The sequence below is a fragment of the Massilia sp. MP_M2 genome, assembly GCF_039123635.1.
Classification (GTDB): Bacteria; Pseudomonadota; Gammaproteobacteria; order Burkholderiales; family Burkholderiaceae_D; genus Telluria.
Genome location: NZ_JBCHJF010000005.1, coordinates 282578 through 331933, shown reverse-complemented (window position 1 = coordinate 331933; position 49356 = coordinate 282578). Strand labels below are relative to the sequence as shown.

Annotated in this window: 47 protein-coding genes, 3 tRNA genes and 1 pseudogene (1 of these 51 running past the window's edge); 34 read left to right on the top strand and 17 right to left on the bottom strand. The window is 61.3% G+C overall.

The genetic code is table 11. The annotated features are described in order from the left end of the window. Positions 1-499: 499 nt before the first annotated feature. Complete coding sequence (locus RCH14_RS13990) at positions 500-1732, bottom strand: phospholipase D family protein (RefSeq protein WP_343026697.1); 1233 nt, start codon at positions 1730-1732, stop codon at positions 500-502. A gap of 30 nt (positions 1733-1762) precedes the next feature. On the opposite strand from RCH14_RS13990, the gene RCH14_RS13985 reads away from it, so the two are divergent. Then, complete coding sequence (locus RCH14_RS13985) at positions 1763-1885, top strand: hypothetical protein (RefSeq protein WP_343026696.1); 123 nt, start codon at positions 1763-1765, stop codon at positions 1883-1885. 156 nt (positions 1886-2041) lie between these two features. Here RCH14_RS13985 and RCH14_RS13980 read toward each other — a convergent pair whose 3' ends face one another. From RCH14_RS13980 to RCH14_RS13965, 4 genes are all read right to left on the bottom strand, one after another. Further along, positions 2042-2818, bottom strand: a complete 777-nt coding sequence (locus RCH14_RS13980; RefSeq protein WP_343026695.1) for an enoyl-CoA hydratase — start codon at positions 2816-2818, stop codon at positions 2042-2044. 104 nt (positions 2819-2922) lie between these two features. Next, positions 2923-3735, bottom strand: coding sequence for a DUF2145 domain-containing protein (locus RCH14_RS13975; protein ID WP_343026694.1), 813 nt, complete (start codon positions 3733-3735; stop codon positions 2923-2925). 1 nt (position 3736) lies between these two features. After that, positions 3737-4180, bottom strand: coding sequence for a hypothetical protein (locus RCH14_RS13970; protein WP_343026693.1), 444 nt, complete (start codon positions 4178-4180; stop codon positions 3737-3739). Between the two features lie 125 nt (positions 4181-4305). Beyond that, positions 4306-5526 (bottom strand): MltA domain-containing protein, encoded by a 1221-nt coding sequence (locus RCH14_RS13965; RefSeq protein ID WP_343026692.1) that lies wholly within the window; start codon positions 5524-5526, stop codon positions 4306-4308. On the opposite strand from RCH14_RS13965, the gene RCH14_RS13960 reads away from it, so the two are divergent. Then, positions 5525-5671, top strand: a complete 147-nt coding sequence (locus tag RCH14_RS13960; RefSeq protein WP_343026691.1) for a hypothetical protein — start codon at positions 5525-5527, stop codon at positions 5669-5671. The genes RCH14_RS13965 and RCH14_RS13960 overlap by 2 nt on opposite strands. Positions 5672-5673: 2 nt before the next feature. On the opposite strand, the gene apaG is transcribed toward RCH14_RS13960, so the two are convergent. Beyond that, positions 5674-6048: a Co2+/Mg2+ efflux protein ApaG gene (apaG, locus tag RCH14_RS13955; protein ID WP_343026690.1), complete on the bottom strand. Its 375-nt coding sequence runs from the start codon at positions 6046-6048 to the stop codon at positions 5674-5676. 192 nt (positions 6049-6240) lie between these two features. On the opposite strand from apaG, the gene rpe reads away from it, so the two are divergent. The 6 genes from rpe to trpC all read left to right on the top strand — a co-directional run bounded on the left by rpe (position 6241) and on the right by trpC (position 11803). Beyond that, entirely contained in the window at positions 6241-6912 is a 672-nt protein-coding gene (gene rpe / locus RCH14_RS13950; protein ID WP_183553776.1) for a ribulose-phosphate 3-epimerase, read from the top strand. Beyond that, positions 6912-7619 (top strand): phosphoglycolate phosphatase, encoded by a 708-nt coding sequence (locus RCH14_RS13945; protein ID WP_343026689.1) that lies wholly within the window; start codon positions 6912-6914, stop codon positions 7617-7619. The genes rpe and RCH14_RS13945 overlap by 1 nt, the downstream gene beginning before the upstream one ends. A 199-nt stretch (positions 7620-7818) precedes the next feature. Then, complete coding sequence (gene trpE / locus RCH14_RS13940) at positions 7819-9315, top strand: anthranilate synthase component I (protein WP_343026688.1); 1497 nt, start codon at positions 7819-7821, stop codon at positions 9313-9315. A 1-nt stretch (position 9316) separates the two neighbouring features. Next, the gene (locus RCH14_RS13935; protein WP_343026687.1) at positions 9317-9880 is read left to right on the top strand and encodes an aminodeoxychorismate/anthranilate synthase component II; all 564 of its coding nucleotides are present in this window, start codon (positions 9317-9319) and stop codon (positions 9878-9880) included. Between the two features lie 68 nt (positions 9881-9948). Then, positions 9949-10986: an anthranilate phosphoribosyltransferase gene (gene trpD / locus RCH14_RS13930; RefSeq protein ID WP_343026686.1), complete on the top strand. Its 1038-nt coding sequence runs from the start codon at positions 9949-9951 to the stop codon at positions 10984-10986. Between the two features lie 16 nt (positions 10987-11002). Further along, complete coding sequence (gene trpC / locus RCH14_RS13925) at positions 11003-11803, top strand: indole-3-glycerol phosphate synthase TrpC (RefSeq protein ID WP_343026685.1); 801 nt, start codon at positions 11003-11005, stop codon at positions 11801-11803. Positions 11804-11899: 96 nt separating this feature from the next. Here trpC and RCH14_RS13920 read toward each other — a convergent pair whose 3' ends face one another. After that, the gene (locus tag RCH14_RS13920) at positions 11900-12298 is read right to left on the bottom strand and encodes a MerC domain-containing protein (RefSeq protein WP_343026684.1); all 399 of its coding nucleotides are present in this window, start codon (positions 12296-12298) and stop codon (positions 11900-11902) included. Between the two features lie 220 nt (positions 12299-12518). Next, a complete protein-coding gene (locus RCH14_RS13915; protein WP_343026683.1) occupies positions 12519-14624 on the bottom strand; it encodes a TonB-dependent receptor domain-containing protein in 2106 nt (701 codons plus the stop codon). 160 nt (positions 14625-14784) lie between these two features. On the opposite strand from RCH14_RS13915, the gene RCH14_RS13910 reads away from it, so the two are divergent. Further along, positions 14785-15165 (top strand): transcriptional repressor, encoded by a 381-nt coding sequence (locus RCH14_RS13910; RefSeq protein WP_343026682.1) that lies wholly within the window; start codon positions 14785-14787, stop codon positions 15163-15165. A gap of 42 nt (positions 15166-15207) precedes the next feature. Here the strand turns inward: RCH14_RS13910 and RCH14_RS13905 are convergent, their stop codons facing one another. From RCH14_RS13905 to RCH14_RS13885, 5 genes are all read right to left on the bottom strand, one after another. Next, the gene (locus RCH14_RS13905; RefSeq protein ID WP_343026681.1) at positions 15208-16533 is read right to left on the bottom strand and encodes an amidohydrolase; all 1326 of its coding nucleotides are present in this window, start codon (positions 16531-16533) and stop codon (positions 15208-15210) included. A gap of 118 nt (positions 16534-16651) precedes the next feature. After that, positions 16652-18484: a PDZ domain-containing protein gene (locus RCH14_RS13900; RefSeq protein ID WP_343026680.1), complete on the bottom strand. Its 1833-nt coding sequence runs from the start codon at positions 18482-18484 to the stop codon at positions 16652-16654. Positions 18485-18535: 51 nt separating this feature from the next. Further along, on the bottom strand, positions 18536-19138 hold the full coding sequence (locus RCH14_RS13895; protein WP_343026679.1) for a nucleotidyltransferase family protein: 603 nt from the start codon (positions 19136-19138) through the stop codon (positions 18536-18538). Positions 19139-19143: 5 nt separating this feature from the next. Further along, entirely contained in the window at positions 19144-19878 is a 735-nt protein-coding gene (locus RCH14_RS13890; RefSeq protein WP_343026678.1) for a DsbC family protein, read from the bottom strand. 11 nt (positions 19879-19889) lie between these two features. After that, on the bottom strand, positions 19890-21119 hold the full coding sequence (locus RCH14_RS13885) for an FAD-dependent monooxygenase (RefSeq protein ID WP_343026677.1): 1230 nt from the start codon (positions 21117-21119) through the stop codon (positions 19890-19892). A gap of 174 nt (positions 21120-21293) precedes the next feature. On the opposite strand from RCH14_RS13885, the gene RCH14_RS13880 reads away from it, so the two are divergent. The 5 genes from RCH14_RS13880 to uvsE all read left to right on the top strand — a co-directional run bounded on the left by RCH14_RS13880 (position 21294) and on the right by uvsE (position 24338). After that, positions 21294-21369: transfer RNA gene (locus tag RCH14_RS13880), tRNA-Phe, on the top strand. A gap of 71 nt (positions 21370-21440) precedes the next feature. Beyond that, positions 21441-21782, top strand: a complete 342-nt coding sequence (locus RCH14_RS13875; protein WP_343026676.1) for a zinc ribbon domain-containing protein YjdM — start codon at positions 21441-21443, stop codon at positions 21780-21782. Between the two features lie 80 nt (positions 21783-21862). After that, a complete protein-coding gene (locus RCH14_RS13870) occupies positions 21863-22447 on the top strand; it encodes a lipocalin family protein (RefSeq protein ID WP_343026675.1) in 585 nt (194 codons plus the stop codon). Positions 22448-22469: 22 nt separating this feature from the next. Continuing rightward, complete coding sequence (locus tag RCH14_RS13865) at positions 22470-23327, top strand: CAP domain-containing protein (protein WP_343026674.1); 858 nt, start codon at positions 22470-22472, stop codon at positions 23325-23327. 96 nt (positions 23328-23423) lie between these two features. Then, the gene (uvsE, locus tag RCH14_RS13860) at positions 23424-24338 is read left to right on the top strand and encodes a UV DNA damage repair endonuclease UvsE (RefSeq protein WP_343026673.1); all 915 of its coding nucleotides are present in this window, start codon (positions 23424-23426) and stop codon (positions 24336-24338) included. Positions 24339-24342: 4 nt separating this feature from the next. Here the strand turns inward: uvsE and RCH14_RS13855 are convergent, their stop codons facing one another. Continuing rightward, entirely contained in the window at positions 24343-25047 is a 705-nt protein-coding gene (locus tag RCH14_RS13855) for an alpha/beta hydrolase (protein ID WP_343026672.1), read from the bottom strand. 9 nt (positions 25048-25056) lie between these two features. Then, a complete protein-coding gene (epsC, locus tag RCH14_RS13850; RefSeq protein WP_343026671.1) occupies positions 25057-25998 on the bottom strand; it encodes a serine O-acetyltransferase EpsC in 942 nt (313 codons plus the stop codon). 181 nt (positions 25999-26179) lie between these two features. Here epsC and RCH14_RS13845 point away from each other — a divergent pair, with 181 nt between their 5' ends. From RCH14_RS13845 to RCH14_RS13775, 15 genes are all read left to right on the top strand, one after another. Further along, on the top strand, positions 26180-26665 hold the full coding sequence (locus RCH14_RS13845; RefSeq protein ID WP_343026670.1) for an acyl-CoA thioesterase: 486 nt from the start codon (positions 26180-26182) through the stop codon (positions 26663-26665). Between the two features lie 59 nt (positions 26666-26724). Further along, positions 26725-26800: transfer RNA gene (locus RCH14_RS13840), tRNA-Phe, on the top strand. Between the two features lie 1111 nt (positions 26801-27911). Continuing rightward, a complete protein-coding gene (locus RCH14_RS13835) occupies positions 27912-30428 on the top strand; it encodes an EAL domain-containing protein (RefSeq protein ID WP_343026669.1) in 2517 nt (838 codons plus the stop codon). Between the two features lie 319 nt (positions 30429-30747). Beyond that, the gene (locus tag RCH14_RS13830; protein WP_343026668.1) at positions 30748-31041 is read left to right on the top strand and encodes a hypothetical protein; all 294 of its coding nucleotides are present in this window, start codon (positions 30748-30750) and stop codon (positions 31039-31041) included. A gap of 22 nt (positions 31042-31063) precedes the next feature. Continuing rightward, positions 31064-31690: a glutathione S-transferase gene (locus RCH14_RS13825; protein WP_343026667.1), complete on the top strand. Its 627-nt coding sequence runs from the start codon at positions 31064-31066 to the stop codon at positions 31688-31690. A gap of 53 nt (positions 31691-31743) precedes the next feature. Further along, positions 31744-32424 carry a cupin domain-containing protein gene (locus tag RCH14_RS13820; protein WP_343026666.1) on the top strand — a complete coding sequence of 227 codons (681 nt, stop codon included), beginning with the start codon at positions 31744-31746 and terminating at the stop codon, positions 32422-32424. Between the two features lie 27 nt (positions 32425-32451). Further along, entirely contained in the window at positions 32452-32889 is a 438-nt protein-coding gene (locus RCH14_RS13815; protein WP_343026665.1) for a hypothetical protein, read from the top strand. An 829-nt stretch (positions 32890-33718) separates the two neighbouring features. Continuing rightward, positions 33719-34048, top strand: coding sequence for a hypothetical protein (locus tag RCH14_RS13810; protein WP_343026664.1), 330 nt, complete (start codon positions 33719-33721; stop codon positions 34046-34048). Between the two features lie 12 nt (positions 34049-34060). Continuing rightward, entirely contained in the window at positions 34061-34585 is a 525-nt protein-coding gene (locus RCH14_RS13805; RefSeq protein WP_343026663.1) for a hypothetical protein, read from the top strand. A gap of 763 nt (positions 34586-35348) precedes the next feature. Continuing rightward, complete coding sequence (locus tag RCH14_RS13800; RefSeq protein WP_343026662.1) at positions 35349-35849, top strand: type VI secretion system amidase effector protein Tae4; 501 nt, start codon at positions 35349-35351, stop codon at positions 35847-35849. After that, the gene (locus RCH14_RS13795) at positions 35846-36286 is read left to right on the top strand and encodes a type VI secretion system amidase immunity protein Tai4 (protein ID WP_343026661.1); all 441 of its coding nucleotides are present in this window, start codon (positions 35846-35848) and stop codon (positions 36284-36286) included. The genes RCH14_RS13800 and RCH14_RS13795 overlap by 4 nt, the downstream gene beginning before the upstream one ends. A gap of 209 nt (positions 36287-36495) precedes the next feature. After that, the gene (locus RCH14_RS13790; protein ID WP_343026660.1) at positions 36496-36768 is read left to right on the top strand and encodes a hypothetical protein; all 273 of its coding nucleotides are present in this window, start codon (positions 36496-36498) and stop codon (positions 36766-36768) included. 132 nt (positions 36769-36900) lie between these two features. After that, the gene (locus tag RCH14_RS13785) at positions 36901-37128 is read left to right on the top strand and encodes a hypothetical protein (protein WP_343026659.1); all 228 of its coding nucleotides are present in this window, start codon (positions 36901-36903) and stop codon (positions 37126-37128) included. A 184-nt stretch (positions 37129-37312) separates the two neighbouring features. Next, entirely contained in the window at positions 37313-38113 is an 801-nt protein-coding gene (locus RCH14_RS13780) for an HDOD domain-containing protein (RefSeq protein ID WP_343026658.1), read from the top strand. Between the two features lie 843 nt (positions 38114-38956). Further along, positions 38957-39934: a Stealth CR1 domain-containing protein gene (locus tag RCH14_RS13775; protein ID WP_343026657.1), complete on the top strand. Its 978-nt coding sequence runs from the start codon at positions 38957-38959 to the stop codon at positions 39932-39934. A 130-nt stretch (positions 39935-40064) separates the two neighbouring features. Here RCH14_RS13775 and RCH14_RS13770 read toward each other — a convergent pair whose 3' ends face one another. After that, positions 40065-41591, bottom strand: a complete 1527-nt coding sequence (locus RCH14_RS13770; protein WP_343026656.1) for an AbgT family transporter — start codon at positions 41589-41591, stop codon at positions 40065-40067. A 583-nt stretch (positions 41592-42174) separates the two neighbouring features. On the opposite strand from RCH14_RS13770, the gene RCH14_RS13765 reads away from it, so the two are divergent. The 4 genes from RCH14_RS13765 to RCH14_RS13750 all read left to right on the top strand — a co-directional run bounded on the left by RCH14_RS13765 (position 42175) and on the right by RCH14_RS13750 (position 44994). Next, complete coding sequence (locus RCH14_RS13765; protein ID WP_343026706.1) at positions 42175-43314, top strand: alkene reductase; 1140 nt, start codon at positions 42175-42177, stop codon at positions 43312-43314. Positions 43315-43418: 104 nt separating this feature from the next. Next, positions 43419-44441, top strand: a complete 1023-nt coding sequence (locus RCH14_RS13760; protein WP_343026705.1) for an LLM class oxidoreductase — start codon at positions 43419-43421, stop codon at positions 44439-44441. Between the two features lie 105 nt (positions 44442-44546). Further along, the gene (locus RCH14_RS13755; protein ID WP_343026655.1) at positions 44547-44852 is read left to right on the top strand and encodes a helix-turn-helix transcriptional regulator; all 306 of its coding nucleotides are present in this window, start codon (positions 44547-44549) and stop codon (positions 44850-44852) included. 67 nt (positions 44853-44919) lie between these two features. Continuing rightward, positions 44920-44994: transfer RNA gene (locus RCH14_RS13750), tRNA-Leu, on the top strand. 386 nt (positions 44995-45380) lie between these two features. On the opposite strand, the pseudogene RCH14_RS13745 reads toward RCH14_RS13750, so the two are convergent. After that, a pseudogene (locus RCH14_RS13745) lies at positions 45381-45682 on the bottom strand (IS3 family transposase); the annotation flags it as partial. A 1124-nt stretch (positions 45683-46806) separates the two neighbouring features. Here RCH14_RS13745 and RCH14_RS13740 point away from each other — a divergent pair. After that, positions 46807-49356, top strand: partial view of a peroxidase family protein gene (locus RCH14_RS13740; RefSeq protein WP_343026654.1) — the start only. 3774 nt of this gene lie beyond the right edge of the window; the window shows 2550 of its 6324 coding nt (coding positions 1-2550); its start codon is at positions 46807-46809; its stop codon lies beyond the right edge, outside the window.

The following is a 49356-nucleotide window of genomic DNA, read 5'->3' as shown; positions in this document are numbered from 1 at the left end:
ACTTGCATGTGTAAAGCATGCCGCCAGCGTTCAATCTGAGCCAGGATCAAACTCTTCAGTTCAATCTCTGTTTGTTGGCATTTCTGCCACCCTACATTGCTGCAGGGGTCGCTCACTCAAAATACTGACCGTTACTCATTGCTGAGCAACGTATTTCTTTTTTGTGAACATTTGATAATTTAAGTAATCAAGAACCGAAGTTCTTGGCACCCTCATCAAACGCCCACACTTATCGACTGTTAATTTTTAAAGAACTTTATTCGGTGCATCTTGCTGTTGGTAGCGAATCGTTTTGTTCGCTGCAGCAGAGAAGAGAGATTATGCTGTGTTTCCTAAATCTCGTCAACTCTTTCTTTTCGCTTCGTCTCAGATTTCTCTGTCGACCTTGCTCTCGTAACCACTTGATTACGTTAACATTTTCGGTCAGTGCCGAAGCGGAGGCGAACTATACCAAACCTGTCGCGCAGTCCGCAAGGGCCTACAAAGAAAAGATTTTGTCCTACAAGAGCCAGTCGATCGGCAGCCAGCCCAAACCATGTACTGCGGCCCGCTTCCACCAGGTCGTTCCCGGCTCGACGTCGTGGCGGATGATCTTGCCATCACGCCCTTCCAGCCAATAGACATTCCCCTTCTCATCGAGCAGAACTTCATAAGCGCGCATCGGCAAGGTCTCGTCCAGTGTCACACTGAGGCGATGGGCAAGCTCGACACTGTCGATCACCATGCCCATTTCGGTATTCAAATGAATCGACCGCTGGTCGAAGTTGAACGAGCCAACGAAGATGCGGTTGCCATCCACGCCAAATGTCTTGGCATGCAGGCTTGCATCGGAACTGCCAAAGCCGGCGCCGCTGCGCTTCTTCTCGCGCGATGGCTCGTCGGTGGATGCGCGGCGCAACTCATACAGCGCCACGCCCGCTTCCAGCAGCGGTTTGCGCCACTTGGCATAGCCGGCATGGACAGCGGCGACGTCGGTCGCCTCGAGCGAATTGGTCAGCACGCGGATTTTCGCGCCCTTTTTCGCCATGCCGATCATCGCGTCCGCACCATCCTTGCCCGGTACGAAATACGGCGACACCAGGTCGAGATTGCGTTCGGGCTGGCCAAACAATACCGCGAGCCTGGCCGCAATATTCTCATCCGGCGTCGACTGGTCCAGCACCTTGGCCGGATCGTCGCTCAGGAAGCGCGCGTGCGCCCATTCCAGCGGCAATGTCCCGCTCATGACCTTATTCAAGAAGGCGGATTGTCCGATCGCATCCAGATAGGCCTTGGCGTCCGGATCCACCCCGGCCGGCGGCGGCGCTTCGGCCTGGGTCACCAACAGCGTTAGCGGGTACGCCGACGGACAGTTCCAGTACAGGTCGAAATCGGCGGATACTTCTTTCACCACCGGACCGGCAGCAATCACGTCGAGGTCAGCAAACGAGATATCACCGGCCGCACCGAAATACTCGTCGCCCACATTACGCCCGCCGATGATCGTGACCTTGTTATCGGCGGTGAACGATTTATTGTGCATGCGCCGGTTCATGCGCCAGAAATCGGCGGCCATGCCAAGCGGGCGCATCGAGCGAATACCGTTTGGATTGAACAGACGCACTTCGATCTGCGGATGGGCGTCGAGCTGCGACAAGATCGCGTCGAGGCCACCGGTATTGTTATCGTCAAGAAGCAGGCGCACGCGCACGCCACGGTCAGCCGCCTTGCGCAAGGCGTTGAACATCAACATGCCGGTCGTGTCGTTGCGCCAGATATAGTATTGAACGTCAAGGCTACGATCGGCCGCCTGCGCCAGCACCGCGCGCGCGGCGAAGGCATCGCGCCCATCGGGCAGGCTGTGAATGCCCACGAGGCCGGGGTGCGCCGTGGTCAGTGGCAATAGCGCTTGGCCGAGCCGCGTATTGTCCGTATCGGTCAACGCCGAGCTGGCAACACGGCCCTCGAGCGGTGGCAGCGTTGAGCAGCTCGACAGCGTCAATGCGCCCGCAAGCAGCGCCGCTGGCAAGAGCAGCCATAATTTGGCGCGCTTCTTCATGGTTCAATGTCCTTCGAAGTCAGGCTTGCGCTTTTCAAGGAATGCCGACATGCCCTCTTTCTGCGCAGGCGTGCCGAAACCGGCATGGAAGTAGCGGCGTTCGTAGGCAACGCCCTGGCTCAGCGTCATCTCGTAGGCCTGGTTGACGCAATCCTTGATCTGCATGGCAACCGATACGGGCATCTCGGCAATGCCCTGGGCGATCTTGATTGCCTCGTCCATCACGGCCGCGGCCGGATACACGCGCGAGACCAGCCCGGTACGTTCCGCCTCGGCCGCATCGATCATGCGCGTGGTGAGCAACATGTCCATCGCCTTCGACTTGGAAATTGCGCGTGGCAGGCGCTGGGTGCCACCGGCGCCCGGCGTCACGCCGACCTTGATCTCGGGCTGTCCGAACTTTGCGCTGTCGGCAGCGATCAGGAAGTCGCACATCATCGCCAGCTCACAGCCGCCACCCAGGCAATAGCCCGAAACCACGCCGATGACCGGCTTGCGGATGTCGAGGATGTGTTCCCAGTTGCGGCCAATATAGTTATTGCCGTAGGTTTCCTGGTAATCGTACTGCGCCATAGCAGCGATGTCGGCGCCGGCGGCGAAGGCTTTCTCGCTGCCCGTCAACACGATGACATTGATGGCCGGATCCTGGTCGAACGCGCGCAGCGCCTTGCCCAGCTCATTCATCATATTGTCGTTGAGCGCATTCATCGCCTTCGGACGGTTCAGCCTTACCACGGCGACCTTGCCGTGGTTCTCGATCAACAGGTCAGCATATTCCATGGGACACCCTCATCTGGTTGGATAGTATCGTCGCGATTGTAGCGCTTTCCGTACACGTCAAGTACAGCGTCCCGATCGGCCCGCATAAATGCGACGCCGCCCCATCACTGTCCTGCACGCGGCAGTACGACCGGTAATTCCGGGCAGCCCATGGCCTGGCAGCCATCGGGCCGTGTCCGTAGCCAGGTAACGACCGACTCCACCGACACGGTCTGGATCCGCCCTTTCCAGCGCAAGCTGGACGGATGGTCGTCAAACGCAATATTCGCCTTCGAGATCCGCGCGCCGAGGCGCGTCATCGTGCCCAACGCCAGCTCGGTTGGCTGGTAGCCGTTCGACGCGAGCCAGGCCTGCGCGGTAGTGCGGGTGTTCGCCTCGTCGTCGGGCGCGATCGCGTAGGCCAGCATTTCCAGAACCCAGCCGTTCGAATTCTGGTAACGGGTGCTGAAGGGATAGGCCGCCAGGCTGTACTGGGGCTCGTGGTAATCGCGCGCCTTCTTGCCAAGCAGTGCTTTCTTGAGCCGTGCCTGCACGGCAGGCGCCAGGCGCCAAATGCCGGCCTGATAACGCACCGGTGCGTCAGAGAAGAAATTGATCAGCCCTTCGTCGTACAGTGCCGACGTCGCCGTGCCGCACGCATTGAGCTTGTGCACCACCGACCAGGGGCCAGCCGGATGTGCGCGTAAGGCAAATGCCGCGTGCGAATAGGTCAGCCGGTAGGCCGACAGATCCTGCCCCACGCGCGCGATCAGCACGACCTCGTCGCCGATACTCTCGAGCGCCGTGCGCGTGAGATCGGCCATCTGCATGCTGCGCACCAGCAGTTCAGGAGAAGCGACCTGCTCTTCGCAGGGCGTGCCGGCCAGGGCCGTCGATGCCGCCAATGCCAGTGCGGCCGCAACCACGGCGCGGCGCATGCTAGCTGCGCGGGCGCGAGTGGACCATGCCGGAGCCTGGTTCTGCCAGCAGGGCAACCGTTGCCTTGCCTTTCTTGACGACGTAGCCAGCCTTGCCGATCGCTTCGATGTCGATGCGATCACCGACCTTGAGTGCTTCCTTCTGCGCAATCCGGGTCTGGATCGCCATATCGATTTTCAGCTGCTTGTCGTCGCTGTGCAGTTCCAGCGCAGTCTTGTCGCCATCCGGACGCACTGCCCCGACGCTCCAGCGTTGGGAAACGTCGACTGTGGCCGACGCGCCTTCCGCCACCGCTTTGGCGCTCAGGTAGACCACACTGAACGGCACCAGCAGCACGATGCTGACCACCGACGACGCCGTATCGGACGGGCCGGGTGCCGCGGCCTGGCTGGGCGCAGCAATGGCAGCGGCAAGGGTAAGAGCAACGAAGGAATGCAGACGCATGGATGAACCTGTCGAAAATGAGATCGCCGCCACGTCACCGCCCATTAAAAACAGCGAAAAATTGCAACGTGGAAATTGAATCAAAAGTCAGAGTAGCCCGATTTCCTCAAATATGCAACGAAGGTTCACTTGGGCAATAAAACCCACATCGTCCCGCTCTGCTTCATGAGCCCGGCATTTTCCGTCGCTTCCGGCCCGAAACCAAAGAAGAAATCGGCCCGTACCGCGCCGCGAATCGCGCCGCCCACGTCCTGCCCCATCACCAGCCGCTGCAAAGGCGCGCCATCCTTCGGCAGCGTCGTCGACAGCCACACCGGCGCACCGAGCGGCAGGATCGTGCGATCAATCGCAATCGAGCGGCCAGGCGTGAGCGGCACATTGAGCGCACCGCGCGGCCCGACGCCCGGGTCGGCCACCTTGGTCTCCGTAAAGAAGATATAGCTTGGATTCACATTCAAGAGTTCCTGGCGCCGCGACGGATTCGCCACGATCCAGGCCCGGATCGACTGCGCCGACACCTGGTCCGGCGTCATCAGCCCCTGCTCGACGAACCAGCGCCCGATCGCTTTATAAGGGTGGCCGTTCTGGTCGGCATAGCCCACGCGCACCGTTTCACCGGAATCGAGCTTGACCCGGCCCGAGCCCTGCACCTCGAGGAAGAATGCATCCACCGGATCGCTCACCCACAGCAATTCCTTGCCGCTCAGTGGCGCACGGTCGATGTCGGCGCGGCTCTGGTATGGAATCACGGTCTTGCCGGACAGCCGGCCCCGCAGGCGGCGGTTTTGCAGATCGGGATAGATGCTGCCCAGGTCGACCGTGACCAGATCATCGGGCACCCGGTACAGCGGCGTCTGGAACGCCCCACCCCGCTTGCGCGCGCCATACAGCATCGCCTCGTAATAGCCGGTGATGAGCCCGGTATCGGCGCCATCCGGATTGCGCACCTGGTTGGGCACGAAATACGTCTCGAAGAAGCGGCGCACGGCTGCAATATCCTTGGCGTCGACCGCGCCGGCCGCCGTGCACGGCGCCTTCCATGGTGCCTGGCGCGACGCCAGCACGCTGCATGATTGCAGGAAGGCCGGCCAGGCCTGACGCAGGTCGTCCTGCTGCCAGCCGGGCAGCGCGGCAAAGGTCGTTGGGGTAAGCGGTGCTGTCGGCGCGAGCGGCGCTGGCGGCGCTGACGGCTGAGCCGGCGGCACCACCACCACCGGCCCGACGGGCGGCGGCATCGTGACCGGCGGTGGCGCGGATGGCTTCGGCGGCGACGGCTCGGTCGAACAGGCGCTCAGCAGGCTGACGAGCGCGATCAGGACGGGTACACTGCGGCGTATTGTATACATGGGAACCATGGGGGCCGATATGTGGATCTTGATGGTGGAGGCCGGCGTGGCGCTGTTCCTGTTCGTGTTCATCGTCTGGTGGACCATGTTCGCCGGCCGCAAAGATAGCGATCGCGACGACAGCGACGACCACCCCGCACCGTAAAATCAGTGCAGGGAGCGCGGCGGCGACAGCACGAATTCGGGAATGGTCGCCTCGAAGCGATGGCCATCTTCGGCCACGCAGAAGTATTCGCCGCGCATCGTTCCCTGCGCGGTGGCCAGGTGCGTGCCGCTCGTGTACTCGAACTGCTCGCCCGGGGCCAGCAGTGGCTGGTGACCGACCACGCCCAGGCCTTTGACTTCCTGCATCTGGTTATTGGCGTCGAGAATCACCCAATGACGGGAAATGAGCTGGGCAGGAATGCTGCCGGTGTTCTTGATCGTGATGGTGTAGCTGAACACGAACTGGCTCCGGTCCGGGTCGGACTGCTCCGCCAGGTATTGCGTTCTGACGGTAACAGCGAAATCGTAGGCGGGCATCGAGGTTCCTTGCGTGATCGTGGACTCGGCCGCTGCGCCATTCGCAGGGGCCGGCGCGCCATGTGGCGCAAATAACAATCATACCGCCTGTGGCCGCCAAGCGCCGACGCGCCGTGGCAACGCCGGCGCTGGAGGCCGCGGCGCGACCGGCGTAGAATAGCGGATTCCCACCAAAACACGCACCGTCGCCCCATGACCACCTACCGCATCGCTCCCAGCATCCTGTCCGCCGATTTCGCCCGCCTCGGCGAAGAAGTGCGCAATGTCGTTGCCGCCGGCGCCGACATCATCCACTTCGACGTGATGGACAACCATTACGTCCCGAACCTCACCATCGGCCCGCTCGTCTGCCAGGCGATCCGCCCGCACGTGGACGTGCCGATCGACGTGCACCTGATGGTCAAGCCGGTCGATCGCATCATTCCCGATTTCGCCAAGGCCGGCGCCAACATCATCACCTTCCACCCGGAAGCGTCGGAGCACATCGACCGCACGCTGCAGCTGATCCGCGATCACGGTTGCAAGGCCGGCCTGGTCTTCAATCCGGGCACGCCAATGCACTACCTCGAGCACGTGATGGACAAGATCGACATGATCCTGATCATGTCGGTCAATCCGGGCTTCGGCGGCCAGTCGTTCATCCCCGAAGCACTCAAGAAAATCGCCATCGCACGCCGCCTGATCGACGAATCGGGCCGCGACATCCTGCTCGAAGTCGATGGCGGCATCAAGGCCGAGAACATCGCCGCCGCAGCAGCCGCCGGCGCCGACACGTTCGTGGCCGGCTCGGCCATCTTCGGCAAGCCCGATTACAAAGCCGTGATCGACGCCATGCGCGCCGAACTGGCCACGGTCGCGCGCTGATGCGGGCCGGCGCAGCAGGTATCCGGGCCGTCATCATCGACCTCGATGGCACCATGCTCGACACGGTGCCCGACTTCGAGGCGGCACTGAACGGCATGCGCCACGACCTTGGCCTGGCGCCCATCAGCCAGGCCATCATCAAGCCGCTGGTGGGCAAGGGCTCCGAAAAACTGGTGCGCGACGCGCTGCTGCTCGACTGGGACGCCGCGCGCGTCGACGCAGCCTATGCCGACGCGATGGCTGGCTACCAGCGGCATTACCTGGCCATCAATGGCGCTCGCAGCACGCTGTACGACGGCGTCCTCGAGGGCCTGGCGGCGATGCAGGCCCTTGGCCTGCGCCTGGTCTGCGTGACCAACAAGCCGCTCGCGTTCGCGCTGCCGCTGCTGGCCCAGAAAGGCCTCGCGCCGTATTTCGAGCAGGTATTCGGCGGCGACTCGTTCGCCAAAAAGAAGCCGGACGCCATGCCGATGCTGGGCGCCTGCGCCGCGCTGGACATCCCGCCAGCGCAGGTGGTGGCGATTGGCGACTCGTCGAACGATGCCGAAAGCGCCCGCGCCGCCGGCTGCTTCGTGCTGACGGTCCCGTACGGCTACAACCACGGCCGTCCTGTACAAGAAATTCAATCCGATGGTATAGTGGATTCGCTGCTGGATGCAGCACGCCGCATCGGCGCGCACAATGCAACGGCCAGCTTAACCAACTAACTTCTCTCACCATGTTTTTCACCAAAAAACGCACTGTCACCCAAACCGGCGCCCCTGAGGCCTGGGTCTGGCGACGCTGGCAATCCTGGGCTGACTAAGCCGTACCGATTGCTGCCGGGTGGGCGCGCGACTGCGCGCCACCGGCAGGTTTTTTGAAGCACACCACCGCCCTCTTCCCCCGTGGCGGTCTGGAGAAAACATGACCGAACTCGAATTCAAGTCCCTGGCAAACCAGGGCTACAACCGCATCCCCCTGATCGCGGAAGCCTTCGCCGACCTCGAAACCCCGCTCACGCTGTACCTGAAGCTGGCGCAATCGCAGAACACCGGCAAGAACACGTTCCTGCTCGAATCGGTGGTCGGCGGCGAACGCTTTGGCCGCTACTCGTTCATCGGCCTGCCGGCCCACACGCTGCTGCGCACGACCGGCAACCTGACCGAGATCGTGAAAAACGGCGAAGTCATCGAATCGCACGAAGGTAACCCACTCGACTTCATCGAGGCGTATCAGGCACGCTTCAAAGTGGCGCTGCGCCCTGGCCTGCCGCGCTTTTGCGGCGGTCTGGCCGGCTACTTCGGCTACGACACGGTACGCCACATCGAGCACAAGCTGGCCAATACGGCCCCGCGCGATGAACTGGGCCTGCCCGACATCCAGCTGATGGTGACCGAAGAACTGGCCGTGATCGACAACCTGTCGGGCAAGCTGTACCTGATAGTGTACGCCGACCCGGGCCAGCCCGAAGCGTATTCGCGCGGGCGCCAGCGCCTGAAAGACCTGCGCATGATGCTGCGCCGGAGCGTCGACGCGCCCGTGACGTCGGCCTCGGTGCGGACCGAATCGGTGCGCGACTTCAGCAAAGAAGATTATCTGAAGGCCGTCGCCAAAGCCCACGAATACGTGATGGCCGGCGACCTGATGCAGGTGCAGATCGGCCAGCGCATCCGCAAACCGTACGTCGATTCGCCGCTGTCGTTGTATCGCTCGCTGCGTTCGCTGAACCCGTCGCCGTACATGTACTACTACAACTTCGGCGACATGCAGATCGTCGGCTCGTCGCCCGAGATCTTGGTGCGCAACGAGTCGCTGCCCGAAGGTGGCCGCAAGGTCACGCTGCGCCCGATCGCCGGTACGCGCGGACGCGGCGCCACGCCGGAACGCGACGCCGCACTGGCCGCCGAACTGCTGGCCGATCCAAAGGAAGTGGCCGAACACGTGATGCTGATCGACCTGGCGCGCAACGACATCGGCCGCATCGCCGATACCGGCAGCGTCAAGGTCACCGACCGCATGATCATCGAAAAATACTCGCACGTACAGCACATCGTCTCGAACGTCGAGGGCACACTGAAAGACGGCATGTCGAACCTCGACGTGCTGCGCGCGACATTCCCGGCCGGCACCCTGACCGGCGCACCGAAGGTACGGGCGATGGAAGTGATTGACGAGCTAGAGCCGGTCAAGCGCGGCATCTACGGCGGCGCCTGTGGCTACCTGAGTTTCGGCGGCGAGATGGACGTGGCGATCGCGATCCGCACCGGCGTGATCAAGGACGGCAACCTGTACGTGCAGGCCGCCGCCGGCATCGTCGCCGATTCGATCCCCGAGATGGAATGGCAAGAGACCGAACACAAGGCGCGCGCCGTCCTGCGCGCGGCCGAGCAAGTGCAAGATGGCCTGGATGGAGAGTTCTGACATGCTGCTCATGATCGACAACTACGACTCGTTCACCTACAACATCGTGCAGTATTTCGGCGAACTGGGTGAAGACGTGCGCACCGTGCGCAATGACGACATCACGCTGGAACAGATCGCGGCCATGAAGCCCGACCGCATCTGCATCTCGCCGGGCCCGAAGGCCCCGAAGGATGCCGGCATCTCGCTCGACGTGCTGCGCGAATTCGGCGGCAAGCTGCCAATCCTGGGCGTATGCCTGGGCCACCAGGCCATCGGCGAAGCGTTCGGCGGCAAGGTCATTCGCGCCAAGCAGGTCATGCACGGCAAAACGTCGACCATCGCGCACATCGGCGAAGGCGTGTTCCAGGACCTGCCGAGCCCCTACACCGTGATCCGCTACCACTCGCTCGCAATCGAACGTGCCTCCTTGCCGGCCTGCCTCGAAGTGACCGCATGGACCGACGACGGCGAAATCATGGGCGTGCGCCACAAGACGTTCGACATCGAGGGCGTGCAGTTCCATCCCGAGTCGATCCTGTCCGAGCACGGCCACGCGCTGCTGAAGAACTTCCTGACGCGCTGATGCGCCCATGCATGCGCGCCGCAGTCGGCGGCGCCATGCCCAAACCACGTTTGCACACTGGACCCATCATGGCGATCACCCCACAAGAAGCGCTGCTGCGCTGTATCGAACACCGCGAAATCTTCCACGACGAAATGCTGTCGCTGTTCCGCCAGATCATGTCGGGCGACGTGTCGCCGACGATGGTCGCGGCGCTGACCGTCGGCCTGCGCGTGAAAAAAGAAACCATCGGCGAAATCACCGCCGCCGCCCAGGTCATGCGCGAGTTCTCGACCAAGGTACCGATGGCCGACACCACGGGCCTGCTCGACATCGTCGGCACCGGCGGCGACGGCGCCAACACCTTTAATATTTCAAGCGCGGCGATGTTCGTCGCCGCCGCCGCCGGCGCGCGCGTGGCCAAGCACGGTGGCCGCAGCGTCTCGTCATCGTCCGGTAGCGCCGACCTGATCGAAGCCTTCGGCGCCCACCTCGACCTGACGCCCGAACAGATCGCGCAATCGATCGCGCAGACCGGGATCGGCTTCATGTTCGCACCGAACCACCACGCGGCGATGAAGCACGTGGCGCCGGTGCGGCGCGAGCTGGGCGTGCGCAGCATCTTCAACATCCTTGGCCCGCTGACCAATCCGGCTGGCGCGCCGAACATCCTGATGGGCGTGTTCCACCCCGACCTGGTCGGCATCCAGGTGCGCGTGCTGCAGCGCCTCGGCGCCCAGCATGCGGTCGTGGTCTGGGGCCGCGACAATATGGACGAAGTCTCGCTCGGCGCCGGCACCATCGTCGGCGAACTGGTCAACGGCGAGATCCGCGAATACGAAATTCACCCGGAAGACTTCGGTCTGCAAATGGTCTCGAGCCGCAACCTGAAGGTGGCCAACGCCGAAGAATCCAAGGCGCGCGTGCTCGAAGCCCTGCGCGGCGAGCCCGGTCCGGCGCACGACATCGTCGCGCTCAACGCCGGCACCGCGCTGTACGCCGCCGGCGTGGCCGACTCGATCGGCGCGGGCCTGCAGCAGGCGCGCGCCGCCATCGCCTCGGGCGCGGCGGTCGCCAAGCTCGAACAGTTCGTCCAGGTCACGCGCCAGCTCGGCGCGGCCAACTGATACCGAAAGCACCAGCATGTCCGACATCCTCGACAAGATCCTGGCCGTGAAGGCCGACGAAGTGGCCGCCGCGCGCAAGCACCGCGATTTGTACAGCCTGCGCAATGAAGTGGAAAGCGATGGCGACGCGCGCCGCAGCCTGCGCGGCTTCGAGCAGGCGTTACGCGCGAAAATCGCCGCAGGCCAGGCCGGCGTGATTGCCGAAGTCAAGAAAGCCTCGCCCTCGAAGGGCGTGCTGCGCGCCGATTTCCAGCCAGCTGCGATCGCGCAGAGCTACGCCGAACATGGCGCGGCGTGCCTGTCGGTGCTGACCGACGTGAACTTCTTTCAAGGTTGCGCCGACTATCTGCGTCAGGCGCGCGCGGCGTGCGCGCTGCCGATCCTGCGCAAGGATTTCATGGTCGATCTGTACCAGGTCTATGAAGCACGCGCGATGGGCGCCGATGCGATCCTGCTGATCGTGGCGGCGCTGGACCATGGCCTGATGGCCGAACTGGAAGCGTGCGCGCTGGAGCTGGGGATGGACGTGCTGGTCGAAGTACACGACGGCGCAGAACTCGACGCGGCCCTGCAACTGCGCACCCCGCTGGTGGGCATCAACAACCGCAATCTGCGCACGTTCGATGTCACGCTCGACACCACGCTCGGCCTGCTGCAGGGGATTCCTGCAGACCGCTTGGTGATTACCGAATCGGGTATTCTGGGGCCGCAGGATGTGCAGCGCATGCGCGACGCGAATGTGCACGCATTTCTCGTTGGCGAAGCCTTCATGCGCGCGGAAAACCCGGGTCAGGAACTGGCGCGCCTGTTCGCGTAGGGTGGACGGGTTGCCCGTCCACGCGTTCAACTACGAACACTGTTCGCGTAGGGTGGGCGGGTCCCCCGTCCACGCGTTCAACGAAGCGGTGAGCACTCAGCGCAGATTGCACGGCGCAGGCGCCGCGTGGCTGCCATCGTGCTGCTGACGCGTTGTGCAACGCTTGCAGAAACGGCGGTTGCGCAGGTGCGCGTAGAGCAGCATGAAACCGCTGATGACAGCGACGGCCGCTTCGGCATGCTCACCCAGCAGCGGGCTGACGATGAACACGGCCGCCAGAAACAGCACCAAGCCGGCGCAGCCGATCAGCAGCGTCGTCTTGTCGCGGTGCCGCAGATAGCCGGGAACCAGCGCCAGCAGCACCGGCAGCGTAATTGCGGCGATCAGCGTGTCATGAAACGTGTCGTGCGCGTGCGCGAGCCCCAACATCGGAAACGCCAGGATCACGAGCGGCATCGCCAGGCAATGCAGCAGGCACAGAACTGATGCTGTCATGCCGGCAATATCGCCGTATTTAATCAGTGCGGTTTTGGTCAGAGCGTTCTTGCCTGGGTGATTCATAGCCCTGTTCCAATCATCATTAGAATCTAATGATAACCCATTATCGTTAGTGGTTCAATGCGCATGACGAATCGTGCGTGCGATACCAGAGCCCAAAAGACCAACGGCGCACGACAAAATCTGCCGTGCGCCGCTGCGAGCTTTGCAATCAGCGTCAGAACATCACGCGAATCCCTGCCGTGACATTACGGCCGGTCAGCGGCGCCGCATTCTTGATGAACGACGTGTGGCTGAACGCCAGCTCGTCGGTCAGGTTGTTCAGGCGCGCATAGAACTGCGTCGGCACGCCGCCGATGCGGGTCGAGTAGTGGGTGCCGATATTGAGCATGTTGTAGCCACCCGTTTCGGTCTCGTATTCGGCCAGCTTGTCCTGCTTGCCGACGCGGTACAGCTCGACCATGCCATGCCAGCCGTTCCAGTCGCCGTCGAACTTCACGCCAATGCGGCTGGCCGGGATGCGCGGCAGGTTGCGGCTGCCGTCGCCACCGTCGAAGCGGGCGCGCACGTAGTCGCCGAACACGGTCGCGCTCAGGTTGGACGACAGCTTCTGGCGGATTTCGCCTTCCAGGCCGGTAAACAGCGCATCGCGCTGCGTGTACTGGACCAGTTGGAAGCCGTCCTGGCTGTCCAGCGTGCGCGCATAGATGTAGTTGTCGACCTTGTTGCGGAACGCGCTCACCGAGAACGTCGTGTCGCCGTCGAATTTGCGCAGCGTGAGGTCGACGTTGTTCGAGGTTTCCTTGTCCAGGTTCTGGTTGCCGATTTCGTAGGTGGACGTGGCCAGGTGGGCGCCGTCCGCATACAGTTCTTCGGCGGTCGGCAGGCGATGGCTGCGCGAGAGCGACGTGCCCAGCGAATAGCCCGGCGTGAGCTTCCATACCGCGCCGACCGACGCCGACGTGCCGCGCGCATCGGTGTCAAGCAGGCCCGGAGCATCGACCTCGATATCCTGCCACTCATGGCGCAGGCCGGCCTCGAAGCGCCAGTCATTCAGCTTGTATTCTTCGGTCACGAATGCCGCGTGCTTTTTCGTGAGGGTCGGCGGCACGTAGGCTTCTTCGCCCAGCGCCGAGAAATCGCGGCGCGTGGTCTGCAGGCCGAACACGCCGCGCACACCGGCAATCGGTGCGTGCACGGCCTCGAGCCGGGCATCAATGCCCTTGTTGCGAAACGAGGTCGAGACCACGTTCTCTTCCAGCTCGTCGTGGACGTACTCGGTGAACGAGGCGCGCATGCGCACACGCTCGATGCCGGCCACCGGATTACGGTACTCGCCACGCACGTCCCAGCGCTCGCTGTCGAGTTTCACGACCGGGACTTCGCTGTGCTCGTGCTCGTGCTCATCCTCGTCGCCATGACCTTCTTCCTCGTGGTCATGGCCCTCTTCTTCATGGCCGCCGCAGTGCAGCTGGACGCCATGCGGATGGCAGCCTTCGAATTCGTGGTTGTGGCCCGGGATGCCATATTCGGTGCGCTCTTTCGTGAAGGCTGCGCCGAGATAGCCGTTCTTGCCGATCCACGACAGGCCGACCGTGCCGGTCTCGCCTTCCTTGTAGCTGCCCAGCACGCGCCGGCCATCGACCCAGTCCTTGCCGACGCGGTAGTCGCCCGCATCGCGCTTGACGCCTTCCAGGTGCAGCGCGACGTTGCTGCCGGCGGCCGTGGTGAATTCAAACGCGCCGGTCTTTTCACGCGCGGCCGAATTGGCGCGGATTTCGGCGCTGCCTTCCAGGCCGTTTTCCGGCATCGCCGTCGGGATCTTGCGGTCGATGATGTTGACGACGCCGCCCACCGCGCCACCACCGTAGGCCAGCGCCGATGGGCCGCGCAATACTTCGATGCGCTCGGCCAGTACGGGTTCAAACGCAACGGCGTGATCGGGGCTGATGGTCGAGGCATCCTGGATTTCGGCGCCGTCCGACAGGATTTTCACGCGCGGGCCATCCATGCCGCGGATCACCGGGCGGCTGGCGCCGGCGCCGAAGTGGCTCGACGTGATGCCCGGCTGGTGTGCCAGCGTTTCGCCCAGCGTCGATTCGCGCGCGCGTACCAGTTCGGCGCCACCGAGCGAGGTCACCGGCGTGATCATGTCGTCGCGGTCCACCCCCAGGGCGCTGGCCGACACCACCACGGTCGGCACGCTGTCCGGGTCCGCCGCCATGCGGCCCGTCGTCGTCTGGGCATGGACGGCCAGAGGCGCGCCGAAAGCCAGCATGAGCGCCAGGGTCAGTGGCGTGCGCTTGCAGGTGAAATGCGACATGGTGAAATCCTCGATGAGATGAACGGCTGGTGGCAAGTCACGGAGCGCGAACGCCTCTAGTGATAAGCCATTATCATTAACGTCGAGATGATAGGCCATTATCAATAAGGATTCAAGCCCCTTCTGGCCGAAGGGCGGCGCTTTCGGGTATTCTTCGGCTATGCAACGCAATACACGCCAAAAATCAGCCATCCTGCATGCGATCGAGCATGCACGCCGTCCACTGTCGCCACAAGAGATCCTGGCGGAAGCCAGCCAGGCCGTCAGCCAGATCGGCATGGCCACGATCTACCGCAACCTCAAGTCGCTGGTGGACGACGGCGCGCTCAAGGTCGTCACGCTGCCGGGCGACGGCGCCCGCTACGAATCGACCAGCGTGGCCGCGCACCATCACCACCACTTCCAGTGCACCAACTGCCAGCGCGTCTTCGACGTGCATGCCTGCCCGGGCGACATCGATCAGTTGGCACCGAAAGGCTTCAGCGTCGAGCGCCATGAGCTGACGCTGTACGGCCGCTGCGCCGATTGCATCAACGCCTGACTGCAACAGCAGCGCGGCCCGTGAAGGGCCGCGTGGTTTCTTTTATTTACCCAGCATGTTCAGCACCGCCAGCGTCATCGCCTGGGCGCTCGTCTTGATCGACGGCTCCGGCACCGGCGCGTAGAACGGCGAGTGGTTGAACGCGATCGGCTTGCCGCCGGCTTGTTCAGCTGCGGCGACAGCCTTCGGGTCATACACGCCGGTAAAGAAGAACATCGACGGCACGCCTTCGTTTGCGTACAGCGAAAAGTCTTCGCTGGCCGTCATGGCCGGCATGCGAAACGCCTTGTCGGCGCCGAACGCTTCCTTGAATACCACCTCGGTCTTGTTGACCAGCGCCGTGCTGTTGACGATGGCCTGGCCGCCACCACCGATCAGCATCTCGGGCTTCGCTGCGCCGGCCATTGCGGCCGACCCTTCCGCCACGCGGCGCACGCCCTCGAGCAACTTGGCCCGTACCTGCGGGCTGTACGAACGGATGGTGCCGCGCACCTGCACGCTGTCGGGGATGATGTTGCCTACCGTGCCGCCCTGGATCGAACCGATGGTGACGACGCCGAATTCCTTGGGGTCCTTCTCGCGGCTGACGACGGTCTGCACATCGACGACGAAGCGCGCCGCGATGGCGATCGGATCGACGGTCTTGTCGGGCGCCGAACCATGGCCGCCACGGCCCTTGAAGGTGATTTCGAGCGAGTCGGAGTTCGACGACACCGGCCCGTCGTTGTAGCCGATCGTGCCATGCGCCAGCGGCCACGAATGCAGCGCGAACGCATAGTCCGGTTTCGGGAAGCGCTTGAACAGGCCATCGTCCAGCATCGCCTTGGCGCCAGCGACGATCTCTTCGGCGGGCTGGCCGATGAACACGAGCGTGCCCTTCCACTGCCCTTTCAGTTCGACCAGCGTGCGCGCGGTGGCGAGCCAGCTGGTCATGTGGATGTCGTGGCCGCAGCTATGCGTCACGAAGCTCTCGCGCCCTTCGCTGGTGGCGCGGGCGCGGCTGGCGTAGGGCAATCCGGTTTTCTCTTCCATCGGCAAGCCATCCATGTCGGTGCGCACCAGGACCGTGGGGCCGGCGCCGTTCTTGAGCACCGCGACGATGCCGGTCTTGCCGACCTTCTCGGTCACCGTGAAGCCGAGTTTGCGCATCTCGGCGGCCAGCTTGCCGGCGGTGCGCACTTCCTGGAAGGCGATCTCGGGATGCGCGTGCAAGTCCTTGTAGATGGTGTCGAGCCACGGATACATCGCGTCCACGCGCGTGACGACGTCGTTCTTGAGCGGGGCGGCAGCTTGGGCCAGGGCGGAGGTTGCGGACAGTGCCAGGAGCGGCGCACAGGCTGCGGCGGCGATGCGGGTCAGGATCGGCATGGGCTCTTGCGGTCGTGTTGAACAGGCCACAACGATAGCATGCTGCACTGCGATCCGATCCGATCCGATCCGATCCGATCCGATGCGGGCGGCGGGCCGTGCCCGCCACCCGGTTGGGCTAGACGGCGCTCGGCCGCTTGAGTGCTGCCGACTTGCGGCCCGCGACTACCTGCGACAGCGTGATCACCGGCACCCGGTCGCCCTGCAGCGTGACGTCGAACCCCATCAATTCGTCGCGCCGGAACGCGTGAACTTGCACCCGGTCGCCGACGCGGTAGCGCGCCAGCAGCGCATCGACATTCGACGGATTGCCGTTCACGCGCAGCCCGTCGATCGCAATGACCACGTCGAGCGCCGACAAGCCGGCCAGGTGCGCGGCGCCACCTTCGTGCACCTGCGTGAGCTTGGCGCCCAGCGGGTCGCGCCCGATGCCGGCGTCCAGCGACGCCTTGCCAGTCTTGCGCTCGTCGGCCAGCTTGACGCCGAATGGCGCGTACAGCTTGGCCAGCGGCAGGTCTTCCACGCCGCGCACATAGCGCTCGAACAGACTCTTGAGTTTCAGGCCGCTGATTTCATCGAACAGCGCTTCGACTTCGTGCTCGGTCACGCCGCGCCCGACGCTCGGATAAAAGTCGCGGCCGAAACGCTCCCATAGCGCCAGCATCACGTCGTCGAGCGACTTCGCGCCGCCCGTCTTGGCGCGGATCGTCAGGTCGAACGCCAGCGCGATCAGCGAACCCTTGGTGTAGTAGCTGATGATCGCATTGGGCGAATTCTCGTCCTGGCGGTAGTACTTGCTCCAGGCGTCGAAGCTCGACTCGGCCACGCTCTGCTTGAGGCGCCCGCTGCCGCGCAACACGCCGGCCACGGACTTGGCCTGCAGCTTGAAATACGTCGTTTCGCCGATGATCCCGGCGCGCACCAGCATCAGGTCGTCGTAGTAGCTGGTGAAACCCTCGAACAGCCACAGGAGCGGCGTGTAGTTCTCGACCTGCAGGTCGTACGGCGCGAACACGGCCGGCTTGATGCGCTTGACGTTCCAGGTATGGAAGTACTCGTGGCTGCACAGGCCCAAAAACTGCAGATAGCCTTCGCCCGGCTCGCCGGGTTTCTGGTTTGCGGTGGTGGGCAGATCGGCGCGCGCGCAGATCAGCGCGGTCGAGGCGCGGTGCTCCAGGCCACCGTAGCCGTCGCCCACGGCCATCGTCATGAACACGTAACGCTCGAGCGGTGCGCGCTTGGTCAGCGGTTCAAAGAAGGCGATCTGGGTTTCGCAGATGGCTTTCAGGTCGGCCTGCAAGCGCGCCATGTCCAGATTCGGCACGCGGCCCGTGATCACGATGTCGTGCGGGATGCCGTGCGCCTCGAACGTGGCCAGCTCGAAGTTGCCCATCTCGACCGGATGGTCGATCAGCTCATCGTAGTTGGCCGCGCCGTAGGTGCCGAAGCCGTAGCGCTTGGCGCCCGCTTCTTTCATCGAGGTCGCCACGCGCCATGTTTTGGCAGCCGCATCGGCCGGCCGCTGGATGTCGACCTGATGCGCCGTCGCCTCCTGCCCGACCACGCGCAGGAACACGCTGGTGCCGTTGAAAAAGCCGTGGGTCTGGTCCAGGTGCGCGGCGCGCACCGACAGGTCCCAGGCGTACACCTCGTAGTGCAGCGTCAGCGCGCCGGCGCCTGCGCCGTTGCCTGGTGCTGCGCGCCATGTGTGCTTGTCGATTTTTGTCAGCGCCACCGCGGCCCCGGCCTGCTCGGCGCGAATGCGCACGATATTGCGCGCGAACTCGCGGATCATGTAGCTGCCCGGGATCCAGGCCGGCAGCGCGAAGGTCTGCCCGTCAGGATCGGGATTGGCCACCGTCAGCGTGACGTTGAACAGGTGACCGGCCAGGTCCCGCGGGACGATGGTGTAGTGGATTGCGCTCTGTTTTTTTTGCGATGGCTTTTTCATGATCTGGGGTTGGTCTCGGGACGCGCCGTATGGACAATAGTGTAAGCGGATTCAGGCTGGCAGATCGCCTTGTGTATCGATGTCGCGCAGGATGCCGGGGTCGGGCACGGCGATCGTGGTCACCGGCCTGCTCGCCAGCAAGCGGCGCGCGCCCTGGCCGCCGTCCAGCGCCAGCAAGGCCTCGTGGTGAATGGCGCCAAAGGCAACCGGATTGCCGCGCTGCCCATCGAACAGCGGCGCCGCAATACCGGCGCCGTCTTCGATCGCGCAAACCAGCGCCTGCAGCGTGGCTTCGGCCACGAACGGCATGTCGCCCAGTGCCACCAGCCAGCCGCCAGCGCCATGCGCAGGGAGCGGCGCATGGCGGATCGCATGCGCCAGCGACAGCCCCATGCCGCTGTCGGCATCCGCGCACACGGTGACAGTGCAGCCGAGCGCGCGCAGCGCATCGGCCACGCCGCCATCGCTTGGTGGCACCACCGCCACCACGCGCGGCACTACTGCCAGCAACTTGCGCGCGCTGGCCACGACGACCGGCTCGCCATTCGGCAAACGCTGGAGCAGCTTGTTGCGCACACCGGCCGGATCGAAACGCCGGCCGCGCCCCGCGGCCAGCAGGATGCCGGTAAGCGTGATGCTAGCGCGCGGCGGCACGCCGGTTACTTCCCGGCCTTGCCTTCGAGCGAATCGAACTTGCCTTCGAGCGCCTTGAGGTCGATCGCCCCCGGGATGCGCGAACCATCGGCAAAGAAGATCGCCGGCGTGCCCGTGATGCGCAGCTTCTGGCCCAGGGCCAGAACCTTCTCGTTCGGCGATTCGCACGCGGCCGGCGTGGTCGGCGGCACCTTGCCGGCGATCATCCAGTCATCCCAGGCCTTGTTACGATCCGGTGCGCACCAGATGTTCTTCGACTTCACCGACGAATCCTCGGACAGGATGTTGTACATGAAGGTGTAGATCGTGACGTTGTCGATCTCCTTGAGCGTGGTCTGGCGCAGGCGCTTGCAGTAGCCGCAGTTCGGATCCTCGAACACCGCGATCACGCGTTTGCCATTGCCCTTGACCTGCTTGAGCGCCATCTCGAGCGGCAGGTCGGAGAACTTGATCTTGTTGACTTCGTCGATGCGTTCGCGCGTCAGGTTGCGCGAGCTTTTCACGTCGTACACCTGGCCGATGACGAGGTACTCGCCCTTCTTGTCGGTGTACAGGATGTCGCCCGCGACGCGTACTTCGTACAGGCCCGAATACGGCGTTTCTTTCACCGACTCGATCTTCGCCCCGCTCAGGCGCGGCTCGAGCGCTTTCTTGATGGTGGCTTCGACGTTGGTCTGCGCATCGACGCACGATGCGAGAAGGCCAGTCGCCAGCAGGACGGCGATCTTCATTTTAAGCATGCTTGTATTCCTCAAATTGATGACTTGCCCATGGCATGGGCCATCAGGCGCCGCTTCAGTGCCGGCATGTTATTGAGCAGGTTCAGGCCGATATTCCGGACCACGCGCAGTGGTTCCAGGTTCGCGCCGAACAGGCGTTCGAGTCCGTCGGTGGCCAGTTGCATCAGCAGCACCTCTTCCTTACGCTTGCGGGCATAGCGCGCCAGCACCCGTTCGTCGCCGATGGCGCGCCGCTCTTCGCGCTCACGCACCGTGGCCAGCAGGTCGACGATGTCGCCAAACCCCAGGTTCATGCCATGGCCGGCCAGCGGATGTACGGCGTGCGCCGCGTCGCCCACCAGCGCCACGTGCGGCGCCACCATCGCATGCGGCTTGATCAGCGCCAGCGGCACGGCGGCCACGGCGTCGGGCTGCAGTGGCCGCAGCGTGCCCAGTGTGTCGTCGGCGTACGCGCCAAGCCGGATCGCCAGCTCGCCCAGCGACTCTTCCATCAGCGTGGCGGCCAGTGTTTCCGGTGCCGACCACACGAGCGAGACGCGGTTGCCCGGCAGCGGCAGCAGCGCGATGATGCCTTCCGAGCCGGTGAACCACTGGCGCGCGACGCCATGGTGCGGCTTGTCGCAGGCGAAGTTGGTGACGATGGCGCTCTGGTGGTACATGCGGTAATCCACGCCGATATCGCACTGCCCGCGCACCCACGATTCGCGCCCGTCCGCGCCGACCAGCAGCGCGCACTCGACGCGGCGGCCGTCCTCGAGCCTCACGGCGGCGCCGCTGTCGCTGCAGGTCAGTTCGCAGGCGCGGCCTTCGACCCGCTGCACATTGTGCGCGAACCTGAGCGCGGCATCGAGCGCGCCGTTCAGGTTCTGGTCTTCGACAATCCACGCGAGCGTGCCGACCCGGGCGCCGAAGGCATCGAAGCCCAGGCTGCCGCCATCGGCGCCGTCGCCATGTACGTCCATCGCATCGACCGGCGCGATGCGCGCCATGTCGAGGGCGTCCCATACTTTCAATGATGCCAGCAGGTCGCGCGCCGTGTGGTTGAGCGCATACACGCGTACGTCCCACGGTCGCTCGGCTACCGGCGCAGTGGCCGCGGCGGGCGTCTGCCGGGCCGGCGGCACCAGCAGCGTCACGCTGTGGCCGGCCTGGGCGAAGCCGAGGGCAGCCGTCTTGGCGATGGCGCCATTGCCGACGATGCAGACGTCGGTCCGGATGGTAGAGGTCGGGGGCGTGGTCATGGAGGCATTATAGCGATATGCCGGTGCCGGGGGCCGGGCTGCGGGCTCGTACCCGCGCTGGTGAGCGGGACAAGCGGATGTGCCGGGCAGCCACCTGCAGACCACGTTTGCGCTGCCAAGCGCGCAAGAGGACTTGCGCAACTGAAAAACGCTGGCTATAATCGTGCCTCTCTTGGCCTGGTAGCTCAGTTGGTAGAGCAGAGGATTGAAAATCCTTGTGTCGGTGGTTCGATTCCGCCCCGGGCCACCAAGAATTCAGCAGCAATCAGTAACAAGCAAAACGCCACCACCGAGTGGCGTTTTTGCATTCCAAGGCCACCCATGCATACACTTCCGCCCTGCCCACTCTGCCAATCGGCCTACACCTATGACGACGGCGCTGGCCAGTACGTCTGTCCGGAGTGCGCCCACGAGTGGCCGATCGCGGGCGCAGCTAGCACCGAAAACGCGCGCGTCTACAAAGATGCATCCGGCAACGTCCTCCAGGACGGCGACACCGTTACCGTGATCAAGGATCTCAAGCCAAAAGGCTCGGGCGGCGTGATCAAGCAGGGCACCAAGGTCAAGAACATCCGCCTGGTCGATGCCGACCACGATATCGATTGCAAGATTGATGGCTTCGGCGCCATGAGCCTGAAGACGGAGTTCGTGCGCAAGGTGTGATGGCGTGGCGCGGTAAGCCATGCGACACCATTGCGGCTTTGTCATTATTCTCGAAACATCCGAGATCACAAGAGGTCCCCATGTTTGCCAAGCCAACGTTTTTTGCCGCGTGCGCCACGCTGGCCCTGTCCGCTCTGTCCACCGGCCCGGCATTGGCGGCTGACGCCGCCAAGCCACTGCAGCCGATCGAATCGCTCGCGGTGCCCCGCTATATGGGCGTCTGGTACGAAATCGCCAAGTTCCCCAACAAATTCCAGAAGAAATGCGTGGGCGACACCAGCGCGACCTATAACCTCGACAAGGACGGCCGGGTCCAGGTGATCAACCGCTGCCGCACGGCAGACGGCAAGATCGATACCGCCGAAGGCATCGCGCGCCAGCCGGGCGCGGCCACGTCGCCCAAGCTCGAGGTGCGCTTTGCACCGGCCATCCTGTCCTTCATCCCGATGGTGTGGGGCGATTATTGGGTGATCGATCTGGACAACAAGTACCAGCTCTCCGCAGTGAGCGAGCCCAAGCGCGAATACCTGTGGATCCTGTCGCGCACGCCGCAGGTCGCTCCGGCCGAATACAGCGCCCTGCTGGCACGCCTGAAGGCCCAGGGACTCGACACCTCGAAACTCGTGCTCACCCCGCATACGGTGGCCCCGCAATCCGGGCAGTGACAGGCCGGTGAAGCGATCAGTCATGCGCGCTGCCCTCTGCGGGCTCGGCCTGCTGACATCGATCGCGCCAGCCTGGGCCCAGCCCCTTAGTACCGATCCGCTGGCAGCACGGATCAATGCCTACCGCGCCAACCCGGCCGATTGCGACGGCGCACCGGTTGTGCCCGTTGCGCCGCTGGTCGCCGAGCCGGCCCTGGCGCAGATCCGCATCGGCGTCGGGACCTTCATCGAATCGGCCCTGGAGCAGGCCGGCTACGCCGCCGATGGCGCGCACGCAGTCGACGTCACGGGCCCGCAAGACGCGGTGGCCGCCATGCGCGTGCTGCAGCAGACTTATTGCAAGGTGCTGCGCAGCGAACAATTCTCGGCGGTGGGCAGCTACCGCGAAGGCGCGACGTGGACTGTCATACTGGCCCGGCCGGCACCGCCCTTGCCCTCGGCCACCTACCCGGACTGGCGCGACGCCGGCCGCGCCATCCTCGATGCGGTCAATCTGGCACGCGCCAGCGCCCGCATGTGCGGCGACCGCGCATTTGCGGCGGCGCCGCCCTTGCAGTGGAACGCAGTGCTGGGCGAGGCCGCGCTGGCCCACAGCCGCGACATGGCCACCCGCCGCTACTTCAATCACCGCGCGACGGATGGCAGCGGCGCAGCCGAGCGTGCCACGCGCGCCGGTTACCGCTGGCGCCGGGTCGGTGAAAACATCGCCTTCGGCCAACCTTCGCCACAGAAAGCGGTCGACGGCTGGCTCGACAGCCCGGGGCACTGCGCCAACATCATGAACAAGGACTTTACCGAAATGGGCGCAGCCTACGGCGTCACGGCCGAACGGCAGGCGGGCATCATCTACTGGACGCAGGTGTTCGGCACGCCGCGGTGACGCGAGGGCAATGCCCCACCCTGCCCCGCTTTCGACCCTGCTTCCGAACCCGGGCGCGCCCTGCGCCACCCCGCTTCGGCTAGACTTGCCCCCATCATGAACCTGATCGCCACGCAACCACACCTCGGCCTTGTCTGCGTCACCGTCTCGAAAGAGGTGCGCTACCGAGTGCTCACGCGCAAGCGCCTGCTCGATCTATCCGAGGACGGCCAGCAGCGCGCGCTGGAAGACATCTACCGCGACAATATCCAGACGCTCGACAACGCACTGCTCTACTGCGAGCGCGAAGGCATCAAGCTGTACCGGATGCCATCGTCGATCTTCCCGTTCGCCGACGAGCCCTTCGGCCTGGTAATCCTGCAGAAGTTCAAGGAGACCCTGGGCCGCTCGGGCCGGCGCGCGACGGAACGCGGTATCCGGCTCGTGATGCATCCCGACCAGTTCGTAGTGCTCAGCTCGGATTCAGAGAACGTCGTCGCCAACAGCGTCAAGATCCTGCAGATGCACGCCGACATCATGGACTTGCTGGAGCAACCGCGCTCGCCATGGGCGCTGCTGGAGATCCACGGCGGCAAATCCGACCGCGAAGACCAGCTGGTGGCCCGCATCGCCGAACTGCCCGAGGCGATCCGCAGCCGTCTGTGTCTGGAAAACGACGAATACGCCTACAGCGCCGACGAGATCCACGCCGTGTGCGTGCGCGCTGGCATCCCGATGGTGTTCGACGCCCACCACCACATCGTCCACGAAAAGCTCGACAGCTACGACCACCCGAGCGTGGCCGAAACACTGGCCAAGGCGCGCGCCACCTGGCCCGATCCCGCGCACCAGCTGGTGCACATCTCGAACGGCCGCGAAGGCTTCAACGACCGCCAGCATTCCGACCTGATTTCGGTGATGCCATCGGCCTACCTGCAGGCGCCGTGGATCGAGATCGAGGCCAAGCACAAGGAAGACGCGATCCGCGGCCTGCACGGCTGGTGCGAGAAAGTCGCGCCCGCCGCAGCGTAGTCGGTCAGCCGGCGCGCAAGGCTGAAACACGCTCCAGCCACGGCGCCAGCACTTTTATAAGCGCCTGCGGCGCTTCGAGCGGGATCATGTGGCCGCTGTCTTCGATGACGGTAAACGTTGACCCGGCAATCCCGGCATGCAGTTCCTGCGATTCTTCCAGGCTGCGCAAACGATCGTGCCCGGCCGCGACGATCAGCGTCGGGCAGGCAATCTGGTCCAGCAGGTGCAGGTCGCCGGGCCGCTCGACCATTGACTGGTTGCGAAACGCCTCCGCCCCAAGCCGCACACCCATCTGGCGCACCCGCTCGATCAGCGCCTCGTCGGCCGCACGCGCAGGATGCAGCGACGTGGCAATCGCGGTGCGGCTCAGGCCCGCGAACGACACCGACGGCGCCGCGCGCGCCACGGCGCGCTTGCCCTGCTTGACCGCATCGGTATCGGGCCGGGTCGAGCTGGCGATCAGGGCCAGCGCCGCCACCCGCTCGGGCGCCTGGCGCACGATCTCGCGCGCCACGTAGCCCCCCATCGAAAAGCCGACGAGGATGAACGACGGCGGCGCAGTGCGCAGCACGCGCGCGGCCATCGCAGCGAGCGACGTGTCGTGGCGCAGGTCGGCATGCAGGAGCGGGCCGAATGGCGCGAGCGGCGCGCGCAGGTCGTCCCACAACGTGTCATCGGCCATGTAGCCGGGTACCAGCAGGATCGTCATCCTTGAAGCTCAGGTATTCCGCATCTGCGCCTGTGACACATTGCTGCCCGGCGGGACGCTCTGCGTGAGCCAGACATTACCGCCGATGGTCGAACCGGCGCCGATGGTGATCCGGCCCAGAATGGTGGCGCCGGCATAGATGACGACGTCGTCCTCGACGATCGGGTGCCTTGGAATGCCTTTGACGAGGGCGCCGCTGTCGTCGATCGGAAAGCGCTTGGCACCCAGCGTGACCGCCTGGTACAGCCGTACGCGCTCGCCGAGGATCGCGGTTTCGCCGATCACGACGCCGGTGCCGTGGTCGATGAAGAAGCTGCCGCCAATCTGTGCGCCGGGGTGGATGTCGATGCCGGTGAGCGAATGGCCGATATCGGCCACCACGCGCGCCAGGAACGGCACGCCCAGGCGCGTCAGGCAATGCGCGATGCGGTGGTAGAGGATGGCGATGGTGCCGGGATAGCACAGCATGATCTCGGCCACCGATGTCGCAGCCGGGTCGCCTGCAAGCGCGGCCTGCACGTCAGACACCAGCAATGCGCGCAAGGCAGGCAGCCTGGCCGCGAACTCGCGCGTGATTGCACGAGCGCGCTCGGCCAGCACGAGGTCTTCACGCTGGGCGTCCGCGCCGGTCAATTCGGACGGCGCCGCGGGCGAAAACCGCAGCGCGCGCCGCACCTGCTCGACCAGGCGATCGAGTGCCACGTTGAGCGTATCGGCGACGTAGTAGTCGATGCTCTCGTCGTTCAGGTCGGGGCGCCCGTAATGCGTGGGAAACAGCGCGGCCGAGAGGCCGTCGACGATCTGGCGCAGCACATCGCGCGACGGCAGCTCGCGCACGCGGCCCTGATGCCGGATGTTGTGGGTCGACTCGCGCGACGTGCGCAATGCATCGATGACGGGACCAAGGTGCCACTGCACCGATCCACCTTGGTATGGGAGTTCGCTGTTCATTTGCCGAGCCTAGCGGGTTTGCATGGTGATGCCACGATTTTATGGGTATTTCGATATGCGCGTTTGCCGGGCTACTTTTTCGCCGGGTCAGCAGATCGCGAACGGCAACGGCTGACCTTGCCGCGCGGCAGTTTCTGAGGCAACATCAGCACTCGCCCAGCCACTTGTATTGATTGCAACCATGAACCTGCCCTCCCACCAGCTCAGCATGACAGTGCTGATGACGCCTGATACGGCCAACTTCTCCGGCAATGTACACGGCGGCACCATCCTGAAACTGCTCGATCAGGCGGCCTATGCCTGCGCCAGCCGCTATGCCGGGCGCTATGTGGTGACGATGAGCGTCGACCAGGTGACCTTCCGCCAGCCGATCCACGTCGGCGAACTGGTGACCTTCCTGGCCGCGGTGAACTTTACCGGCCGCAGCTCGATGGAAATCGGGATCAAGGTGATTGCCGAGGACATCCGCAGCAAGGCCGTGCGCCACGTGAACAGCTGCTTCTTCACGATGGTGGCGGTAGGCGACGACAAGAAGCCGGCCTCGATTCCACCGCTGGTCCCGTCGACACCGGACGAAGTGCGCCGCTTCGAAGAGGCCAAGGGCCGGCGCAACCTGCGCCTGGCGCTCGAGCGCGATCACGCCCAGCGCATCAGCAACAAGGGTTGAGTATCGGCGCGGGCAGGATTGTCTGCCTGCCGCAAACGCTGCTATAATTGCGCGCTCTTGGCCTGGTAGCTCAGTTGGTAGAGCAGAGGATTGAAAATCCTTGTGTCGGTGGTTCGATTCCGCCCCGGGCCACCAAGAATATTGGTCACGCAAACGCCCACTCATGCAAGTGGGCGTTTGCGTTTGTGGAACGCGTAGTCCTTGTGTCAGGTCCATGTCGGGTACTCGAAACGCACCGCGACGGTCGGCGAAGTCTCGACCGAATCGTCCAACTGTCCATTCCCTCCCCCCTTCCGCTTCACAAAACGCAAAAAAATTTCCTGCTCTGCAAGATGCGAATCACACATCGGTCCGCCGCGCCGTGCATCTGTCTTCTGCCAGCAGCGCCATCTCGACCAGGACTGTTTTTCCTTGGTGAGCTGCCTGAGTCAGAAGGGAAATGTTCCATTTCATTCTTGGGAACCCCACGCTTCGAAAAGTGTCTTAAGAAAGTTAGTTGCCGTCGGCCGTATTGGCGGGGCAGCCATGGAGCTGTCGGAAGAAGCTACGAGAACCACAATGCGCGGTAAAGTCATTGTGTTTTGCATGTTGCTTGGTTCGGGCACTCCGGCCATCACGCAGACCAGAGCCAATATGCTGGACGCACCTGTCCGCTTGCCCCGCAACAGCGCCAGCTAGAAAGCAGAACTACCGCTACCCACCACGCGCCCCCTTCGTCCAGCAGCGCGCTCAAGAGCATCAAAGAGCAACGCCAGGTTAGGGCGGCGGACCGCAGGACGGACGCCCCGGACTGGATAACAGGCGCCAATCGGTGCCACTTAAGTCACGCCCATCCACTCCCGCCGACATGGGCCCACGGGCAAGGCTGCAGTCACAGGAGCAACAATGGCCCGCTCATGGTGAACAAGGTAGTCCCGGGCAAGATAGCCGGGGTGAAGGGCAGGACAAAGCCCACGGGGTGCGGCCGCGATCATGATCCTCGGCGCGACAAGGGCAACAACGAAAACGCGGCTCATGCAAGCCTGCCTGCCGCCCCCCCCTCCCACGGCGAGGTGTCAGGGGGGTGCGATTGTCGTCTGAAGACGCTTCATGATTGAAAATTCTTGCGTCGGTAGTTCGATTGCGCCACAGTTATCCTGAATCGCCTATTTAGCCGCCATTCCGACAACGTACGCCCTATATTTTGCGATAGAGAGCGTACAGTGAGGATGTACTCCTCGCGGCACAGCATTTATTGGAAACACGTGTGAATATTTTGACACTAACCGCAGCGCTTGGCACAGTCTCTCAAGGGATATTGATTACCGGGCCTGACTGTCGGATAATCTACGCAAACAGGGCGTTCGTCAGCATTGTCGGCTACGAGGAAGAGGAATTGCTGGGTTTGACGTGCCGATTCCTGCAAGGCCCGGAGACCAACGCGCAGGAGGTGGCGCAGATCCACACGGCGCTCGCCAGTGGCAGGGAATATGCCGGTGAACTCATCAACTACAAGAAAAACGGCGTGCCCTTTTGGAACGACCTGACCATTTCGCCCCTGTTCGACAAGGACGGCACGCTGTCGCACTACATCGGGATTACCCGCGACATTTCCGCCCGGCGCAGCGCGGACGAGGACCGGCAGCGCCAGGAGCGCCTGTATTCGTTCATGTTCGAACACGTGCAGGCCGGCATCGTCATGCACAAGGCGACGACGGAAATCCTTTATGCGAACAGCATGGCGTCGACCTTGCTCGGCGTTACGCATGACCAGATCCTGGGATTGGCCCATACCGATCCGCGCTGGGGGTTTATCGGAGAGGACGGCGAACGCCTGCCAAAGGAAGCCTATCCGGTAAACGTAGCGGTACGTACGCGCGCTCTGGTCACCAATCTTATTCTCGGCCTCAGGCGCACCTCGGACAGCAAGTTGGTTTGGCTGATGTGCAACGCGTTTCCTAGCCTTAATGAGCACGGCGAGCCGATCGACGTAGTCGTCAGCTTCACCGATGTGACCGAATTGAAGATCGCCGAGCAGGCGCTGAAAAAGTCCGAAGAGCGCCTGAGCCTGGTGCTGCGCGGCGCCAACGATGCCGCGTGGGACTGGGACTTAATGACGGACGCGTTATATTACTCGCCGCGCTGGTGGCAGATGCTGGGCTACAGCGACCGCGAGCTCGAGCCTGACTCTCAGCTGTGGAAGGCGCTGACTCACCCCGATGACCATGCGGGTTTAGAGGCGACGTTTGGACGCGCGCTACTCGAAGGATCGGCCAGCTATGAAGTCGAATTTCGCCTGTTGCACAAGCACGGCCACTACGTCCCCGTGCTGTCGCGCGGCTTTATCAGTCGCGATGCGGCCGGCAAGGCCGTGCGCGTATCGGGCACCAACACCGACCTCACCGACCAGAAGTTGGCCGAACAGAAAATTTACGAGCTGGCGTTTTTCGACCCGCTCACCCACCTGCCAAACCGGCGCCTGCTGACCGAACTGCTGCGCAAGGCACTGCAGAACAGCATCCGCTCCAGGCAGCATGGGGCTCTGCTATTTATCGACCTCGACAATTTCAAAGTCCTCAACGACACGCTCGGCCACGATGCCGGCGACAGCCTGCTGCGCCAAGTGGCTCAGCGCCTGCGCGAGACGGTGCGGCTTGCGGATAGCGTTGCCCGGCTCGGCGGTGACGAGTTCCTAGTCATCCTCGAACAACTCGGCAGCACTCCGCAAGCCTGCGCAGCCAACGCTAAGCATCAAGCGCTCAAATTGCGCGGTGCACTCGGGCAGCCTTACCGCTGCGGCGAGATCGATTACATCGCCAGCGCCAGCATCGGCATTACTTCGTTCGACGCCTCCAGTCCCAGCGTAGAAGACATTCTCAAGCAAGCCGATCTGGCAATGTACCGCGCCAAATCAGATGGGCGCAATACGCTGCGCTTTTTCGACCAGAGCATGCAGATCGCCGCCGACGAGCGCCTGAAACTCGAATATGACCTGCGCACCTACCTGCGCAATGAGCAGTTCGAGCTCTATTTTCAACCGCAAGTCGATAGCTCCGGGACAATCGATGGCGCCGAGGTACTGCTGCGCTGGTTTCATGCGGATCGGGGCGCGATTAGTCCCACCGTCTTCATTCCGATCGCTGAATTGAGCGGCATCATCGTGCCGCTGGGGGAATGGGTCCTGTTGCAGGCTTGCCAACAGCTACGCCTGTGGTCTGCCCACCCGACCACTGCGCGGCTGACGCTATCGGTCAATGTCAGCGTGCGTCAGTTTGCTGATGCTGATTTTATCGCCAACGTGCTCGAGATCGTCAAGCGTAGTGGCGCAGATCCCTCCAAACTTAAGCTCGAGGTAACGGAAAGCTTGTTTGCTGTGGATGTCGATGGCATCATCGAAAAAATGCGTCTGTTGGGCGCTGCTGGTATCACATTCTCGCTAGACGACTTCGGGACAGGATATTCCTCGCTAAGCTATCTGCAACGCATGCCACTCGATGAAATCAAGATCGACCGCTCGTTCGTTCACAGTCTGGGCGAAAGCGCAAATGCAGCGGCCATCGCCCGCACCATCATCTCGCTGGCTGACAACCTCGGCGTCGAAATTATCGCAGAAGGCGTCGAAACAATGGCCCAGCAAGCCCTGCTTGAAAGCTATGGCTGCATGCGCTATCAGGGCTACCTGTTCGGCACGCCGGTGCCACGGGCGCAGTTCGAGGCCACCCTCATCTCAGCGGACAGCTGCTCTACGCAGCAACACGGGGCCCTGCGTGGCTTAGAGATTTGAAAAACCTTGTGTCGCTAGTTTGATTTACTCCGGGCCACCAAGAACATCCCAAGCAAAACGCCAACCATCACCGGTTGGCGCTTTTTTATTGTGGAACTCATCGTTCTCATGTCCGGGCAATTGCCGGTCAAGTCAAGTCAAGCATGCAAACCCATGCATGACGTCGACAGCGCTCTCGCTTCCTGATGGAAACTAGGTTTCACCTGCCAGCGATCGGCCGCCCGGCGCAGGATGCCGCCACCGACATGCTGCACGTACCTAATTCGCTCACACCAGAAGAAAGCGGTTCGTTCTGATCGCGCAACGGAGTCGAACTGCCATGGCCGCCTGGATCAACCACTCTGCCAAACATCCCGCTTGTCGAACGGGCCGCCGCCGCCAATCAGTGACGCACTTATGCGAAGCGGCAAAGGCGGGTTATCTGCTCAGCTTCGACGTGCCAGAGCTGCGACAGCGGTCACGATGGACCGAACTACCAAAACCCGCTCGCAAAAAAGCAAGATGGCAATTTTCGGATATGCTGGACAAGTATGAAAAAGCTGGTCACGCAGATTTTTCATCTGCGGATAATACTCCGCGCCACACCTCCAGCTTGTATCTATTTTTCAACTGATCCAAACACGAAAATACTCATCATGAAAATCTACGACTACGAAGGTTTCCCCAATCCGGCCCGGGTTCGAATCGCGTTATCTGAAAAAGGGGCCACTGACAAGATACAGTTCGTGCATGTGGACGTTATGAAAGGTGAACATCGCCTCCCCTCGTTCGTGAGCAAGAACCCGAGCGCGTCCGTGCCGGTGCTCGAGCTCGGCGATGGGACCTTCATCAGCGAATGCTCGGCCATCACCGAATATATAGACCATGCCTTCGAGGGAATCTCGTTGACCGGCACGACTGCCAAGGAACGGGCAGTGATCCACATGATGCAGCGTCGCGCGGAGCAAGATGTCATGGACGCAGTGGGCGCGTATTTCCATCACGCTACGCCAGGACTGGGAGCGCTGGAGCTCTACCAGAACAAGGAGTGGGGCATGAAGCAGCATGAGCGAGCGCTGTCGGGCATGCATTACTTTAATAGTGTGCTGGCCAATCAACCGTTTGCCGCTGGTGAGAATTTTTCGGTTGCCGACATTACGCTGTTCGTCGGTCTGTCGTTCGCAGACTTCGCCAAGATCACTATTCCGGCCGACTGCGATGTACTGCTCGCCTGGCGCGCCCGCATGGCCAAGCGCGCCAGCATGGGTGGTACGGGCGTTTAATCAACCGGTTTGTAATCGATTCACACAGCGCAGGACAACGACAGGATCAACCCATGGATATTAATGCCGATTTCACGCTGCGCGTCGTCTTACACGGTGCGTCCATGGCATGGGTGGATTCTCCTGTAGCCGGGGTCCAGCGCCGGATGCTAGACCGAATCGGCGCTGAAGTCGCGCGTGCAACCACTATCGTGCGCTATGCACCAGGAAGTGAATTTACTGCGCACACTCATGGCGGTGGGGAGGAGTTCATCGTGCTTGAGGGCGTGTTCCAGGACGAATACGGGGACTACCCACCTAGCTCCTACATTCGCAATCCCCCTACCAGCCGGCATACGCCGGGTTCTGCACAAGGCTGCATCATCTTCGTCAAACTCTGGCAATTCGCACCCGAGGACCGTACGCATGTCATCGTCGACATGAACAAGATGGGGAAGATCGGCGATCAGCTGCGTCGCGGCGTCGCGGTCACACCGCTGTTCGAAGATGAACGTGAAACCGTCCAGCTTGAGTACTGGGAACCAGGAGCGCAGGTGCAGCTTAACTACCCCGGTGGTGCCGAACTGCTCGTACTAGCGGGCGACTTCTGGGACGCCGGCGACCATCTGCACGCCATGTCGTGGATGCGCTTGCCATGCGGTGGCCGACTTGCTGCATTAGCCGGCAACCAAGGTGCCCGGGTCTGGGTCAAGCAACGTCATCTGCGCTTTGTCGACCCGCCGATTGTTCTCTGATTTCATGTGCGTTATCAGAAGTGAGCAGTGACAAGCGAAGATATCGCGGTGCCTTTGGCCAAGGCAGTACAACCTTGCACCAAAACGTCAACGTTCCTGCAACAAGCGCTCGCCGAATCTGTCGCCCTTGGCAACGCCAACAGCACCGCATGGCAGCAGTCCCCGCTATCGCTGTGCAAGCGCGTCAAGAAGATGAAGCCTGCGGTTCGTGCATGTGGCACCAGTATTGCCTTCCACCATGCCGGCTGCCGAAGCATCTCGGTTACGCGCCAGGCCGGCTTCACGAAGTTAGCTGACCGTCTGCCCCCTTGCTATCCTTTAAAAAAATGTCATCGCCAGTTCCGCCATCTGCGAGCGAGCCGCAGAGCCATGTTGAAACTGAAGGCGAAACTTGATGCAGCCAACAACCGGATCGCTTTCGCCGGTCTTGTCGGATTGAACTCAGGAGAGGATGAGCGTAGCTGAAACCGCTGCGGGAAGAAGAGACCTCGTCTCATCCGTTTCTACGTACTGAAAGCGGCCAGTAGACCTGCTGCGCGATGCGCCAGCTGTCTGCCGCCATGTTGTATCGGCATCGCACCATGGCGAAACGTGCTGGCGGTAGGAGCACCTTAGTCCAGCAAAATGCTGGTGTGGCGGCTGACGCGGCGCAAAGATTGAAAATCCTTGTGTCGGTGGTTCGATTCCGCCCCGGTCCACCAAGAATATCGTTCACGCAACGCCCACTCATGCCAGTGGGCGTTGTCGTTTCTGGAATTTGCAGTCCTTGACTCCGGTCCATTTCCGGTGTCACCTGTGCTGCTACGGACCAAGTCTTCGCGGGCCATCATAGTCAACAGCGAGAATAGGTTCTAACAGCGGGAAATCTTTGCCAGGAGGGCAACTCAGACCTTGTCCGTGATCGTTCTTTAAAATTGCGGGCGTTAGGTTTCCCAAGTCAGAATAATCGGGGCCGCTTACGGTTCAGAAACCTAAGAAATAATGCTTGCTTTAGTTACTTGACACGATCTACATGGCATCTGAGGCCCCAGTAGTCGAGGTAACTGCTCAGACACTAGCATTATGAACGACGCATTCAGGAATGCATCTCGTATCAAGCATAGCTCGAATCGCGGTTGGTCTTAAGGGTTCCGATATGCTAGAGTAGTAAGGCAACTATTTGATAACTAGAAAAAGACACTGTTTTCCGTGCGAATCTCAAGATTTGGTCGTGGGATGAGGCTGTTGGAGTGTCTGTTTCACGTTGGGCATTTGCAGTCGCCTCCACTATTACGCTCATTTCAAGGAGTTCCCCGTGATCTATTCTGTCGATGTGTCAGCGGGCGAGGTTGTAGTTGGTCAGACGTTCAGCATAGAAGTACATGCCGATTCATCTCTGCAAGTGTCAATTAGTTGTTTCGTCGACAACCCGCCTCCCCCGCGATTCAAGGGCTGTCATGAGTGCAACGTTCAGGTGATTCAGAGTGGTCAGCGCATTAGTGTCACGCCGCGAAAAGATACTTGGCTCAATACCGAAGGCGGCTACCGGATCAAGGTCACGGACGTAGACGGCAATACCGAGACTGCAACTGTCCGCGTATTGGGAGACACTGCGTCCGCAGGCGGTGCGACGATGTCGATGTAATCGGAGCAACCTATGTCAGAGCCAGCATCACTGCTAGAAAAAGAAATCGCTGAACTGAATGATCGGCTGCTTGCGCTCGAAAAGAAGGGCAGGATTCGGCGAATGCTTGCATATGCTTTCAAGCTAGTCGCAGGCGGGAGTTGTCTTGCAATTGCTTCGAATTTCTTTCCCACAGCAAATCAACTGCTAGGAGCCGCCGCGCTCGTGTGCGTATTCCTTGATGGAGTGTTCGCCAATTACGCACGGCTCGTCGGCGAAGTCCAAGCTGGTTATGCTGCAAGGGCGCAACGAGATAAGATCGCCAGGGATTACAACCGCGCCCTGACACCTATCCTTGGGAGGTTAAGAAAATTTTACGCGGGAACACCTGAACGTGAGGCAGCCGAAGCTGAGAAAGCCGATCTTCAAACCAAGACGCATGTCGGGCTACAAGAGAGTGTGGCGCAAGTCGAGAAAGCGCTCGCGGATCTTGACCTCAAGGCATTGAATTCGCTTTCGTTAGAGGCTGAACGCACGGCAACTCGCGGTGAGGGGTAACCGCTCGCTCAGAGCGAGGCTTAACGTCAGGCCGCATGACACCCAAAGCAGGACTCTGGCCCTCGCTATTTAGTGGACACGCTTGAGCTACTCAGAAACTTGCGCGCGATTGATGAAGTGCCCGAAGACCGCTGCGAGGTTGCAGCATTCTCAGCTGGCAACGGCGGCCAAGGTCACGGGGCCCACATTTCCAGCACTAAAGGACTACATTGCTATGATTGCGCCTCACGCCGGTTGATTGTGGCGACCAGTAAAACAGCAGCCTACCAAGCTAAGAATGTTGCTTCGCTACTCCGTAGGAACCGTGAAAGACGCGAATAACACGATCGCCGATATGCGACGCAATTATTGAAAATCCTTGTGTCGGTGGTTCGATTCCGCCCCGGGCCACCAAGAACATCGTTCACGCAACGCCCACTCATGCCAGTGGGCGTTGTTGTTTCTAGGAGTCGTCATCCTCGGCGCCGGTCTATTTCCGGTGTGCGCTTCTGCCCCGCGAAACAACCGTGAGGGAAGTATCGCGCAAGGCGGGTAAGACGTTCACGCAGCGGATAGAAGGGAGAATTCTGTCGGCGGGCCTGCTTCATCAATGCGAGCAAATCATTGGTTTGACAAGCGTCCAGTCCGATCTGCACGGATTGCGGATAATCGCCACGGCCTGTCTGTACCGCGCGTCGGGGCCAGCAGGCGGCCGACGGCTGCGTGATTCGCCGCAGACGCCACAACGACCAATCCAATGCAATCCCAAACAAGGATGAACAAAATGTCTCGCCCCTCCTTCACTGCTGCATGGGCAGCTTCGCATCGAATTTATGACCCCGTCAATTCAGGTGCCAGGGTAGCAAAGGTGATAGGAGGAAATGTTGAGAAGAACATTAATAATTCCACTGCCGCACAGCGCTGGAATAACACCTGCGCCGTGCGGATGAGTTATATCCTTGGCGAGGCAGGCCTGATAATTCCGAACATCCATGGACAGACAGTATCCGGGGCGGACGGGCGAAAATACTTCTTCCGTGTACGGGACCTGATTGGTTTTTTGAAACAGCAATGGGGCAAAGCTGAGGTTGTGAAATATCCCGCTTCCGGCGGCGGCACGTTGGTTGGCAAAAAAGGTGTAATTCTGTTTGAGGTATCTGGCTGGTCGGATGCGCAGGGGCATGCCACCCTTTTCAACGGCCAATCCTGCTATGACCACTGTTATTTCAATGAGCCGGAAGCGAAATATCGCACGGATCGTGCGAACTTCTGGGGCTTGCAATGAAGTCGATCGCGTTGTGCTTGGCGCTGGTGACCTCCACATTGCTGTCATTTACAGTCCACGCCTCCGATCAAGCCCTCATTTCTCCACAGGCTGGAGCCCGCACCTATGCGCAAAATTATAAGGACATGGTCCTGGCAACCTGTATGACACAGGCTTACCGGAATGACACGGGTGCGGCCACTGATGCTGGAAGCAGTGCCAGCGCCTTGCGTGATTGGACTTACTTCGATATGGAGAAAAGTCCCGATGCGGTCAAGTCGCTGGTGAACCGCTATCTGGCGCGGGACTATTCCCATCCGCTCGTCGAATCGGAAATCAAGGGAGTCAGGTTCGATTTCCTGAAGTGCATGGACCTGTACCATAGCAAAGCGCTGGACGACCTGGTCAAGCGGTTGGTCATTCACCCGAAGCGTACTTACAGGCAGGAAAATCCTTAGCGGGCAAGGGATTCCGGCGCAGCCGCCAGACCAGCACAGCCGCTACGCCCGCATACGCCACCGCGCCGCGCCGCGGCGACAAGCTGGCGGGGCGCGGGCGAACCGACAATTTGTAAGGCGACCAAGCGCTTGGGGAGAAGATTCGCGTGCCGCGAGCGCGCCGACCATTACGGTAGCGTCGCATCCCGAACGGCCGCTGGAGGCCCAACATGGCACTCAGCGGCATTCCACCAAAAAAACGTCCTTGCCGCTTAACCCCTACTTTAGCCGTCTCCGCCGGCTCGCGGCTCTCCGCCATATGCGTGCAGCCGCTGTACGGCGCGCGCTCGAACCGGATTAGCCGCCGTCCGCTTCTGGTAGCCTTTGCCCTGCTCGGAACGATCTTCACAGTGCCCTTATTGACTGCTATCCGTAATGCGTCCGGCCCATGGGAAGCATTTGCCGGTTTATGCGCGACACTGCTTCAGCTCAAAAATCGATGAAGAGGCACGTGATCATTAAATCGCGAATGCAAGGGGTGACAAAGCGCACGTCCCAGTGAGCCATGGCTAATTCCCTGCGAACGCTCCGTAGTACATGGATGGAAATGCCTGTCCCGCCGATGGTGGGGCTCCATGCTTGGCACGCAGATGGTGAGAGAAGGCTTTGGTGTCGCGGGCGACGATATCGACATTGGCGCTGCAAACCGCCTTCGGGCGGCGGGTCAAGAAAAATTCGCAGCGGCTTTCGGCCTATATTTCGATAACGACACGGTGCGTTTTTCCTCGCCGCATCCCGCTGCACGGGATCTGCAAAAACCCCGGAAAATCGTCCGCGTGATCGAGGCGACGCTGGCCGCATAAGTCCTTTCCGCATAAACTAGATCAAGCGGGCTTTCTGGCATCCGCTATCCTTGTGTCCGGTCCAGGAAATAATTTCCCTGTTTAGTTCCCAGGCGAAACAACTATGATATCGTGAAATTTCAATTTCACCACATCGCGCGACCGTCAACCTGTTGCTGCGGCGATGTTACGTTGGAGGATAGTCATGAGCGAGTTATCGTCTTTTTTTCATGCCGTAAAATTGCCCGTCATTTCAGAAGTCGCCCATGCATTGATCAAAACTCTCGATGATGAGGATGCGTCGGCCACCCAAATCAGCGCGATCATTGCGCGCGACCCCGCCCTCACCGCCAAACTGATGCGCCTGGCCAATAGCGCCCGCTTCGGCGTTGCGCGTGGTGTAACGTCACTCGACGATGCCATCGCCATGGCGGGCCTTGGGCACGTGCGCACCTTGGCCCTGGCTGCCTGCTTCGCCGAAACCTTCCCGGACCTGCCGGGCCTCGATAGCGACGAGTTTTGGAAAAGCAGCATGGCCTGCGCCGGCTACGCCAAATGGTTGGCCGTCTGCCTGGGCGACGATGGCCAGGATGCCTGGCTCGCAGGCATGATGATGCGGCTTGGCGAACTGCTGATCTATCAGGCGGCGCCGGCAACGTTTGCCAAGATCGAGGAGCAACCCCACCTGCCGGGCGGACGGTGGGAACGCGAGACGCGACTGCTGGGCTTTTCGGAGGGGCAAATTACCGCCGAACTCGGTCATCGCTGGAATTTCCCAGTCGTTATTGTGACCGCATTAAAAAATTCATCCGATCCAATGGCCGCCCACCCGTTCAGCAAACTCGGTGCGATCGTCCACCTGGCCAGCCTGCTGGCCGACACACCAAGCGACGATCCTGCCATCCTCGAGAGCTTGCCGCAAGACGTCGTTACCGCTTTGCAGCTGAACCGCGAGTGGATGCAGAGAAAGTTTCCATCACACGCTTCCTTCTCGGCCGCGCCTTGAATCGCCTGGTTGCGCTCACCGGCACACCCGTCTGGCGATGCGCGCGACCGGCAGCCGGGGCAGTGGAGCGCACTGTGTCCGGACCAGGCCATCACGCCTGCTCTGACCGCGCGCCACTTCATCGACTCGCAAGCCTGCTTGCAATCGGCGCTATTCAGGTCATCGGCTAGGCCCGACCTGCGCGTCCAGGCAGTGCGTCAATCTCAATGATTCACTTTTGAGATTGCGTTGACACGCTAACAAACTGAGATAAAGCTGGGCCGTTCTTCTAACGCGTCCGTGCGGGCTTGCGTTTGTCTTATTGCCATTGATGTCTTGGTCAGACTGCCGCTCCTACGTAGGACAACTACTCGATGAGGATCTGCCTGGCACGCTGGCGTTCCGGCACGGCCCTAACCGGCTCGCCTGGCATGGACTTGCCGACGAGCCTGACCCGGCACCGGTCGCCTACTGCCCCGTCCGGACTAATACGCAAGCCCCCGAAGCGGTGGTGGTCCCATGGACATGAAGCCGGAACTCTCACCCGAATCGTCAGCGCATCAATTCGGGCGCTGTCGGCGCCAATTCGCGGCACGAATCATCGCTTAGGTCCGCACAGTGAGCTGCCTGGCGCACCGGGCCGCGGGTCTTTCCCGATGAGCGCGCCACTACCTCCGTCCCTGCAAACACTTGTCCCGCCTAAATATATTCTTAAAGCACAAGAAATTGCTGAATGTCACTACAATTGACACCCATTTGATTGACTAAGAATTCCATGATGATCACAAGCGTGCTGATGCATCTTCGTCTGCGCGTTGCACCACCGTTCACGACGCGTGGCTGCAAGGCCTGGGCCAAAACGACATGACGCCGCCTGACGCCGACCGCATCGACGTCGTCTACCTGTGGGTTGACGGCGCCGATCCGCACTGGCAAGCCAAACGGCGCGCAGCGCAGGATCGCACCGGCGCGAACGCCGGCGCGGCGCGCTACGGCGACGTGTCAGGCCGCTATCGCGACAATGGCGAGTTACGCTACAACCTGCGCGCGCTGCAGCGATTTTTCCCTGACCACGGGCATGTGCACATCGTGACCGATGGCCAGTGTCCCGCCTGGCTGCGCACGGGACCGGGATTGGGACCTGGCGTCAGCGTCGTCGACCACCGTACCCTGATGCCGGCGGCCGCGCTTCCGGTGTTCGACTCCGGCCATATCGAAACCTACCTGCACCACCTGCCGGGCCTGTCCGAACGCTTCGTCTACTTCAATGACGACGTGTTTCTCGGCGCGCCGTTCGACGCGACATGGTGGTTTTCCGAGGCCGGCCTGGCCGTCTTCAAGGAAGCGGCACTGCTGCCGGACTACCCCGGGCCGCAGCCACATGAAAGCGCGCTGGTGAATGCGTCGCTGCTGTCGCGCGCATGGCTGTCCGCGAGCGATCCGCAATACCGGCACGTTCCCCGTATCTTCGCCCATTCGCCGCGCCCGATGCTGGTCAGCGCGATGCGCCAGCTCGAGCTGGAAGCACCGGAACTGTTCCACGCCGTGCGTGGCACCGTATTCCGCTCGTGGGCGGTGCCGCCGCTGATCCCCGACCTGGTGCCACGCTGGATGGTGCACCTTGGCCGCGCGATCGTCCGCGAATGCGCGTGGGCCTACCTGTCAAGCGGCGCGGCCGACGCTGCCGAACAATTCGGCGAGTTGTGTGCCAGCTTCGGCAAGCTGGACTTTTTTTGCATCAACGACACGAGCGACAACGCGGCGCCGGACGCGCACCAGCTGCGGCGCATCGCCGAGACACTGGAACAGCTTCTTCCCTACCCGTCGCAGTTTGAACACTGAACTATTCTGCGCCTGCGTTTTTTGGCGGGACTGGAATCGGCATGCACCAGGAATACACAAGTACAACACGCCAACCCATGCAGGTTGGCGTGTTGTGTATCGATGCCCGCTTTGTGGGATTTCTACCCTGTCAAGCGGGTGCTGGATAGGTATAGGTCGAGCCGATACCGAGTGGGATATCCAGCGCCCAGAAGCCGAGCAGGAACATGGTCCAGAGCGTTAGCAATGCCAGCGAGTACGGCAGCATCAGGGCAATCAGCGTGCCGATGCCGGTCGATTGCACATATTTACGGCAGAAGACGATAATCAGCGGGAAGTATGGCAGTAGTGGCGTGATGATATTGGTCGAGGAATCGCCCACGCGGTAGGCGGCTTGCGTCATGTCCGGTGACACGCCCAGTTCCATCAGCATCGGCACCATCACGGCCCCGATCAATGCCCATTTGGCCGAAGCCGAACCAACGAACAGGTTGACCATGCCGGTCAGCAGCACGATGCCTGTCAGTGTCACGCCCATCGGGAAGGCCATTTCCTTGAGCCACAATGCACCCTTGATAGCGACCAGCGCGCCCAGATTCGACTGGCCGAAGGCATAGATGAACTGCGCACAGAAGAAGGCCATGACGATGTAATAACCCATGCCGCTCATCGCGTGGCTCATTCCCTTGACGATGTCACGGTGACTCTTCGCGGTGCCGGCGACATAGCCGTAGACCACGCCAGGGATGAGGAAGAAAATGAAAATGAGCGCAACGATCGACTGCATCAGTGGCGCCGACGAGTGGGTCAATTCGCGCGTATCCGGGGAGCGCCATGCCGAGCCCTCCGGCATGAATGAGAACACCAGCAGCGCCAGGCTGGCCAGCATCGCAATGCCAGCCCAGCGCAGCCCTTTGATCTCATTGGCCTGCAAGGCATCCATCTTCGGCAGGCCTGCAGGATCGCCGTCGACCGGCGTCGTCCTGTTCAAGCGCGGCTCGATGACCTTGTCGGTCAGGAACCAGCCGATCAGCACAACGAGGAGCGTCGAGGCCGTTGTGAAATAGTAGTTGTTGAGAGGGTTGATCACGAGCGAAGCAGCGGCCGGATCGGACGACAGGCGTGCGGCCACCTGGGTCAGCCCGGCCAGTAGCGGATCCAGGCTCGACGGAACGAAGAAGGTCGCGGAAAAGCCGCCAGAGACGCCGGCAAAGGCCGCTGCAATGCCGGCCAGCGGATGACGGCCCGCTGCATAGAAAATCACCGCGCCCAGCGGAATGACGAGTACATAACCGGCATCGACGGCGACATGACTGAGTACGCCAACAGCAACCAGGACCGGGGTCAGTAATACTCTCGGCGTAATCGCCAGGATCTTGCGCAGGCCGGCATTGATGAAGCCCGTATATTCCGCGACACCCAACCCCAGCATCGCCACCAGGACCACGCCCAGTGGCGGGAAGGTGACGAAGATATTGACCATCTTCGCTGTAAAGTCGGTCAGGGCGGTAGGCGCCAGCAGGTTCTTGACCTGGATTGCCTGGCCAGTGCGTGGATCGATCTCGTTAAAGACCAGGCCCGACATGGCCCAGGACACGGCCCAGACCAGGGCCAGCAGCAGTGCGAACAAAATCGCCGGATCGGGCAGCTTGTTGCCAGCCACCTCGATGACACTCAAAATACGGTTTAACCCACTTGGCTTATGGACAGTCGTTTGTTTATTCATCGTGGCCCTTTACTGACATCATGTCGACAATTCGATTCACAGCCGCAGCAAGCAATACAACGCCCGAGCAAAGCCGGCCCGTTTTGCATCCCCGGCATATGGTACGCATAAGCTGGGCGAAGGAAAAGCATTCTTGCCGCCTCCGCCGCACGGCTGCGGCACGGTCGTGCATGCGGCTTTGTGATCACGTGCCGCTTACTTGCCAGTGCAGTTGCTCGACCAAAGCATTAAAAACCATTCTGCCGTGGTTCGATTGCGCCCCGGGCCACCAAGAAGAGTTGGATAAAACGCCCGCGCAGGTAAGTGGGCGTTTTTGTTTTCAGCCTCGGGGGGCCTTGAGACGGTGATCGGCACTTGGGCACCGCGTCCGGGAAACACACTTAATCTACATATTGACATATCTCGATATGTCGAATAGAATCGGCTCACCATGTCGTTTTGATGCCGGTGCCAACACCTGCGCCGGCATGGCCTGATGCGTTGCCTTTTTGTGACGACCTGCAATATCGATAAATTTAAATATCTAGGAATAAAAATGAATGATTCCGTACTGTTTACGGAGACGCGCCTCGGCCCGTTCACCCTGAAAAATCGTATCGTCCTTCCGCCCTTGACCCGATCCCGCAGCTCCCAACCGGGCAATATTGCGAACGATCTGATGGCAACCTATTATCGCCAGCGTGCCGGTGCCGGCTTCATGGTTACCGAGGGAACCCAGATCGAGCCGCGTGGCCAAGGATATGCCTGGACGCCCGGCATCCATAGCGCCGAGCAGATCGCCGGCTGGCGCACAGTGACGCAAGCCGTACATCACCAGGGCGGCATCATCTTCGCCCAGCTCTGGCATGTCGGCCGGGTCTCGCATACATCGCTGCAACCGGATGGCGCGGCGCCAGTGGCACCGTCGGCGATCCCGGCGCAACAGGTCAGCGTGTTTATCGAAACGGGCCCGGGTGCAGGCGCCCTGGCGCCCCCTTCCGTGCCCCGTGCCCTGACCACGGCCGAGGTCAAGGAACTGGTCCAACTGTATGCGCAGGCGGCCCGCAATGCGTTGGAAGCCGGTTTTGATGGTGTCGAGATTCACTGCGCCAACGGCTACCTGGTCAACCAGTTCATCTCGGCCCACAGCAACCAGCGCGATGACGACTACGGTGGGTCGCTGCAAAACCGTCTGCGCTTCCTGCGCGAAGTGGTGCAGGCCGTGGCGGATGTGGTCGGCAAAGACCGGGTAGGCGTGCGTTTCGCCCCGCTCTTCGCCACCACCGATGAGGCACGCGTCTACCTGGGCCTGGTCGAAGAAGATCCCCATACAACCTATGTCGAGGCGGTCAAGATCCTCGACCAGATCGGCATCGCGTATCTCTCGATCGCCGAAGCCGACTGGGATAATGCACCCGAGTTGCCGGAAGACTTCCGCAGCGAAGTCCGGCAGAATTTTAGCGGCCGCATCATCTGCGCCGGCCGCTACACGGCGGAACGAGGCGCCCGCCTCCTGAACGCAGGGCTTGCGGATCTGGTCGCCTTTGGCCGTCCTTTCATCGCCAATCCGGACCTGGTCGAGCGCATTGCAAACAACTGGCCGCTGACGCCAGCCGATCCAGCCACCATGTATGGCGGCACCGACAAGGGCTACAGCGACTACCCTGTCTATCACGAACCGGCCTGTCAGAAGTAAGTGACGGGAGCCTTGCCCCGATGGGCAAGGCCATCTTGGCGCAAGGCCACGCACGTCGCCGACAGCTCTGGCGCAACAATTTTTATTCAATCGGGGGTTTGCCCATGTACCAGCCTAGTACGGTTCCTTACCAGCAGCACAGGGGATTTGAACGCACCTTCTCGTCCGGCTCCCTGAGCCTGGGCCTGTTCTTTCCAATCGAAGCATTCGATGGGGATCAGCCGACGATGCACAACCAGGTTGCACTTGCACAGCGCGCCGAGGCGGCAGGTTTTTCAGCCTTGTGGTTCCGCGATGTTCCGCTCAGAGATCCCAGCTTTGGCGATGTGGGCCAGGTGTTCGATCCGTGGGTCTACATGGGGTTCATGGCCGCCCACACATCGGACATTGCCCTGGGCACCGCGTCAATCGCGCTACCGCTGCGCAACCCCTTGCATACGGCCAAAGCAGCGGCGAGCCTCGATCAAATCAGCAATGGCCGGCTACTCCTGGGGGTCGCTTCCGGCGATCGACCGGTTGAGTTCCCGGCATTCGACATCGATCCGGAAAAGCTGGGCGAGATTTTCCGCGAAAACGTGGACGTGATCCGACGGGTTCAGCGCACGAGCTTCGAGCCCGTCAGCTGGAGTGGCGGAGAGCTCGTCGGTGCCGACCTGGTGCCAAAACCAACGACCAATGAGATTCCGCTCTTCGTAACCGGACACAGCCGCCAAGCGCTGGCGTGGATTGCCAGGCATGGCTGCGGCTGGATCACCTATCCCCGCCCTCCTCACCTGCAGCGATTGTTCGTCGACAAATGGCGCCATGAAGTGATCGCGCAATGCGGGAGCGAGTACAAGCCGTTCACGCAGTCGCTCTACATCGACCTCGATGCATCGCCGTCGACAGCGCCATCACCGATTCACCTGGGATACAAGCTTGGCAGGCACCATCTGATCGACTTGCTGGATGTCCTGCAGGAGATTGGGGTCGACCACGTCATCTTGAACCTGAAATACGGCCGCCGCAGTGCAGCCGAGGTCATCGACGAACTCGGCACACATGTGCTCCCGCGCTTCCGGGCGCACGGTGACGGCGCAGGTGCCGGTGCCGGTGCTGGTGCCGGCGGCGAGCGTGGGCAAGGATGAGCTTTACCGCCGTTCGAATCGAGTCACCCAGTGACGGAGCCTGATACCATAGATGCTGGAGGGGTTCTGCTTGTCCCGTAATTTTTCTTAGATTAGCCTGCAATTATGAGCATTGATGTCAGCGAGGCACTGAAGGCTCTCGACAATCCAACACGTTTGGCGATCCTGGGGTGGCTGAAGAACCCGAGCCAGCATTTTCGAAGCCAAGAGCTTGATGCGGATCAATACGGCGTTTGCGTGAGTGTTATTCAAGAGCGCGCCGGCCTATCCCAGTCGACCGTGTCCTTGTACCTGTCATCGTTGCAGCGTGCGCAACTGGTCACTTCACAACGCATTGGCCCATGGACCTATTACAAGCGTCACGAGCAAAACATCGCCGCGTTCTTGGAAAAGCTTCATAGTCTGGTGTGACCAGGTTCTCCGTCGCATTGGCATGACGCCGCCCATGCGGTCAATGCCTTTCGGCTAACACAGCAGGGGCCTGGTAGCTCAGTTGGTAGAGCAGAGGATTGAGAATTCTTGTGCCGGGGTTCGATTCCGCCCCGGGCCACCAAAAATGCTTCAAACAGAACGCCAACCCTCGCAGGCTGGCGTTTTTGTTTGTGGTGCCCGTTGTCCTCGTGTCCGGCCCAAGGCCGGTACTCGAAACAAACTGCAGCGGTCGGCGAAGTCTCTACCGAATCGTTCGACTGCCATCCCCATCAGCTTTGTTGCACGAATCGTCAGCAGCGCGACCGGCGTAAGCTGAAAGTATGGGTGCAACTGCGAAACGGAAGTCTCGAACGACCGTTTAGAAAGCGTAAAGCGCAGCGTTGAGGACCCGTGGCAAATTGCTCACATGGCTGGAGATGTCTTGGCATAGCATGGCCAGCTGAATCGCCACGAGTTTTCAAGAGACTCGAGAGCCGTTGAAAATACTGCGTTTCGTACTCGACCAGCGACTGCCACCAAGAGTGCGGTCAGCGCAAGCGCACGATCAATCCGCGAATCCATCGACCGCCCAAATACCTGGCGTGGGACAAATCAAGTACCACGGCCAGATAGAGCCAACCTTCGTAGGTGCGGATATACGTTCTGTCCATGCCCCGGACTCGGATGGACTCCCGCACGTCGAACTGCCGCTGCAAATGGTTCGGCGCAACGAGCGAAGGCGCGCCACCGCGTTTATACATGCGCTTGGCGTAGCCGGTTTGCCAGTGGATCCCCATGAATTGCATCAGGCGGTGAACGGGATTGATACCTCAATCAGCACCAGCCACGGCGTCACAGCCTCGATCTGACCAAAAACCGTTCGCGGCGGGTGTGTTTCTTCTTTTTGGTAGATTCAGCGCCGCAGCACGCAGTTTGCTTCATGGCTACTCGACCGGAATTGAAGAAGTGAAATATGTGCTGCTTACTGTAAATGCTTTTATTCTGTGCGAATACGCTACACCTGAAAAAAAATTTACAAAAGATTATGCTGTTAACGTAACATGTATTTACGGACTCAAGACGTCCTCAGCACTGTGTGTTTCTCCAAATGAATAAAATATCTTCTTAAAATATTTGGGTAAAACTAGGGGCGGAAAATGAATAAGTCGTTAGACAAGGCTATGTTCGTGCCTGAAAAAATCGAACTACCTGATCCAAGAAAAATAGCCGCTTATTTTTGGATAGCCGCAGTGCAAGTATTTGCCACCAGCTGCAAGGCAATTCGGTTGTCAGTACGTGCAATTTTTCTTGCATTTCTTCCCGTTTATTTTTTCATGGCCGTGGCAGCGCAATTGACTCAGTGGCTTGAAAAGTACGGACCGCTATTCATAAGGCGGAAGTGCCTTCGCCGGTTAAGTAACACTGACGTTGGGCGTTTGTATCATTCCTCGCTTGGAAAATCCGGGATCGATCAGCGATTCCGGTTCATCGTCAATAACAGGAAGGTGTTGCCTCGCACGTCGTTTATTCGACATGCGACGACACAGGCTCGACTTTCACGATACGGAGCCAGTCTCCAATGCCGATATCGCAAGCCCTGCTGGGGCGAAACGCAATCGAAATGCCGAGTGGAGCGATGTTAGTTACCTCGTCAGGACTTCGATAGGCAGATTGCAAGGCATCGCCAATCCTGGCTGATTCCTCCTGCTCCTGAATCGTCACGCGCTTCGCTTAGCGCCTGCACCTTATCTACAGCATTTTTCGCTAGCCGGTTTCACCGGTGACGGCCTCGTCATGCCTGTTTTGCTTGGTCTGTGCGAAGCAGCAGATGCGCGAGAGCAAACGGTATACGCCTATCCCATATTGAAGCATGGCTTTTTTTTACCAGAACCATCAACCAGTATGACGCTGCCATCGAAAGGCGGCGAACCAGATCCTGAAAGGGAGTACTCAAATGACGACGTCCAATTCGCAATATGGCTTCAACGTTACGCTTGATGACCTGAATTTCATCCTACAACAGATCAAGATAGCGGAAGCGAGCGTCAACCCGACTACCGGCAACATGCAGAACCTGCCGGGACTGGTCGGGAGTGCGCTTCTCCCATACGGCTTGCGTACGGTCGATGGCGCATGGAATAACCTGCTGCCGGGGATGGAACGTTCGGGCGCGGCCGATGAAATCATGCCACGCCTGGTGCCTGCCGAATTCATGTCCGCCCAGGGCAAGCCACAGTATTTCTACGGACCGCAGGACACGCAGGCCGGTCCCGTCACGAGTTATGCCCAGACCATGCCGGGTAACGTGGTCTTCGACGCCGCGCCACGCATGATCAGCAATCTGATCGTCGACCAGAGTAACCGCAACCCGGCCGCAGTGGCGGCGGCCGATCAGCGGGCAGACGAGAGCACCTACCCCGGACAGAATACGGTGGTTACCGACAACGGCACGCTGTACATCCCGAATCTCTCCCCCGACATCGGCCTGTCGCCGCCGTTCAACGGCGTCATGGCCCTGTTCGGCCAGTTCTTCGACCACGGGCTGGACCTGATTTCCAAGGGCGGCGGCACGGTATTCGTGCCGCTTGATCCACAGGATCCGCTGTACGTGCAAGGTGGACGCGCCAACTTCATGGTCCTGTCGCGGGCGGCGAACACGCCGTTGCCGGGCGCCGATGGGGTGCTGGGCACTGACGACGATACAGTTGGCCATACCAATACGACGACACCGTTCATCGACCAGAACCAGACCTACACCTCCCATCCGTCGCATCAGGTGTTCCTTCGCCAATATTCGATGATCGATGGCAACCCTGTCTCAACCGGCAAACTGCTGACGGGGGCGTTCGGCGGGGGCAACTGGGGCGAAGTCAAGGCCCAGGCTGCCGCCAAGCTGGGCATCCAGCTGACCGACGACGATGTGTTCAACGTACCGCTGCTGGCAACCGACCCCTACGGCAACTTCCTGCCGGGACCCAATGGTTTTGTCCAGATCGCGACCGCCAGCGGACTCGTGGAGGGCAATCCGGCGGCAAACGGGGGACGCGGTATAGAAATTCCGCAAGACACGATCCGTACTGGACATCAATTTCTGATCGATGTGGCCCACGCTTCGGCACCGGGTACCTATGATCACGATCACGATCCGGGTACGCCAGAACTGAATCTCTTGCCTGACCTGGACACGGTCGTCGGCAGTGCCAGCGCTGCGGCGCCGCCCGGCTACTATGACAATGAACTACTGGACCGCCACTTTACCAACGGCGATGGCCGTGGCAACGAAAACATCGGCCTCAGCGCCATTCACGCGGTCTTCCACTCCGAGCACAACCGCCTGGTAGACCAGTACCAGCAGACGATCCTCGCTAGCGGCGACCTGACAATGCTCAACGAGTGGCTGGCCGTGGACGTTTCTTCCATGCCGGCTACCCCGGCCGCGCTTGCATCACTGCAGTGGGATGGCGAACGCCTGTTCCAGGCAGCGCGTTTCGTTACCGAGATGCAATACCAACACATGGTTTTCGAGGAATTCGCGCGCGCAGTACAGCCGAGTATCGAGCCGTTCGTGTTCTCGCACTCGGCCGACATCAACCCGGCGATCATGGAAGAGTTTGCGAATGTGGTCTACCGCTTCGGTCACTCGATGCTCACCGAAACCGTGTCCCGGCTCGACGGCGACCTTAACAATAAGGACATTGGCCTGATCCAGGCCTTCCTTAATCCGGTTGAATTCAACCGCGCAGGTGGCGAGGCCGGTGAGGCGACAGCAATCGCGGACATTATCCGCGGCATGTCGCGCCAGGTTGGCAACGAAATCGACGAGTTCGTCACTGGAGCGCTGCGCAATAACCTGGTCGGGCTGCCACTCGACCTGGCCGCGCTGAACATCGCACGCGGACGCGATACCGGGGAACCCAGCTTTAACGAAGCGCGCGCCGCATTCTTCGAGATGACCGGCGACGCCCAGCTCAAGCCCTATACCAGCTGGGCCGACTTTGCTCCGCACCTGAAGAATCCTGCCTCTATTATTAACTTCATCGCCTCGTACGGCACGCACGAGACAATCACCAACGAGGCTACCCTGGCCGGCAAGCGTGCAGCGGCAACACTGCTGGTGATGAACGACATTAACATCACCGGCGACTCGGCGAAGGAGAATGCGCCTGCCGACCGGCTCGACTTCCTGAATGGCACTGGCTCGTGGAAAAACGTTGAAACCGGCCTGAACAATGTCGACTTCTGGATCGGCGGCCTGGCCGAAGCCAAACTCGAATTCGGCGGCATGCTCGCCCCGACCTTCAACTTCGTGTTTGAAGCGCAGATGGAGAATCTGCAGAATGGCGACCGTTTCTATTACCTGAGCCGGACCCAGGGCCTCAACCTTCTCAATGAACTCGAGAGCAACCTGTTTTCCAAAATGGTGATGCGCAACAGCGACCTGGGTGATGCGGACAGCACGACACATCTCCCCGGGCTGTTGTTCAGCACGCCAAGCTATATCCTG

Bases quoted from the DNA above. Each gene is read 5' to 3' on its own strand.
- RCH14_RS13805 (WP_343026663.1), top strand. From the start codon at position 34,061: ATGTCAGAGCCAGCATCACTGCTAGAAAAAGAAATCGCTGAACTGAAT.
- RCH14_RS13755 (WP_343026655.1), top strand. From the start codon at position 44,547: ATGAGCATTGATGTCAGCGAGGCACTGAAGGCTCTCGACAATCCAACA.
- trpC (WP_343026685.1), top strand. From the start codon at position 11,003: ATGTCCGACATCCTCGACAAGATCCTGGCCGTGAAGGCCGACGAAGTG.
- RCH14_RS13870 (WP_343026675.1), top strand. From the start codon at position 21,863: ATGTTTGCCAAGCCAACGTTTTTTGCCGCGTGCGCCACGCTGGCCCTG.
- epsC (WP_343026671.1), bottom strand. From the start codon at position 25,998: ATGAACAGCGAACTCCCATACCAAGGTGGATCGGTGCAGTGGCACCTT.
- RCH14_RS13765 (WP_343026706.1), top strand. From the start codon at position 42,175: ATGAATGATTCCGTACTGTTTACGGAGACGCGCCTCGGCCCGTTCACC.
- RCH14_RS13785 (WP_343026659.1), top strand. From the start codon at position 36,901: ATGCTTGGCACGCAGATGGTGAGAGAAGGCTTTGGTGTCGCGGGCGAC.
- RCH14_RS13990 (WP_343026697.1), bottom strand. From the start codon at position 1,732: ATGTTGATGTTCAACGCCTTGCGCAAGGCGGCTGACCGTGGCGTGCGC.
- RCH14_RS13920 (WP_343026684.1), bottom strand. From the start codon at position 12,298: ATGACAGCATCAGTTCTGTGCCTGCTGCATTGCCTGGCGATGCCGCTC.
- RCH14_RS13905 (WP_343026681.1), bottom strand. From the start codon at position 16,533: ATGCCGATCCTGACCCGCATCGCCGCCGCAGCCTGTGCGCCGCTCCTG.
- trpD (WP_343026686.1), top strand. From the start codon at position 9,949: ATGGCGATCACCCCACAAGAAGCGCTGCTGCGCTGTATCGAACACCGC.
- RCH14_RS13775 (WP_343026657.1), top strand. From the start codon at position 38,957: ATGACGCCGCCTGACGCCGACCGCATCGACGTCGTCTACCTGTGGGTT.
- RCH14_RS13865 (WP_343026674.1), top strand. From the start codon at position 22,470: ATGCGCGCTGCCCTCTGCGGGCTCGGCCTGCTGACATCGATCGCGCCA.
- RCH14_RS13875 (WP_343026676.1), top strand. From the start codon at position 21,441: ATGCATACACTTCCGCCCTGCCCACTCTGCCAATCGGCCTACACCTAT.
- RCH14_RS13965 (WP_343026692.1), bottom strand. From the start codon at position 5,526: ATGTATACAATACGCCGCAGTGTACCCGTCCTGATCGCGCTCGTCAGC.
- RCH14_RS13900 (WP_343026680.1), bottom strand. From the start codon at position 18,484: ATGAAAAAGCCATCGCAAAAAAAACAGAGCGCAATCCACTACACCATC.
- apaG (WP_343026690.1), bottom strand. From the start codon at position 6,048: ATGCCCGCCTACGATTTCGCTGTTACCGTCAGAACGCAATACCTGGCG.
- RCH14_RS13970 (WP_343026693.1), bottom strand. From the start codon at position 4,180: ATGCGTCTGCATTCCTTCGTTGCTCTTACCCTTGCCGCTGCCATTGCT.
- RCH14_RS13780 (WP_343026658.1), top strand. From the start codon at position 37,313: ATGAGCGAGTTATCGTCTTTTTTTCATGCCGTAAAATTGCCCGTCATT.
- RCH14_RS13800 (WP_343026662.1), top strand. From the start codon at position 35,349: ATGTCTCGCCCCTCCTTCACTGCTGCATGGGCAGCTTCGCATCGAATT.
- rpe (WP_183553776.1), top strand. From the start codon at position 6,241: ATGACCACCTACCGCATCGCTCCCAGCATCCTGTCCGCCGATTTCGCC.
- trpE (WP_343026688.1), top strand. From the start codon at position 7,819: ATGACCGAACTCGAATTCAAGTCCCTGGCAAACCAGGGCTACAACCGC.
- RCH14_RS13760 (WP_343026705.1), top strand. From the start codon at position 43,419: ATGTACCAGCCTAGTACGGTTCCTTACCAGCAGCACAGGGGATTTGAA.
- RCH14_RS13980 (WP_343026695.1), bottom strand. From the start codon at position 2,818: ATGGAATATGCTGACCTGTTGATCGAGAACCACGGCAAGGTCGCCGTG.
- uvsE (WP_343026673.1), top strand. From the start codon at position 23,424: ATGAACCTGATCGCCACGCAACCACACCTCGGCCTTGTCTGCGTCACC.
- RCH14_RS13890 (WP_343026678.1), bottom strand. From the start codon at position 19,878: ATGCTTAAAATGAAGATCGCCGTCCTGCTGGCGACTGGCCTTCTCGCA.
- RCH14_RS13935 (WP_343026687.1), top strand. From the start codon at position 9,317: ATGCTGCTCATGATCGACAACTACGACTCGTTCACCTACAACATCGTG.
- RCH14_RS13855 (WP_343026672.1), bottom strand. From the start codon at position 25,047: ATGACGATCCTGCTGGTACCCGGCTACATGGCCGATGACACGTTGTGG.
- RCH14_RS13960 (WP_343026691.1), top strand. From the start codon at position 5,525: ATGGGAACCATGGGGGCCGATATGTGGATCTTGATGGTGGAGGCCGGC.
- RCH14_RS13945 (WP_343026689.1), top strand. From the start codon at position 6,912: ATGCGGGCCGGCGCAGCAGGTATCCGGGCCGTCATCATCGACCTCGAT.
- RCH14_RS13795 (WP_343026661.1), top strand. From the start codon at position 35,846: ATGAAGTCGATCGCGTTGTGCTTGGCGCTGGTGACCTCCACATTGCTG.
- RCH14_RS13915 (WP_343026683.1), bottom strand. From the start codon at position 14,624: ATGTCGCATTTCACCTGCAAGCGCACGCCACTGACCCTGGCGCTCATG.
- RCH14_RS13820 (WP_343026666.1), top strand. From the start codon at position 31,744: ATGGATATTAATGCCGATTTCACGCTGCGCGTCGTCTTACACGGTGCG.
- RCH14_RS13825 (WP_343026667.1), top strand. From the start codon at position 31,064: ATGAAAATCTACGACTACGAAGGTTTCCCCAATCCGGCCCGGGTTCGA.
- RCH14_RS13885 (WP_343026677.1), bottom strand. From the start codon at position 21,119: ATGACCACGCCCCCGACCTCTACCATCCGGACCGACGTCTGCATCGTC.
- RCH14_RS13910 (WP_343026682.1), top strand. From the start codon at position 14,785: ATGCAACGCAATACACGCCAAAAATCAGCCATCCTGCATGCGATCGAG.
- RCH14_RS13845 (WP_343026670.1), top strand. From the start codon at position 26,180: ATGAACCTGCCCTCCCACCAGCTCAGCATGACAGTGCTGATGACGCCT.
- RCH14_RS13790 (WP_343026660.1), top strand. From the start codon at position 36,496: ATGGCACTCAGCGGCATTCCACCAAAAAAACGTCCTTGCCGCTTAACC.
- RCH14_RS13830 (WP_343026668.1), top strand. From the start codon at position 30,748: ATGGCCGCCTGGATCAACCACTCTGCCAAACATCCCGCTTGTCGAACG.
- RCH14_RS13975 (WP_343026694.1), bottom strand. From the start codon at position 3,735: ATGCGCCGCGCCGTGGTTGCGGCCGCACTGGCATTGGCGGCATCGACG.